At 41.7% G+C, this 56,164-nt stretch carries 64 protein-coding genes and 5 tRNA genes (1 of these 69 cut by a window edge); 65 read left to right on the forward strand and 4 right to left on the reverse strand.

Translation table 11 applies throughout. The features are described 5' to 3' along the window. Positions 1–182: 182 nt before the first annotated feature. Positions 183–653: a low molecular weight protein-tyrosine-phosphatase gene (locus LPH68_RS08200; protein WP_004313447.1), complete on the forward strand. Its 471-nt coding sequence runs from the start codon at positions 183–185 to the stop codon at positions 651–653. Here the strand turns inward: LPH68_RS08200 and LPH68_RS08205 are convergent. Continuing rightward, the gene (locus LPH68_RS08205) at positions 628–2,700 is read right to left on the reverse strand and encodes an HD family phosphohydrolase (protein ID WP_151927908.1); all 2,073 of its coding nucleotides are present in this window, start codon (positions 2,698–2,700) and stop codon (positions 628–630) included. The genes LPH68_RS08200 and LPH68_RS08205 overlap by 26 nt on opposite strands. Before the next feature lie 94 nt (positions 2,701–2,794). Here LPH68_RS08205 and gltX point away from each other — a divergent pair, with 94 nt between their 5' ends. After that, complete coding sequence (gltX, locus tag LPH68_RS08210; protein WP_015531724.1) at positions 2,795–4,312, forward strand: glutamate--tRNA ligase; 1,518 nt, start codon at positions 2,795–2,797, stop codon at positions 4,310–4,312. A gap of 13 nt (positions 4,313–4,325) precedes the next feature. Beyond that, positions 4,326–5,549, forward strand: a complete 1,224-nt coding sequence (locus tag LPH68_RS08215) for a 3-deoxy-D-manno-octulosonic acid transferase (protein WP_230296910.1) — start codon at positions 4,326–4,328, stop codon at positions 5,547–5,549. 142 nt (positions 5,550–5,691) lie between these two features. Here the strand turns inward: LPH68_RS08215 and LPH68_RS08220 are convergent, their stop codons facing one another. Both LPH68_RS08220 and LPH68_RS08225 read right to left on the reverse strand, forming a co-directional pair. Beyond that, positions 5,692–6,213, reverse strand: coding sequence for a gamma carbonic anhydrase family protein (locus LPH68_RS08220; RefSeq protein ID WP_004313451.1), 522 nt, complete (start codon positions 6,211–6,213; stop codon positions 5,692–5,694). A gap of 148 nt (positions 6,214–6,361) precedes the next feature. Continuing rightward, on the reverse strand, positions 6,362–8,143 hold the full coding sequence (locus LPH68_RS08225) for an aminopeptidase P family protein (RefSeq protein WP_225449998.1): 1,782 nt from the start codon (positions 8,141–8,143) through the stop codon (positions 6,362–6,364). Between the two features lie 187 nt (positions 8,144–8,330). Between LPH68_RS08225 and rpsU the strand changes: the two genes are divergently transcribed. From rpsU to LPH68_RS08490, 53 genes are all read left to right on the forward strand, one after another. Beyond that, a complete protein-coding gene (gene rpsU / locus LPH68_RS08230; RefSeq protein WP_002558090.1) occupies positions 8,331–8,522 on the forward strand; it encodes a 30S ribosomal protein S21 in 192 nt (63 codons plus the stop codon). A 73-nt stretch (positions 8,523–8,595) separates the two neighbouring features. Beyond that, positions 8,596–9,477, forward strand: a complete 882-nt coding sequence (xerC, locus tag LPH68_RS08235; RefSeq protein ID WP_151923331.1) for a tyrosine recombinase XerC — start codon at positions 8,596–8,598, stop codon at positions 9,475–9,477. 15 nt (positions 9,478–9,492) lie between these two features. Further along, complete coding sequence (gene hpf / locus LPH68_RS08240) at positions 9,493–9,792, forward strand: ribosome hibernation-promoting factor, HPF/YfiA family (RefSeq protein WP_004310895.1); 300 nt, start codon at positions 9,493–9,495, stop codon at positions 9,790–9,792. Positions 9,793–9,889: 97 nt separating this feature from the next. Beyond that, positions 9,890–9,963, forward strand: a tRNA-Thr gene (locus tag LPH68_RS08245). 85 nt (positions 9,964–10,048) lie between these two features. Beyond that, positions 10,049–10,131 (forward strand) — tRNA-Tyr (locus LPH68_RS08250). A 28-nt stretch (positions 10,132–10,159) separates the two neighbouring features. Further along, positions 10,160–10,232: transfer RNA gene (locus LPH68_RS08255), tRNA-Gly, on the forward strand. A 10-nt stretch (positions 10,233–10,242) separates the two neighbouring features. Further along, positions 10,243–10,314 (forward strand) — tRNA-Thr (locus LPH68_RS08260). Positions 10,315–10,365: 51 nt separating this feature from the next. After that, positions 10,366–11,550, forward strand: a complete 1,185-nt coding sequence (gene tuf / locus LPH68_RS08265) for an elongation factor Tu (protein ID WP_004307553.1) — start codon at positions 10,366–10,368, stop codon at positions 11,548–11,550. Between the two features lie 53 nt (positions 11,551–11,603). Next, positions 11,604–11,676 (forward strand) — tRNA-Trp (locus LPH68_RS08270). Between the two features lie 14 nt (positions 11,677–11,690). Continuing rightward, complete coding sequence (gene secE, locus LPH68_RS08275; protein WP_004296363.1) at positions 11,691–11,882, forward strand: preprotein translocase subunit SecE; 192 nt, start codon at positions 11,691–11,693, stop codon at positions 11,880–11,882. 17 nt (positions 11,883–11,899) lie between these two features. Next, positions 11,900–12,442, forward strand: a complete 543-nt coding sequence (gene nusG, locus LPH68_RS08280) for a transcription termination/antitermination protein NusG (protein WP_004296362.1) — start codon at positions 11,900–11,902, stop codon at positions 12,440–12,442. A 61-nt stretch (positions 12,443–12,503) separates the two neighbouring features. Then, a complete protein-coding gene (rplK, locus tag LPH68_RS08285) occupies positions 12,504–12,947 on the forward strand; it encodes a 50S ribosomal protein L11 (RefSeq protein ID WP_004296361.1) in 444 nt (147 codons plus the stop codon). 15 nt (positions 12,948–12,962) lie between these two features. Then, a complete protein-coding gene (gene rplA, locus LPH68_RS08290) occupies positions 12,963–13,661 on the forward strand; it encodes a 50S ribosomal protein L1 (protein WP_004296360.1) in 699 nt (232 codons plus the stop codon). Between the two features lie 15 nt (positions 13,662–13,676). Continuing rightward, entirely contained in the window at positions 13,677–14,195 is a 519-nt protein-coding gene (rplJ, locus tag LPH68_RS08295; protein WP_004310893.1) for a 50S ribosomal protein L10, read from the forward strand. Between the two features lie 47 nt (positions 14,196–14,242). Next, positions 14,243–14,617: a 50S ribosomal protein L7/L12 gene (rplL, locus tag LPH68_RS08300; RefSeq protein ID WP_004296358.1), complete on the forward strand. Its 375-nt coding sequence runs from the start codon at positions 14,243–14,245 to the stop codon at positions 14,615–14,617. Positions 14,618–14,721: 104 nt separating this feature from the next. Continuing rightward, complete coding sequence (rpoB, locus tag LPH68_RS08305; RefSeq protein ID WP_004310892.1) at positions 14,722–18,534, forward strand: DNA-directed RNA polymerase subunit beta; 3,813 nt, start codon at positions 14,722–14,724, stop codon at positions 18,532–18,534. Between the two features lie 106 nt (positions 18,535–18,640). Beyond that, complete coding sequence (gene rpoC, locus LPH68_RS08310) at positions 18,641–22,924, forward strand: DNA-directed RNA polymerase subunit beta' (RefSeq protein WP_004310891.1); 4,284 nt, start codon at positions 18,641–18,643, stop codon at positions 22,922–22,924. Between the two features lie 146 nt (positions 22,925–23,070). Further along, positions 23,071–23,379, forward strand: a complete 309-nt coding sequence (locus tag LPH68_RS08315) for a DUF3467 domain-containing protein (protein WP_118219114.1) — start codon at positions 23,071–23,073, stop codon at positions 23,377–23,379. 136 nt (positions 23,380–23,515) lie between these two features. Then, positions 23,516–23,926 (forward strand): 30S ribosomal protein S12, encoded by a 411-nt coding sequence (gene rpsL / locus LPH68_RS08320; protein WP_002558078.1) that lies wholly within the window; start codon positions 23,516–23,518, stop codon positions 23,924–23,926. 143 nt (positions 23,927–24,069) lie between these two features. Then, positions 24,070–24,546: a 30S ribosomal protein S7 gene (gene rpsG, locus LPH68_RS08325; RefSeq protein ID WP_004296352.1), complete on the forward strand. Its 477-nt coding sequence runs from the start codon at positions 24,070–24,072 to the stop codon at positions 24,544–24,546. A 45-nt stretch (positions 24,547–24,591) separates the two neighbouring features. Continuing rightward, on the forward strand, positions 24,592–26,709 hold the full coding sequence (fusA, locus tag LPH68_RS08330; RefSeq protein WP_149940310.1) for an elongation factor G: 2,118 nt from the start codon (positions 24,592–24,594) through the stop codon (positions 26,707–26,709). A gap of 80 nt (positions 26,710–26,789) precedes the next feature. Next, on the forward strand, positions 26,790–27,095 hold the full coding sequence (rpsJ, locus tag LPH68_RS08335; protein WP_002558075.1) for a 30S ribosomal protein S10: 306 nt from the start codon (positions 26,790–26,792) through the stop codon (positions 27,093–27,095). Between the two features lie 18 nt (positions 27,096–27,113). Further along, the gene (rplC, locus tag LPH68_RS08340; protein ID WP_004313455.1) at positions 27,114–27,731 is read left to right on the forward strand and encodes a 50S ribosomal protein L3; all 618 of its coding nucleotides are present in this window, start codon (positions 27,114–27,116) and stop codon (positions 27,729–27,731) included. Continuing rightward, positions 27,731–28,357 (forward strand): 50S ribosomal protein L4, encoded by a 627-nt coding sequence (gene rplD / locus LPH68_RS08345; RefSeq protein ID WP_118219116.1) that lies wholly within the window; start codon positions 27,731–27,733, stop codon positions 28,355–28,357. Before rplC ends, rplD begins: the two co-directional genes overlap by 1 nt. A gap of 16 nt (positions 28,358–28,373) precedes the next feature. Next, positions 28,374–28,664, forward strand: a complete 291-nt coding sequence (rplW, locus tag LPH68_RS08350) for a 50S ribosomal protein L23 (RefSeq protein ID WP_004296347.1) — start codon at positions 28,374–28,376, stop codon at positions 28,662–28,664. A gap of 5 nt (positions 28,665–28,669) precedes the next feature. Then, entirely contained in the window at positions 28,670–29,494 is an 825-nt protein-coding gene (gene rplB, locus LPH68_RS08355) for a 50S ribosomal protein L2 (protein ID WP_004296346.1), read from the forward strand. A gap of 20 nt (positions 29,495–29,514) precedes the next feature. Further along, positions 29,515–29,784, forward strand: coding sequence for a 30S ribosomal protein S19 (gene rpsS, locus LPH68_RS08360; protein ID WP_004296345.1), 270 nt, complete (start codon positions 29,515–29,517; stop codon positions 29,782–29,784). Positions 29,785–29,820: 36 nt separating this feature from the next. Further along, a complete protein-coding gene (gene rplV / locus LPH68_RS08365; protein ID WP_004296344.1) occupies positions 29,821–30,231 on the forward strand; it encodes a 50S ribosomal protein L22 in 411 nt (136 codons plus the stop codon). A gap of 5 nt (positions 30,232–30,236) precedes the next feature. After that, positions 30,237–30,968, forward strand: coding sequence for a 30S ribosomal protein S3 (gene rpsC, locus LPH68_RS08370; RefSeq protein ID WP_004296343.1), 732 nt, complete (start codon positions 30,237–30,239; stop codon positions 30,966–30,968). Positions 30,969–30,991: 23 nt separating this feature from the next. Beyond that, entirely contained in the window at positions 30,992–31,426 is a 435-nt protein-coding gene (rplP, locus tag LPH68_RS08375; RefSeq protein ID WP_004291234.1) for a 50S ribosomal protein L16, read from the forward strand. Between the two features lie 5 nt (positions 31,427–31,431). Then, entirely contained in the window at positions 31,432–31,629 is a 198-nt protein-coding gene (rpmC, locus tag LPH68_RS08380; protein ID WP_004296342.1) for a 50S ribosomal protein L29, read from the forward strand. Beyond that, positions 31,626–31,895 (forward strand): 30S ribosomal protein S17, encoded by a 270-nt coding sequence (gene rpsQ / locus LPH68_RS08385; protein WP_004296341.1) that lies wholly within the window; start codon positions 31,626–31,628, stop codon positions 31,893–31,895. Before rpmC ends, rpsQ begins: the two co-directional genes overlap by 4 nt. Before the next feature lie 2 nt (positions 31,896–31,897). Then, positions 31,898–32,263 (forward strand): 50S ribosomal protein L14, encoded by a 366-nt coding sequence (gene rplN, locus LPH68_RS08390; RefSeq protein WP_004296340.1) that lies wholly within the window; start codon positions 31,898–31,900, stop codon positions 32,261–32,263. Positions 32,264–32,282: 19 nt separating this feature from the next. Next, complete coding sequence (rplX, locus tag LPH68_RS08395) at positions 32,283–32,603, forward strand: 50S ribosomal protein L24 (RefSeq protein WP_004296339.1); 321 nt, start codon at positions 32,283–32,285, stop codon at positions 32,601–32,603. Continuing rightward, positions 32,603–33,160, forward strand: a complete 558-nt coding sequence (gene rplE / locus LPH68_RS08400) for a 50S ribosomal protein L5 (RefSeq protein ID WP_004310886.1) — start codon at positions 32,603–32,605, stop codon at positions 33,158–33,160. The genes rplX and rplE overlap by 1 nt, the downstream gene beginning before the upstream one ends. Positions 33,161–33,165: 5 nt before the next feature. Beyond that, the gene (gene rpsN, locus LPH68_RS08405) at positions 33,166–33,465 is read left to right on the forward strand and encodes a 30S ribosomal protein S14 (RefSeq protein ID WP_004310885.1); all 300 of its coding nucleotides are present in this window, start codon (positions 33,166–33,168) and stop codon (positions 33,463–33,465) included. A gap of 52 nt (positions 33,466–33,517) precedes the next feature. Continuing rightward, positions 33,518–33,913 (forward strand): 30S ribosomal protein S8, encoded by a 396-nt coding sequence (gene rpsH / locus LPH68_RS08410; protein WP_004296336.1) that lies wholly within the window; start codon positions 33,518–33,520, stop codon positions 33,911–33,913. A 15-nt stretch (positions 33,914–33,928) separates the two neighbouring features. Then, complete coding sequence (rplF, locus tag LPH68_RS08415; protein ID WP_004310884.1) at positions 33,929–34,498, forward strand: 50S ribosomal protein L6; 570 nt, start codon at positions 33,929–33,931, stop codon at positions 34,496–34,498. 21 nt (positions 34,499–34,519) lie between these two features. After that, entirely contained in the window at positions 34,520–34,864 is a 345-nt protein-coding gene (rplR, locus tag LPH68_RS08420) for a 50S ribosomal protein L18 (protein WP_004310883.1), read from the forward strand. A 5-nt stretch (positions 34,865–34,869) separates the two neighbouring features. After that, the gene (rpsE, locus tag LPH68_RS08425) at positions 34,870–35,388 is read left to right on the forward strand and encodes a 30S ribosomal protein S5 (protein WP_004296333.1); all 519 of its coding nucleotides are present in this window, start codon (positions 34,870–34,872) and stop codon (positions 35,386–35,388) included. 9 nt (positions 35,389–35,397) lie between these two features. Next, the gene (rpmD, locus tag LPH68_RS08430; protein ID WP_004296332.1) at positions 35,398–35,574 is read left to right on the forward strand and encodes a 50S ribosomal protein L30; all 177 of its coding nucleotides are present in this window, start codon (positions 35,398–35,400) and stop codon (positions 35,572–35,574) included. Positions 35,575–35,606: 32 nt separating this feature from the next. After that, positions 35,607–36,053 (forward strand): 50S ribosomal protein L15, encoded by a 447-nt coding sequence (gene rplO, locus LPH68_RS08435; protein WP_004310882.1) that lies wholly within the window; start codon positions 35,607–35,609, stop codon positions 36,051–36,053. A 4-nt stretch (positions 36,054–36,057) separates the two neighbouring features. Further along, positions 36,058–37,398, forward strand: a complete 1,341-nt coding sequence (gene secY / locus LPH68_RS08440; RefSeq protein WP_004310881.1) for a preprotein translocase subunit SecY — start codon at positions 36,058–36,060, stop codon at positions 37,396–37,398. Positions 37,399–37,413: 15 nt separating this feature from the next. After that, positions 37,414–38,211, forward strand: coding sequence for a type I methionyl aminopeptidase (gene map / locus LPH68_RS08445; protein ID WP_008023041.1), 798 nt, complete (start codon positions 37,414–37,416; stop codon positions 38,209–38,211). 1 nt (position 38,212) lies between these two features. Then, complete coding sequence (gene infA, locus LPH68_RS08450; protein ID WP_002558052.1) at positions 38,213–38,431, forward strand: translation initiation factor IF-1; 219 nt, start codon at positions 38,213–38,215, stop codon at positions 38,429–38,431. An 8-nt stretch (positions 38,432–38,439) separates the two neighbouring features. Further along, positions 38,440–38,556 carry a type B 50S ribosomal protein L36 gene (gene ykgO / locus LPH68_RS08455; RefSeq protein ID WP_002558051.1) on the forward strand — a complete coding sequence of 39 codons (117 nt, stop codon included), beginning with the start codon at positions 38,440–38,442 and terminating at the stop codon, positions 38,554–38,556. Positions 38,557–38,589: 33 nt separating this feature from the next. Continuing rightward, positions 38,590–38,970: a 30S ribosomal protein S13 gene (gene rpsM / locus LPH68_RS08460; RefSeq protein ID WP_004296328.1), complete on the forward strand. Its 381-nt coding sequence runs from the start codon at positions 38,590–38,592 to the stop codon at positions 38,968–38,970. An 11-nt stretch (positions 38,971–38,981) separates the two neighbouring features. Next, complete coding sequence (rpsK, locus tag LPH68_RS08465) at positions 38,982–39,371, forward strand: 30S ribosomal protein S11 (RefSeq protein WP_004296327.1); 390 nt, start codon at positions 38,982–38,984, stop codon at positions 39,369–39,371. Positions 39,372–39,488: 117 nt separating this feature from the next. Next, positions 39,489–40,094, forward strand: a complete 606-nt coding sequence (gene rpsD, locus LPH68_RS08470; RefSeq protein ID WP_004296326.1) for a 30S ribosomal protein S4 — start codon at positions 39,489–39,491, stop codon at positions 40,092–40,094. Between the two features lie 11 nt (positions 40,095–40,105). Continuing rightward, complete coding sequence (locus LPH68_RS08475; RefSeq protein WP_004296325.1) at positions 40,106–41,098, forward strand: DNA-directed RNA polymerase subunit alpha; 993 nt, start codon at positions 40,106–40,108, stop codon at positions 41,096–41,098. 3 nt (positions 41,099–41,101) lie between these two features. Further along, entirely contained in the window at positions 41,102–41,605 is a 504-nt protein-coding gene (gene rplQ, locus LPH68_RS08480; protein ID WP_004313458.1) for a 50S ribosomal protein L17, read from the forward strand. A 147-nt stretch (positions 41,606–41,752) separates the two neighbouring features. Then, positions 41,753–42,148, forward strand: a complete 396-nt coding sequence (locus tag LPH68_RS08485) for a hypothetical protein (protein WP_009040600.1) — start codon at positions 41,753–41,755, stop codon at positions 42,146–42,148. Between the two features lie 112 nt (positions 42,149–42,260). After that, positions 42,261–42,803 carry a hypothetical protein gene (locus tag LPH68_RS08490; RefSeq protein ID WP_055236005.1) on the forward strand — a complete coding sequence of 181 codons (543 nt, stop codon included), beginning with the start codon at positions 42,261–42,263 and terminating at the stop codon, positions 42,801–42,803. 152 nt (positions 42,804–42,955) lie between these two features. Here LPH68_RS08490 and LPH68_RS08495 read toward each other — a convergent pair whose 3' ends face one another. Beyond that, complete coding sequence (locus tag LPH68_RS08495) at positions 42,956–44,770, reverse strand: MutS family DNA mismatch repair protein (protein ID WP_134978772.1); 1,815 nt, start codon at positions 44,768–44,770, stop codon at positions 42,956–42,958. A gap of 254 nt (positions 44,771–45,024) precedes the next feature. On the opposite strand from LPH68_RS08495, the gene LPH68_RS08500 reads away from it, so the two are divergent. The 9 genes from LPH68_RS08500 to LPH68_RS08540 all read left to right on the forward strand — a co-directional run. Next, entirely contained in the window at positions 45,025–45,669 is a 645-nt protein-coding gene (locus LPH68_RS08500; protein ID WP_165450643.1) for a DUF6563 family protein, read from the forward strand. 540 nt (positions 45,670–46,209) lie between these two features. Next, positions 46,210–48,207, forward strand: a complete 1,998-nt coding sequence (locus tag LPH68_RS08505; protein WP_055236003.1) for a urocanate hydratase — start codon at positions 46,210–46,212, stop codon at positions 48,205–48,207. A 228-nt stretch (positions 48,208–48,435) separates the two neighbouring features. Then, positions 48,436–49,338: a glutamate formimidoyltransferase gene (ftcD, locus tag LPH68_RS08510; RefSeq protein ID WP_004313464.1), complete on the forward strand. Its 903-nt coding sequence runs from the start codon at positions 48,436–48,438 to the stop codon at positions 49,336–49,338. Positions 49,339–49,475: 137 nt separating this feature from the next. Next, complete coding sequence (gene hutI, locus LPH68_RS08515) at positions 49,476–50,729, forward strand: imidazolonepropionase (protein WP_004313465.1); 1,254 nt, start codon at positions 49,476–49,478, stop codon at positions 50,727–50,729. A 42-nt stretch (positions 50,730–50,771) separates the two neighbouring features. Further along, positions 50,772–51,401 carry a cyclodeaminase/cyclohydrolase family protein gene (locus LPH68_RS08520; RefSeq protein WP_004313466.1) on the forward strand — a complete coding sequence of 210 codons (630 nt, stop codon included), beginning with the start codon at positions 50,772–50,774 and terminating at the stop codon, positions 51,399–51,401. Beyond that, entirely contained in the window at positions 51,398–52,897 is a 1,500-nt protein-coding gene (gene hutH / locus LPH68_RS08525; RefSeq protein ID WP_151921670.1) for a histidine ammonia-lyase, read from the forward strand. The genes LPH68_RS08520 and hutH overlap by 4 nt, the downstream gene beginning before the upstream one ends. 348 nt (positions 52,898–53,245) lie before the next feature. Continuing rightward, positions 53,246–53,896: a TetR/AcrR family transcriptional regulator gene (locus LPH68_RS08530; RefSeq protein WP_008023025.1), complete on the forward strand. Its 651-nt coding sequence runs from the start codon at positions 53,246–53,248 to the stop codon at positions 53,894–53,896. A gap of 55 nt (positions 53,897–53,951) precedes the next feature. After that, entirely contained in the window at positions 53,952–55,298 is a 1,347-nt protein-coding gene (locus LPH68_RS08535) for a TolC family protein (protein ID WP_134978769.1), read from the forward strand. Between the two features lie 33 nt (positions 55,299–55,331). Beyond that, positions 55,332–56,164, forward strand: partial view of an efflux RND transporter periplasmic adaptor subunit gene (locus tag LPH68_RS08540; protein WP_008023021.1) — the 5' portion only. 205 nt of this gene lie beyond the right edge of the window; 833 of the gene's 1,038 nt are visible here — the first part of the coding sequence; it begins with the start codon at positions 55,332–55,334; its stop codon lies beyond the right edge, outside the window.

Here is a 56,164-nt window from a genome sequence, read left to right on the forward strand (position 1 = left end):
AAAAACACACCAGCCACAAGCCCTGAAAGGGCGGAACTGTATACAATTATGCCCTTTCAGGGCGCAAATTCAGATTGCCGTTTTTACGTAGGGCGTTGCCCTACGCTATATAATTAAGCCCTTTCAGGGCACTCCGCAAAATTATCATTTAGCTTATTCTTGAATCTGTTAAAACTGAAATTATGAAAAAGATATTGTTTGTCTGCCTTGGAAATATCTGCCGTAGCTCTACGGCTGAAGGCGTGATGCTTCATTTGATAAAAGAAGCGGGATTGGAAAAAGAGTTTGTGATAGATTCCGCCGGAATCTTGTCTTATCATCAGGGCGAACTGCCGGACAGCCGGATGCGTGCTCACGCGGCTCGTCGCGGTTATCAACTGGTGCATCGTTCGCGCCCCGTCCGTATAGAAGATTTCTATCATTTTGATTTGATAATCGGTATGGACGACCGGAATATAGATGATCTGAAAGACAAAGCACCTTCTCCCGAAGAATGGAAAAAGATTCATCGCATGACAGAGTACTGCACCCGTATTCCTGCAGATCATGTCCCCGACCCCTATTATGGAGGGGCTGAAGGATTTGAATATGTACTCGATGTGTTGGAAGACGCTTGTGCCGGCCTGCTTACTTCTTTAACTCCGGATAGCTGATCCGGGTATGATAAGCAATCTTTAGTTTTTCCTTGAATACAGCTTTCACAGTTGCTATATCCTTGAAAGTGATAGGACATTCCTTAAAGTAACCTTCAGTAACCTGTGAGTCGATAATCTTGTCGACCAGGTTGCTGATTGTTTCTTCCGTATATTCCGGAAGACTGCGCGAGGCAGCTTCCACAGCATCCGCCATCATCAGGATAGCCTGCTCTTTGGTAAACGGATTCGGTCCGGGATAAGTGAACAATTCTTCATTCGGCTCTTCGTCCGGATGCTCGTTCTTCCAGGAAATATAGAAATATTTTGTTTTTCCCCGTCCGTGATGGGTGCTGATAAAATCTTTGACCGCTTTAGGCAGATTGTGTTTATCCGCCAGTTTCAATCCATCCGTCACATGGCTGATAACGACCTGTGCACTTTGTTCGTAATTCAAATTCTTATGCGGATTAACCCCTCCCGACTGATTCTCCGTAAAGAAAGCCGGATTTTCCATCTTCCCGATATCGTGATACAAAGCCCCCGTACGTACTAACTGGCTTTTTGCTCCAATGCGGATAGCGGCTTCTGCTGCCAGATTAGCCACCTGCATGGAATGTTGGAAGGTTCCGGGAACCGTTTCAGACATCTGCCGCAAAAGATCGTTATTGATATTCGAAAGTTCCACCAAAGTAACATTGGAAGTAAATCCGAAAGTCTTTTCCAATAAGAATAATAAAGGATAAGTGAATAATAACAGGATTCCGTTAATGATGAAGTAAGTGTACATGCGTATGTTCAACTTCGAGAAGTCGGTGGAAAGACCATTCTCCGTCATCAGTTCGAAAGCAAAATAAATGGCTGCATAAGTCAGTATCACTAATAAGGCCGTTCGGAAAAGCTGGGATCTCTGCGATAGTTCCCTTAGGCTGAATATCGCCACTAATCCCGCTGCCAACTGCGTCAGAATAAACTCATGAGGGAAGCGTAAGGAGATGGAGCATATCAATATAGTGATGACATGCGTCAGAAAAGCGGTTCTCGAATCAAGAAAGACACGGATGATAATCGGCAGCATCGCGTATGGGATGATGTACACATTAAATATATTATGTGTCACCATGAAAGCCGTTATGACGCTGTAGAACACAATCAGGGTGAATAGTAACGACAGACTGCCTTTCCGTTGATAATAGTCTTTCCGGAATAAATCGAGATAAAGCATGAAACAAAGCATCAGCATACCCACAAACAGAACCTGACCTCCGAGAATCAAACGGTTTTGTCCCATAGACTCGTTGCGTTTGATGGATTCTTTGCGCAATGATTCGAGGATATTATAGGTATGCGGACTAACGATCTCTCCACGGTCGATAATCTTCTGCCCGCTGACTACCAATCCGTTTGCCCAGGAATAATTATTTAATATCTCCTCTTTGGCGGCCAGGGTGCGCTCCTCGTCAAAAGTGAGGTTGGGAGTAATGTATTCGTTCAGCGCGCATTGCCTTAATACTTCCCGGTTGAAATGGGTCGAGTCTGCTGTTAGCAGGTGTTCATACGCTTTCTTTACCGTGTAAATGTTTTCGGTAGCCTGCGGGTTGGCAAGTTTATCGTCAATCACCATGACGGATGAAGTGCTGTCTTTTTGAAGCTGTTGTATATTCTCTGTCGATACGATACCTGCCTGATAGATTTCTTTTAAGGTACGCTCGATATACCGCAAATAATCGATGGAAGGAAGAATTCCTTTCAGGTTGGTGTGATAATTCTCTTTCAGTTTGGCGATTGCATTTTTTTCGATGTCTTTATCCAATTGGTAATAAGGCTGGAAGAAAGCCATCAGACTGTCTTGCTCTCTTTTTACTACTGCATCCTCTTTATAAATAGGAAAGTCGAAAGTAGCGATCAACTGCCCGTACTTCCAAGGCTTATTGATATCAAACTGGTAATTGAATTTTCCGTCACGTGGCAGGAAATAAACAATCAGCGTCACAGTGCCCACAAATAGCAGTGATTTATATAGTAAATCTCTCCATGAAAAACTTTTTTTCTTCTTCAAATGTTCCATATCCACTGAAATTTTTGCGAAAAGTACAAAAAAAAACAATAGTGTGGAAAAAAAGGTTTAATTTTGCCACGATTTACCTATACTAACCCAAATTATGGCAGAAAGAAAAGTAAGAGTTCGTTTTGCTCCAAGTCCTACGGGAGCACTGCACATCGGTGGTGTGCGTACAGCTTTGTATAATTATCTATTTGCGCGTCAACACGGCGGAGACTTGATATTTCGTATTGAAGATACTGATTCTAACCGGTTCGTTCCGGGAGCGGAAGAGTATATACTCGAATCTTTTAAGTGGTTGGGTATCCACTTTGATGAAGGAGTGAGCTTCGGTGGCGAATGTGGTCCGTACCGCCAGTCGGAGCGCCGCGAAATCTACAAGAAATATGTGCAGGTTTTGCTGGAAAATGGAAAAGCATACATCGCTTTTGATACTCCGGAGGAACTGGACGCTAAGCGTGCTGAAATTGCTAACTTCCAATATGACGCATCTACTCGCGGAATGATGCGCAACTCATTAATCATGCCGAAGGAAGAAGTGGATGCACTGATTGCTGAAGGCAAACAATACGTCGTTCGTTTCAAAATCGAACCGAATGAAGATGTACATGTGAATGACCTGATTCGTGGCGAAGTTATTATCAACTCATCCATTCTGGATGATAAAGTGCTTTATAAATCGGCTGATGAACTGCCGACTTACCATCTGGCAAATATCGTGGACGACCATTTGATGGGAGTTTCCCACGTGATTCGTGGTGAAGAATGGCTGCCTTCCGCTCCTTTGCATGTGTTGTTGTACCGTGCTTTCGGCTGGGAAGATACAATGCCGGAATTTGCCCACCTGCCTTTATTGCTGAAACCGGAAGGCAATGGAAAATTAAGTAAACGTGACGGTGACCGTCTCGGATTCCCTGTATTCCCGTTGGAATGGCACGATCCGAAATCGGGAGAAATCTCTTCAGGTTATCGTGAATCGGGTTATCTGCCGGAAGCAGTGATTAATTTCCTTGCTTTATTGGGATGGAACCCGGGCAATGACCAGGAAGTGATGTCAATGGACGAATTGATTAAATTGTTTGATCTTCACCGTTGCAGCAAGTCGGGTGCCAAGTTCGACTATAAAAAGGGAATATGGTTCAACCATCAATATATACAGCAGAAACCTAACGAAGAAATTGCGGAACTGTTCTTGCCTTTCCTGAAAGAACATGGCGTAGAAGCTCCTTTCGAAAAGGTGGTGACTGTGGTTGGCATGATGAAAGATCGGGTAAGTTTCATTAAAGAACTGTGGGACGTATGTAGCTTCTTCTTCGTTGCTCCTACCGAATATGATGAAAAGACGGTGAAGAAACGTTGGAAAGAAGATTCTGCAAAATGTATGACCGAATTGGCAGAAGTGATTGCCGGCATTGAAGACTTTAGTATTGAAGGACAGGAAAAAGTCGTTATGGACTGGATTGCGGAGAAAGGTTATCATACTGGTAATATCATGAATGCTTTCCGTCTGACATTAGTGGGTGAAGGAAAAGGCCCGCACATGTTCGATATTTCCTGGGTATTGGGCAAAGAGGAGACGATAGCTCGCATGAAACGTGCGGTAGAGGTTTTGAAGTAATCGACACAGTACTATGCTTTACAACCTGGCAATAGTCATTTATGACTTTATCGTCCATTTGGCTGCTCCGTTTAGCCGTAAGCCCCGAAAGATGATGAAAGGGCATTGGGTAGTGTATGAACTCCTGCGGCAGCAAGTGGAGAAAGGGGAACAGTATATTTGGTTTCACGCTGCTTCACTGGGAGAGTTTGAACAAGGGCGTCCTCTGATAGAAATGATTCGTGCGAAGTATCCTAACTATAAGATATTGCTGACATTTTTCTCTCCTTCCGGTTACGAGGTGCGTAAGCATTACCGGGGGGCGGATATTGTCTGCTATCTGCCGTTTGATAAACCGCGGAATGTGAAAAAGTTCCTGGATATTGCAAATCCTTGCATGGCGTTCTTTATCAAATATGAGTTTTGGAAGAATTATCTGGATGAGCTTCACAAACGCCGTATTCCGGTATATAGTGTATCGTCTATCTTCCGTCGCGAACAAATATTCTTTAAATGGTACGGTGGAACTTATCGCAATGTATTGAAAGATTTCGATCATCTGTTTGTTCAGAATGAGGCATCCAAACGTTACTTGTCGAAAATCGGTATCAGCCGTGTGACAGTAGTGGGAGATACCCGTTTTGACCGCGTGTTGCAAATCCGTGAAGAGGCTAAAGAACTCCCGTTGGTAGAGAAATTTAAAGGAACCAATTCCTTTACTTTTGTTGCCGGAAGCTCATGGGGACCTGACGAAGATTTATTCCTCGAATATTTCAATAACCATCCGGAAATGAAACTGATTATTGCTCCGCATGTGATCGACGAGAATCACTTGGTTGAAATCATCAGTAAATTGAAACGTCCGTATGTGCGCTATACTCGTGCCGACGAAAGGAATGTATTGAAAGCGGATTGCCTCATAATAGACTGCTTTGGACTGCTGTCCTCTATTTACCGTTATGGCGAAATAGCTTATATCGGTGGTGGTTTCGGAGTCGGTATTCATAACACATTGGAAGCGGCTGTATATGGTATTCCGGTGATTTTCGGACCGAAGTATCAGAAATTTATGGAAGCCGTTCAATTGCTCGAAGCAAAAGGCGCTTATTCCATCAAAGATTATGATGAACTGAAAACTTTGCTGGATCGTTTCCTGGCAGATGAATTGTTCTTGCGTGAAACCGGAACAAATGCCGGTTATTATGTGACTAGTAATGCCGGGGCTACAGAAAAGATTATGCACATGATTAATTTTTGATTAGAGGAAATAGTGTCGAAAAGAGATGAATCCAATGAATTCGCTTTTTGTAAAAAAACGGCTTTATAAAAAATCTTATAAAAACAGCGGGATGTTCTTTCATTAGAATGTCCCGCTGTTTTTATTAACTTGTTAGAGTTTGCTATTTATCTTCCTTATACCATTGCGAATACATCAAATAATTGTGAGCAATCTTCTGATTCAGTTCTTTGGCTTGTTCAGGATCTACCTTTTTTATGAATTTCGCGGGTACTCCTCCCCAAATACTTCCCGGCTCAATGATGGTATTGCTTAATACCAGCGAACCGGCGGCAACGATTGCTCCTTCACCAACTACGACGTGATCCAGGACGGTTGACCCCATCCCTACCAATGCATAATCTTTGATGGTCGCCCCATGAATGGTGACATTATGCCCAACGGATACGTGATCGCCAATTTCAATAGTCGATTTCTGATATAACGTATGCAAGACACTTCCATCCTGAATGTTGACACCATTGCCGATTCGTATGGAGTTGACGTCACCTCTTAATACCGTATTAAACCAAATGCTACAATCATTTCCTATTTTTACATCTCCTATAATAGTTGCATTATCTGCGAGGAAGCAGTTTTCTCCGATTTCGGGAGTAAAACCCCGTACTGATTTAATTAAAGCCATATAATATTTGTTTCTAATAAAGTTTTTTATTTAATGCAGTTCTATGTTGTACGACACCCGGGTGTCGTGATGGATGAGACCCGGGTCTTGAGCAGTCTGACACCCGGGTCTCAGTATGCTTGACACCCGGGTGTCAGACAAGTTCTGTTTAAAGGGAAGCAGTCGCCTCTTGTAACCAAACTTTTTCTTCTTCGTTAAGATCCGGTGACAACTTCTCGTAGACAGTCTGATGGTAATTGTTTAACCATTCAATTTCTTCATTTGTCAGCATCTCCTTGATGATCCCTTTTTTGCAGATTGGGCATAAAGTGATAGTTTCAAACTTAAGATATTCTCCAAACATTCCCTCTCCATCTTTGCAAACCAACGTCAGGTTCTCCGTACGTATCCCGTGACTGCCTGCTTTATAAACACCAGGTTCATTGGAAGTAACCATGCCGGGCTGCAAAATGACAGGATTCTCATTCATACGAATGCTTTGCGGGCCTTCGTGTACACTTAGGAAATGTCCGACGCCATGTCCTGTGCCATGAAGAAAATTCATTCTGTGGTTCCAGATAGGCATACGGGCTAGTACATCGAGCTGGGCTCCACGGGTTCCGGCAGGGAATTTGGCCATAGCCAACGCGATGTGTCCTTTTAATATAAGGGTATAATCCGTTTTTTCTTCTTCTGTAAGTTCGCCTAAGGCAATGGTTCGGGTGATGTCAGTGGTTCCGTCCAGATATTGGGCTCCTGAATCTAAGAGTAAGAACCCTCTGGGCTGAAGAGTCACGTCACTTTCCGGGGTAGCCGAATAATGTACGATTGCCCCATGTTCTTTATATCCTGCAATCGTGTCGAAACTTTCCCCCATGTAGAGAGGCTGTGCAGCCCTAAACTCATGCAACTTTTTATCTATACTTAATTCTGTCTCTTTTCCGGTAGATACGGATTCTTCTAGCCATTTGAGGAATTTGACGAGTGCTACTCCATCCCGTTGCATGGCAGCGTGGATGCCGGCAATCTCCTGCTCATTGCGAATCGCCTTCAATAATGCGACGGGCGACTCGCCACGAAGAATAGAACATTGCGGATTAATAGATGAATAGATAGAATAATTCGTTTTTCGTGGATCAATCAGAATGTTTTTTCCCGGAAAAGAATTCAGGAATGTCTCTACCTCATCATACTTCTGTATTCCAATCTGCCGTTCCTTTAGATAAGTCTCTACCTCTGCCGTCACTTTCTCCGGTGAAATAAAATAAGTCACTTCATCCTGTGTGATTAACAGGTAACTTACTATGACCGGATTGCAATGTACATCGTTTCCTCGCAAATTGAGAGTCCATGCGATCTCGTCGAGTGCGGATATGAATAAAGCATAGATACCTTTCTTTTTCAACTCCGTACGGATGGCGGATATTTTCTCTTCGCAGCTTTTCCCTGCATATTTGATATCATAAATAAAAGCAGGAGAATCAGGCATGGCGGGTCGGTCCTTCCAAATGCTACTCAATGGATCTCCAAATATGTCGACCTGTAACTGATGTGCCGCCAGTTCTTCTTTCATCTGTTCGACCTGTTGCACAGAGAACATTTTCCCGTCGATACTTACAGATTCTCCAGGTTTTAAGTGTTGGCAGAGAAATTCTGTAATACTGGGAGTCTCCGGCAACATCTCTTTATATAAGGTAATGCCGCTGCCCTCCAATTCCTTCGTCGCTTGCAGAAAATAACGCGAGTCGGTCCATAATCCTGCTTTATCCATCAGGATAACCGCTGTTCCGGCAGAACCAGTAAAACCGGAAATCCACTCCCGTGACATCCAGTGGGGAGCCACATATTCACTAAGATGAGGGTCGGTGCTGGGAATAATGAACGCTTTGATAGAATTGGGATGAAAGGTCATGCGCAGTGCATGCACTCGCTCTTTTATGCTCTGTTTCATACTTTATTATATTATTATAGACATGTAAGTGTTTCAAAGGTACTAACTTTCTGCATTTAATAACTTGTTTATGAATAGTTTTTGAGAAATATTTGCCGAAAGTTTTGTGAATAAAGAAAGTATGTGTAATTTTGCGGCGCAATTTGACTGCGGAATTTTTTAATCATAACATATTAATAGTAACAAAATGATTGTAGTACCTGTAAAAGAAGGCGAAAACATTGAAAAAGCGCTGAAGAAGTTCAAAAGAAAATTTGAAAAGACTGGCATTGTAAAAGAGTTGAGAAGCAGACAACAGTTTGATAAACCGTCTGTAACTAAAAGACTTAAGAAAGAACGCGCAGTTTACGTACAACAACTTCAGCAAGTAGAAGATTAATAATTCGTAATTTCCTTTGAATTATTGAATTCTTTTCATACATTCGTTGCACGATTTTAGATGTAGCGATATTATGTTGATAGAATCTTTTCTTGATTATCTCCAGTATGAGCGGAACTATTCTGAAAAAACCGTTCTTGCGTACGGTGAAGATATAAAGCAACTGCAGGAGTTTGCTCAGGAAGAGTGTGGAAAATTTAATCCGTTAGAGGTCGAGGCGGAACTGATTCGTGAATGGATTGTTTCATTGATGGATAAAGGGTATACCTCAACTTCTGTAAATCGTAAGCTAAGTTCGCTCCGAACGTTTTACAAGTATCTCTTGAGGCAGGAAGAAACGACTATAGATCCTTTGCGTAAAATAAAAGGACCTAAAAACAAAAAGCCGTTGCCTGTGTTCTTAAAAGAAAACGAAATGAATCGGTTGTTGGATGAAACGGACTTTGGTGAAGGATTTAAAGGCTGTCGGGATCGGTTGATTATTGAAATGTTTTATGCTACCGGCATGAGGCTTTCGGAATTGATAGGTCTGGATAATAAGGATGTGGATTTTTCGGCTTCTCTTCTGAAAGTGACCGGGAAAAGAAACAAGCAACGGCTGATTCCGTTCGGTGACGAACTGCAGGAGTTGATGCTTGAATATATTAATGTAAGAAACGAAACGATTCCGGAAAGGTCGGAAGCTTTCTTTATTAGAGAGAATGGTGAACGGCTTTATAAGAATCTAGTCTATAATTTAGTGAAACGGAACCTGTCAAAGGTGGCGACGTTGAAGAAAAAGAGTCCTCACGTGTTGAGGCATACTTTTGCTACCACAATGCTGAATAATGAAGCAGAGCTGGGGGCGGTAAAAGAACTTTTGGGTCACGAGAGTATAACAACTACCGAGATCTACACGCATGTCACATTTGAAGAACTTAAAAAAGTGTATAAACAAGCTCATCCAAGAGCTTAAAAAAAGGAGGTAAGTATGGATGTTAGAATTCAATCAATTCACTTTGATGCGTCAGAGCAATTGCAGGCATTTATTCAGAAGAAAGTGTCCAAGTTGGAAAAATATTACGAAGATATAAAGAAAGTAGAGGTGTCATTAAAGGTAGTTAAACCAGAAGTTGCTGAAAACAAGGAAGCGGGCATTAAAATATTGATCCCAAATGGGGAGTTTTATGCAAGCAAAGTATGCGATACATTTGAAGAAGCAATTGATTTAGATGTGGAAGCACTCGGAAAACAGCTGGTTAAATACAAGGAAAAGCAACGTAGCAAATAAAAAAATCCCAAATATTTTGCGGGAAAGAAATAAATAACTAAATTTGCAGCCGTTTCGCTCGCGTTAGAACGTGACGGTTGCATTTTTTAGTAAGTTTGCCTCTTTAGCTCAGTTGGCCAGAGCACGTGATTTGTAATCTCGGGGTCGTTGGTTCGAATCCGACAAGAGGCTCAAAAAGAAACCGAAGAACAAAGATAGAACATCTGTCTTTATCATATTGTTTGAAAATAGTTCTTTTATTTCTTGATTTTGAAAAGGGCAAATACCAGAGTGGCCAAATGGGGCAGACTGTAAATCTGCTGGCTTACGCCTTCGGTGGTTCGAATCCATCTTTGCCCACAATCAGAGTGACAACTTTGGCAAGAATGCGGAAGTAGCTCAGTTGATAGAGCATTAGCCTTCCAAGCTGAGGGTCGCGGGTTTGAGCCCCGTCTTCCGCTCTCTTTTCTTGCTGTTATAGCTCAGTGGTAGAGCACTTCCTTGGTAAGGAAGAGGTCCCGGGTTCAAATCCCGGTAACAGCTCATAAAGGATGTAAATGCTGATTATTAATCAAATAAATAACAAGTAAAGCTATGGCTAAAGAGAAATTTGAACGTACCAAACCGCACGTAAACATTGGTACAATCGGTCACGTAGACCACGGTAAGACAACGTTGACAGCTGCTATCACTACTGTGTTGGCAAAGAAAGGTCTTTCAGAATTGCGTTCTTTCGATTCTATCGACAACGCTCCTGAAGAAAAAGAAAGAGGTATTACTATCAATACTTCTCACGTTGAATATCAAACAGCTAACCGTCACTATGCACACGTAGACTGTCCGGGTCACGCCGACTACGTAAAGAACATGGTAACTGGTGCTGCTCAGATGGACGGTGCTATCATCGTTTGTGCTGCAACTGATGGTCCGATGCCTCAAACTCGCGAACACATTCTGTTGGCTCGTCAGGTAAACGTACCTCGTCTGGTTGTATTCTTGAACAAGTGCGATATGGTAGACGACGAAGAAATGTTGGAACTCGTTGAAATGGAAATGAGAGAACTTCTTTCATTCTATGATTTCGATGGTGACAATACTCCTATCATCCGTGGTTCTGCTCTTGGCGCATTGAACGGTGTTGAAAAATGGGAAGACAAAGTTATGGAACTGATGGATGCAGTTGATAACTGGATTCCACTGCCTCCGCGCGATGTTGATAAACCATTCTTGATGCCGGTTGAAGACGTGTTCTCTATCACAGGTCGTGGTACTGTAGCAACAGGTCGTATCGAAACTGGTGTTATCCACGTTGGTGATGAAATCGAAATCCTTGGTTTAGGTGAAGATAAGAAATCAGTTGTAACTGGTGTTGAAATGTTCCGTAAACTGTTGGATCAAGGTGAAGCTGGTGACAACGTAGGTCTTTTGCTTCGTGGTATTGACAAGAACGAAATCAAACGTGGTATGGTTCTTTGTAAACCAGGTCAGATTAAACCGCACTCTAAATTCAAAGCTGAGGTTTATATCTTGAAGAAAGAAGAAGGTGGTCGTCACACTCCGTTCCACAACAAATACCGTCCTCAGTTCTACTTGCGTACTATGGACTGTACAGGTGAAATCACTTTGCCGGAAGGAACAGAAATGGTAATGCCGGGTGATAACGTAACTATTACAGTTGAGTTGATCTACCCAGTAGCATTGAACCCGGGTCTTCGTTTCGCTATCCGCGAAGGTGGACGTACGGTAGGTGCTGGTCAGATTACTGAAATTATCGACTAATACACAATAATTAATCAGTTCCCGGTTTTCCATCGGGAACTGATTATGTACACACGGGAGTAGCTCAGTTGGTAGAGCACCGGTCTCCAAAACCGGGTGTCGGGAGTTCGAGCCTCTCCTCCCGTGCTAATATTATTGAAATGAAAAAGGTAATAGCTTATATTAAAGAATCTTACGACGAACTTGTACATAAAGTATCGTGGCCTACGTATTCTGAACTTGCTAACAGTGCAGTAGTTGTTTTATATGCTTCCCTGCTTATTGCATTGGTAGTATGGGGTATGGATGTCTGTTTCCAGAACTTCATGGAAAAAATCGTTTATCCACATTAAAAAATTAGGAATTGAAAATGGCTGAGATTGAAAAGAAATGGTACGTTCTACGTGCTATTAGCGGTAAAGAAGCTAAGGTAAAGGAATATCTTGAAGCTGATCTTAAGAACAGCGACCTTGGTGAATATGTATCTCAGGTATTGATTCCTACTGAAAAAGTTTACCAGGTTCGCAATGGTAAAAAAATTGTGAAGGAAAGAAGTTATCTTCCTGGCTACGTTTTAGTGGAGGCTGCTTTGGTTGGTGAGGTCGCTCATCACCTGCGCAATACTCCGAATGTGATAGGCTTTTTAGGCGGCTCCGAAAAACCGGTGCCTCTCAGACAATCAGAAGTGAATCGTATACTTGGTACAGTGGACGAACTGCAGGAAACGGGTGAAGAACTCAATATTCCGTACGTAGTGGGAGAAACTGTAAAAGTTACTTTTGGACCTTTCAGCGGATTCAGTGGCATCATTGAAGAAGTGAATAGTGAAAAAAAGAAACTAAAGGTCATGGTGAAGATATTCGGGCGCAAAACACCGCTTGAATTGGGCTTTATGCAAGTGGAAAAGGAATAACACGGAATTGTTACGCTGTTGTTGTTCTTCGTTTAATGTTTATATATAAATCAATAAAAAAATGGCTAAAGAAGTTGCTGGACTAATCAAGTTACAGATTAAAGGAGGCGCTGCAAATCCATCACCTCCCGTTGGACCTGCTTTGGGTTCTAAGGGTATTAATATCATGGAATTTTGCAAGCAATTCAATGCCAGAACCCAAGACAAAGCAGGTAAGATTTTACCTGTTATCATTACTTACTACGCAGATAAGTCTTTCGATTTTGTAATCAAGACTCCTCCCGTTGCTATTCAATTACTTGAAGTAGCTAAGGTAAAGAGTGGTTCTGCTGAGCCTAACCGTAAGAAAGTTGCCGAGCTTACTTGGGAACAGGTTCGTACGATTGCTCAGGACAAAATGGTTGACTTAAACTGTTTTACTGTGGAAGCTGCCATGAGAATGGTTGCAGGTACAGCTAGAAGTATGGGTATCGCTGTAAAAGGGGAGTTCCCGGTTAATAACTAATAAACTTCAATTGTAATGGGTAAACTGACAAAAAATCAAAAGTTAGCTGCAGAAAAGATTGAAGCAGGGAAAGCATACTCACTGAAAGAAGCTGCATCTTTGGTAAAAGAAATCACTTTTTCCAAGTTTGATGCTTCACTGGATATTGATGTACGTTTAGGTGTTGACCCGCGTAAAGCTAACCAGATGGTGAGAGGTGTTGTTTCACTTCCTCATGGTACTGGTAAAGAAGTGCGTGTGTTGGTACTTTGTACACCGGATGCTGAAGCTGCTGCAAAAGAAGCTGGTGCTGACTACGTTGGTCTTGACGAATATATTGAAAAGATCAAAGGTGGATGGACTGATATTGATGTAATCATCACTATGCCATCTATCATGGGTAAAATTGGTGCGCTCGGTCGTGTTCTCGGTCCTCGTGGATTGATGCCGAACCCTAAGAGTGGTACTGTAACTATGGATGTTGCTAAGGCTGTAAAAGAAGTAAAACAAGGTAAGATTGACTTTAAAGTTGATAAGAGCGGTATCGTTCACACTTCTATCGGTAAGGTATCATTCAGTCCTGATCAGATTCGCGACAACGCGAAAGAGTTCATCTCTACTCTGAACAAACTGAAACCGACCGCAGCAAAGGGTACATATATTAAGAGTATTTATCTTTCTAGTACAATGAGTGCGGGTATTAAAATCGACCCGAAATCAGTGGATGAAATCTAATAAAACAGAGAAATAATGAGAAAGGAAGATAAAAGTACGATTATAGAGCAAATTGCTGCTACAGTAAAGGAATATGGTCACTTCTACTTGGTAGACGTTACAGCTATGAACGCTGCTGCTACCAGTGCATTGAGAAGAGATTGTTTTAAATCAGACATCAAATTGATGTTGGTTAAAAACACGCTGCTTCACAAAGCACTTGAAAGCTTGGAAGAAGACTTCTCACCTCTTTACGGTTCTTTGAAAGGTACTACTGCTGTTATGTTTAGCAATACTGCAAACGTTCCTGCTAAGTTAATCAAAGACAAAGCGAAAGACGGTATTCCCGGACTGAAAGCTGCATATGCAGAAGAAAGCTTCTACATTGGTGCTGATCAATTGGATGCTCTCGTTTCAATCAAGAGTAAGAATGAAGTTATCGCCGATATCGTTGCCCTGTTGCAATCTCCGGCCAAGAATGTTATTTCTGCTCTTCAATCAGGTGGTAACACCCTTCACGGAGTTCTCAAGACTCTTGGTGAACGTCCCGAATAATTTTCAAAAATCAACAAAGTATTTAAACAATTAAAATCATACAAAAAATGGCAGATTTGAAAGCTTTTGCAGAACAATTAGTTAACTTGACAGTAAAAGAAGTTAATGAACTTGCAACTATCCTTAAAGAAGAATACGGTATTGAACCTGCTGCTGCAGCTGTAGCTGTTGCTGCTGGTCCTGCAGCTGGTGCTGCTGCCGCAGAAGAAAAAACTTCTTTCGACGTAGTATTGAAGAGCGCTGGTGCAGCTAAACTTCAAGTAGTTAAGGCCGTTAAGGAAGCTTGTGGTCTTGGTTTGAAAGAAGCTAAAGACTTGGTAGACGGTGCTCCTAGCACAGTAAAAGAAGGTTTGGCTAAAGACGAAGCAGAATCATTGAAGAAAACATTGGAAGAAGCTGGAGCTGAAGTTGAACTTAAATAACATTGGCCTGGTAATCAGGTAATTCGGTTAAGAATCCTTCACAAGAGGATTCTTAACCTTTTTGTGTATATATTTCAAATTAAGTTCTCCAAATTCATTGACAGATGTCTTCAAATACTGTAAATCAAAGAGTTAATTTTGCTTCGACTAAGAATCCGCTAGAATACCCGGATTTCCTGGAAGTACAATTGAAGTCATTCCAAGACTTTCTACAATTAGATACCCCACCTGAAAAGCGTAAGAATGAGGGATTGTATAAAGTATTTGCTGAAAACTTCCCTATTGCCGATACAAGAAACAATTTTGTTCTTGAGTTTCTGGACTATTATATTGATCCGCCGCGTTATACCATTGATGATTGTATAGAGCGTGGGCTTACTTATAGTGTTCCCTTAAAAGCGAAACTTAAGCTTTACTGTACGGACCCCGATCATGAGGATTTTGATACAGTGATTCAGGACGTATTCCTCGGCCCGATTCCTTATATGACTGATAAGGCTACTTTCGTCATTAACGGTGCCGAACGCGTAGTTGTGTCACAGCTTCACCGTTCTCCGGGTGTGTTCTTCGGTCAGAGTGTACATGCCAATGGTACGAAACTTTATTCGGCTCGTATTATTCCGTTTAAGGGTTCGTGGATTGAGTTTGCTACTGACATCAATAATGTGATGTACGCATATATCGACCGTAAGAAGAAATTGCCGGTGACTACATTGTTGCGTGCAATTGGCTTCGAGAATGACAAAGATATTCTTGAGATTTTCGATCTTGCAGAAGATGTGAAGGTAAACAAGACAAATCTGAAGAAGGTGTTAGGCCGTAAACTGGCTGCACGTGTCTTGAAAACATGGATTGAAGATTTCGTTGATGAAGATACCGGTGAAGTGGTTTCTATTGAACGTAACGAAGTTATTATCGACCGTGAAACCGTACTGGAAGAGGAGCATATTGATGAAATTTTGGAGTCGGGAGTTCAGAACATCCTTTTGCATAAGGATGAACCGAATCAGTCCGATTTCTCTATCATATATAATACGTTGCAGAAGGACCCGAGTAACTCGGAAAAAGAAGCTGTGTTGTATATCTACCGTCAGTTGCGTAATGCCGATCCGGCTGATGATGCAAGTGCAAGGGAGGTTATCAACAACTTGTTCTTCTCAGAAAAACGATATGACCTTGGTGACGTAGGCCGTTACAGAATCAACAAAAAGTTGAATCTGACGACTGATATGGACGTGCGTGTCCTCACGAAGGAAGATATTATTGAAATCATCAAATATCTGATTGAGTTGATTAACTCAAAAGCAGATGTGGATGATATTGACCACTTGAGTAACCGTCGTGTACGTACTGTTGGTGAACAGCTTTCTAATCAGTTTGCTGTGGGGCTGGCTCGTATGTCTCGTACGATTCGTGAACGTATGAACGTTCGTGACAATGAAGTGTTTACTCCGATTGATTTGATTAATGCGAAGACTATTTCTTCAGTAATCAACTCATTCTTCGGAACGAACGCGTTGTCGCAGTTCATGGACCAGACAAACCCGCTGGCTGAAATTACGCACAAACGTCGTATGTCTGCCCTTGGTCCTGGTGGTCTTTCCCGTGAACGTGCCGGATTTGAGGTTCGTGACGTTCACTATACACACTATGGTCGTCTTTGTCCGATTGAGACTCCTGAAGGTCCGAACATCGGTTTGATTTCTTCATTGTGTGTATTTGCTAAGATTAATGAGCTAGGATTCATTGAAACTCCCTACCGCAAGGTGGAAAATGGGAAAGTGGATCTTTCTGATAACGGTCTGATTTATCTGACTGCTGAAGAAGAGGAAGAAAAGGTTATTGCGCAGGGAAATGCTCCGTTGAATGACGATGGTACATTCGTACTTAACAGAGTTAAGTCTCGTCAAGATGCAGATTTCCCGGTTGTTGAACCATCTGAAGTTGACTTGATGGACGTTGCTCCTCAGCAGATTGCATCTATTGCAGCTTCTTTGATTCCATTCTTGGAACATGATGATGCTAACCGTGCATTGATGGGATCGAACATGATGCGCCAGGCGGTTCCTTTGTTGAGAAGTGAAGCTCCAATCGTAGGTACAGGTATCGAACGTCAGTTGGTAAGAGACTCTCGTACCCAGATTACTGCAGAAGGCGATGGTGTGGTTGACTATGTGGATGCTACTACTATCCGTATTTTGTATGACCGTACGGAAGACGAAGAATTTGTAAGTTTCGAACCTGCTTTGAAGGAATATAGAATACCTAAGTTCCGTAAGACTAACCAGAACATGACGATTGACTTACGTCCGATTTGTGACAAAGGCCAGCGTGTGAAGAAAGGTGATATCTTGACTGAAGGTTATTCTACTGAAAAGGGTGAATTGGCATTGGGTAAGAACCTGTTGGTAGCTTATATGCCTTGGAAGGGTTACAACTATGAGGATGCTATCGTATTGAACGAACGTGTGGTACGCGAAGACTTGTTGACTTCAGTTCACGTAGAGGAATATTCTCTGGAAGTTCGTGAGACAAAACGTGGTATGGAAGAGTTGACTTCTGATATCCCGAATGTAAGTGAAGAAGCTACCAAAGACTTGGATGAAAACGGTATCGTAAGAATCGGTGCTCGTATTGAGCCGGGTGATATCATGATTGGTAAGATTACGCCGAAGGGTGAATCTGATCCTTCTCCGGAAGAAAAACTGCTTCGGGCTATCTTCGGTGATAAGGCAGGTGACGTGAAAGATGCTTCTTTGAAAGCTTCTCCTTCTTTGAAAGGTGTGGTGATTGATAAGAAACTTTTCTCACGTGTGATTAAGAATCGTAGCTCTAAACTGGCCGATAAAGCATTGTTGCCTAAGATTGATGATGAATTTGAATCTAAGGTAGCTGACTTGAAACGTATCCTGGTTAAGAAACTGATGACTTTGACTGAAGGTAAGGTTTCTCAAGGTGTGAAAGACTATTTGGGTGCGGAAGTTATAGCGAAAGGTTCTAAGTTCAGTGCTTCTGATTTTGATTCACTTGACTTTACTTCTATTCAATTGAGCAACTGGACAAGTGACGATCATATTAACGGTATGATTCGTGATCTGGTGATGAATTTCATTAAGAAATATAAAGAGCTGGATGCTGAATTGAAACGTAAGAAGTTTGCTATTACAATTGGTGATGAACTTCCTGCTGGTATTATCCAGATGGCAAAAGTATATATTGCTAAGAAACGTAAGATTGGTGTGGGTGATAAGATGGCTGGTCGCCACGGTAACAAAGGTATTGTATCCCGTGTTGTTCGTCAGGAAGATATGCCGTTCTTGGCTGATGGTACTCCGGTTGACATCGTGTTGAATCCGTTGGGTGTGCCTTCTCGTATGAACATTGGTCAGATTTTTGAAGCTGTACTCGGACGTGCCGGAAAAACGTTGGGCGTGAAATTCGCGACTCCTATTTTCGACGGTGCTACCATGGAAGATCTGGATCAGTGGACAGACAAGGCAGGATTGCCTCGCTACTGTAAGACTTATCTTTGTGATGGTGGTACAGGTGAGCAATTTGACCAGGCAGCTACTGTGGGCGTAACTTACATGTTGAAGTTGGGTCACATGGTTGAAGACAAGATGCATGCTCGTTCTATCGGTCCGTACTCATTGATTACTCAGCAACCTCTTGGTGGTAAAGCTCAATTCGGTGGTCAGCGTTTCGGAGAAATGGAGGTTTGGGCACTCGAAGGTTTCGGTGCTGCCCATATCTTGCAGGAAATCCTGACTATCAAATCTGATGACGTGGTAGGACGTTCGAAGGCTTATGAAGCAATTGTGAAAGGTGAACCGATGCCACAACCTGGTATTCCGGAATCCTTGAACGTATTGTTGCACGAGTTGAGAGGTTTAGGTTTGAGTATCAACCTAGAATAAAATAATGAAAGAATGTGAGATGTCAATGTACCGATGAAGGTTTGTTGGCATCCGCACTTTTTTCAATTTCCAATGATTCAATTATCAAATCTCAATTATATAGAGTATGGCTTTTAGAAAAGAAAATAAGACGAAAAGTAATTTCTCGAAGATCTCAATTGGTCTGGCTTCTCCGGAAGAAATCCTTGAGAATTCGAGTGGTGAAGTTTTGAAGCCTGAAACCATTAATTACCGTACGTACAAACCCGAACGTGACGGTTTGTTCTGCGAGCGCATTTTTGGTCCTATCAAGGATTATGAATGTCATTGCGGTAAATACAAGCGTATCCGTTATAAAGGTATCGTCTGCGACCGTTGTGGGGTGGAAGTTACTGAAAAGAAAGTGCGCCGTGAACGTATGGGACATATCCAGCTGGTTGTGCCGGTGGCTCACATCTGGTATTTCCGTTCGCTTCCTAATAAAATCGGTTATTTGCTCGGATTGCCGACAAAGAAACTGGATTCGATTATATACTACGAACGTTATGTTGTTATTCAGCCGGGTGTGAAAGCTGAAGATGGCGTAGCTGAATATGATTTGCTTTCTGAAGAAGAATATCTGGATATTCTGGATACGCTTCCGAAAGACAATCAGTATCTTGAAGATAATGATCCGAATAAATTTGTTGCAAAGATGGGAGCCGAAGCTATTTATGATTTGCTGGCTCGTTTGGATCTGGATGCTTTGTCTTACGAACTGCGTCACCGCGCCGGAAACGATGCGTCTCAGCAACGTAAGAATGAAGCTTTGAAACGTCTTCAGGTAGTAGAATCGTTCCGCGCATCACGTGGACGTAACAAACCGGAATGGATGATCGTACGTATCGTACCGGTTATTCCGCCCGAACTTCGTCCGTTGGTTCCGCTGGATGGTGGCCGTTTTGCTACATCTGACTTGAACGACCTTTATCGTCGTGTGATTATCCGTAACAACCGTTTGAAACGACTGATTGAAATCAAGGCTCCGGAAGTAATCTTGCGTAATGAAAAACGTATGCTTCAGGAATCTGTCGATTCTTTGTTTGATAACTCACGTAAGTCAAGTGCTGTGAAGACAGACGCCAACCGTCCGTTGAAGTCATTGTCTGACAGTTTGAAAGGTAAACAGGGACGCTTCCGTCAGAACTTGCTGGGTAAACGTGTTGACTACTCTGCTCGTTCCGTAATCGTTGTTGGTCCGGAATTAAAGATGGGTGAATGCGGTATTCCTAAATTGATGGCTGCCGAATTATACAAGCCGTTTATTATTCGCAAGCTCATCGAACGTGGTATCGTTAAGACTGTTAAGTCTGCAAAGAAAATCGTAGACCGCAAAGAGCCGGTGATTTGGGATATCTTGGAACATGTAATGAAGGGACACCCGGTACTGTTGAACCGTGCTCCGACCTTGCACCGTTTGGGTATTCAGGCTTTCCAGCCTAAAATGATCGAAGGTAAAGCTATTCAGTTGCACCCGTTGGCATGTACGGCATTCAACGCCGACTTTGACGGTGACCAGATGGCTGTTCACTTGCCTTTGAGTAATGAAGCAATTCTTGAAGCACAAATGTTGATGCTTCAATCACATAATATCTTGAATCCGGCAAACGGTGCGCCTATTACTGTACCTGCACAGGATATGGTTCTTGGTTTGTACTATATTACTAAGTTGCGTGCCGGTGCAAAAGGTGAAGGTTTGACATTCTACGGACCGGAAGAAGCGTTGATCGCTTACAATGAAGGTAAGGTAGATATTCATGCTCCGGTGAAGGTTATCGTGAAAGACGTTGATGAAAATGGTAACATTGTAGACGTAATGCGCGAAACTTCAGTAGGACGTGTGATTGTGAATGAAATCGTTCCACCTGAAGCTGGTTATATCAATACAATTATCTCTAAGAAATCTCTTCGTGATATTATTAGTGATGTAATTAAGGTATGTGGTGTGGCTAAGGCTGCCGACTTCCTGGATGGAATCAAGAATTTAGGTTATCAGATGGCGTTCAAGGGTGGTTTGTCATTCAACTTGGGTGATATTATCATTCCGAAGGAAAAAGAAACTTTGGTACAGAAAGGTTACGACGAAGTTGAACAAGTCGTAAACAACTATAACATGGGTTTCATTACCAATAACGAACGTTACAATCAGGTAATTGATATTTGGACACATGTGAACTCCGAGTTGTCTAATATCCTGATGAAGACTATTTCTTCGGACGATCAGGGTTTCAACTCTGTATATATGATGCTTGACTCTGGTGCCCGTGGTTCTAAAGAGCAGATTCGTCAGTTGTCAGGTATGCGTGGTTTGATGGCAAAACCGCAGAAAGCAGGTGCTGAAGGTGGTCAGATCATCGAGAACCCGATTTTGTCGAACTTTAAAGAAGGACTTTCGGTGTTGGAGTACTTTATCTCTACCCACGGTGCTCGTAAAGGTTTGGCGGATACCGCTTTGAAGACTGCCGATGCTGGTTATTTGACTCGTCGTCTGGTGGACGTATCACACGATGTGATTATTACAGAAGAAGACTGCGGTACACTCCGCGGATTGGTTTGTACGGACCTTAAGAATAACGATGAGGTTATTGCTACTCTGTACGAACGTATCTTAGGCCGTGTTTCCGTACATGATATTATTCATCCTACCACAGGTGAATTGCTTGTTGCCGGTGGTGAAGAAATCACAGAAGAAGTAGCCAAGAAGATTCAGGAGTCTCCGATCGAGAGTGTTGAAATCCGTTCGGTATTGACTTGTGAAGCTAAGAAGGGTGTTTGTGCTAAATGTTACGGACGTAACCTGGCAACGAGCCGCATGGTTCAGAAGGGTGAAGCTGTTGGTGTAATCGCTGCTCAGTCTATTGGTGAGCCGGGTACACAGTTGACATTGCGTACATTCCACGCCGGTGGTACTGCTGCAAATATTGCAGCTAACGCCAGTATCGTTGCTAAAAATAATGCACGTCTTGAATTTGAAGAGTTGCGTACAGTAGATATCGTTGACGAGATGGGTGAATCTGCAAAAGTGGTAGTAGGTCGTTTGGCCGAAGTGCGTTTTGTGGATGTGAATACCGGTATCGTTCTTTCTACTCATAACGTACCTTATGGTTCAACACTGTATGTAAGCGACGGCGACTTGGTAGAAAAAGGCAAACTGATTGCTAAGTGGGACCCGTTCAATGCTGTTATTATCACAGAAGCAACCGGTAAGATCGAATTTGAGGGCGTGATTGAAAACGTTACTTATAAGGTTGAATCGGATGAAGCAACAGGTCTTCGTGAAATTATTATTATTGAATCCAAGGATAAAACCAAAGTTCCTACCGCTCATATCTTAACAGAGGACGGTGATTTGATCCGTACTTATAACTTACCGGTAGGTGGTCACGTTATCATCGAGAATGGTCAGAAGGTAAAAGCCGGTGAAGTAATCGTGAAGATTCCGCGTGCCGTAGGTAAGGCGGGTGATATCACGGGTGGTCTTCCTCGTGTTACTGAATTGTTTGAAGCTCGTAACCCGTCAAATCCGGCTGTCGTTTCTGAAATCGACGGTGAGGTGACAATGGGTAAGATCAAACGTGGTAACCGTGAAATCATCGTAACTTCCAAGACGGGTGAGGTTAAGAAGTATCTGGTTGCACTGTCTAAGCAGATTCTGGTACAGGAAAATGACTATGTACGTGCTGGTACTCCGTTGTCTGACGGTGCTACTACTCCGGCAGATATCTTGGCAATCAAGGGTCCTACAGCTGTACAGGAATATATCGTGAATGAAGTTCAGGATGTATACCGCTTGCAGGGTGTGAAGATCAATGATAAGCACTTTGAGATTATCGTTCGTCAGATGATGCGTAAAGTACAAATTGATGAACCGGGAGATACTCGCTTCCTCGAACAGCAAGTCGTAGACAAACTGGAATTCATGGAAGAAAATGATCGTATCTGGGGTAAGAAAGTCGTAGTAGATGCTGGTGATTCTCAAAATATGCAAGCTGGACAGATTGTAACTGCCCGCAAGTTGCGTGATGAGAATAGTATGTTGAAACGTCGTGACTTGAAACCGGTTGAGGTTCGTGACGCTGTTGCTGCTACCTCTACTCAGATTCTTCAAGGTATCACGCGTGCTGCTTTGCAAACATCAAGCTTTATGTCGGCTGCTTCCTTCCAGGAAACAACGAAAGTCTTGAATGAAGCTGCTATCAACGGTAAGATCGATAAGCTTGAAGGTATGAAGGAAAATGTGATCTGTGGTCACTTGATTCCTGCCGGTACCGGACAGCGCGAGTTCGAAAAGCTCATCGTTGGATCAAAAGAAGAGTATGACCGTATCTTGGCTAACAAGAAAACAGTACTTGACTACAATGAAGTAGAATAAATACAATTCAATTGACTATATGAAAAGGAGCAGTTGCCTGATTGGGCAATTGCTCCTTTTTTTATTTCTTTTTTACTTGCGTGTATTACCATTAGTTTCAGGAAAAATGTGTTATTTTGCAGGATAACTTTTTAATCATATTAAATATGGAAGAACAAAATAACAACGGACAATTACAGATTGAATTGAGAGAAGAGGTTGCACAGGGAACTTATGCAAATCTTGCTATTATTACTCATTCGAGTTCTGAATTCATCCTTGACTTCGTGCGCGTAATGCCGGGCATACCGAAGGCTGGTGTGCAATCTCGTATTATTGTGGCTCCGGAGCACGCAAAACGTCTGCTGCGGGCATTAGAAGATAATATAGCAAAGTATGAGCGCGTATTCGGTCCGATTCGTACTTCGGATGACCCCCCTATTTCTCCTTTGACGGGTGTAAAAGGCGAAGCGTGAGGATGATATAAAAACATTAAAAAAGAAAAAAAAGTTGTAGCGCATTGAATATTCAAATATTATTCGTATTTTTGCAGCCCAAAATGTATAGTTACGAAATTAATATAACAATAATATAAATCAAAAAACAATTAAAATGCCTACAATTCAGCAATTAGTAAGAAAAGGACGCGAAGTGCTGGTGGAGAAAAGTAAATCTCCAGCCTTGGATTCATGTCCTCAAAGACGTGGCGTTTGCGTGAGAGTATACACTACTACTCCGAAGAAGCCGAACTCTGCAATGCGTAAAGTAGCTCGTGTACGTTTGACTAACCAAAAAGAGGTGAACTCATACATTCCGGGAGAAGGACACAACTTGCAGGAACACTCAATCGTTTTGGTACGTGGTGGTCGTGTAAAAGACCTTCCGGGTGTGCGTTATCACATTGTACGTGGTACACTTGATACAGCAGGTGTTGCTGGTCGTACTCAAAGACGTTCTAAATATGGTGCTAAGCGTCCGAAACCAGGACAAGCTGCTGCTCCTGCTAAGGGTAAGAAAAAATAAGGATTAAGACCTAATTAAAATTAAAGTAATAACTTACGTTTTAGTTTGTTGGAAATGCTAAAGGTTGAGTAAATTCTCCGGAGGGAGAGTTGAAGAAGTCAAGAAGTAGACAACCAAGAACAAAAACATTATTTTTCAAACAAATGAGAAAAGCAAAACCAAAAAAACGCCTGATTCTTCCGGATCCTGTGTTTAATGACCAAAAGGTTTCCAAGTTCGTGAACCACTTGATGTATGATGGAAAGAAAAATACATCTTATGAAATCTTTTATGCCGCTTTGGAAACAGTGAAAGCAAAACTTCCTAACGAAGAAAAATCAGCTCTCGAAATCTGGAAAAAGGCTTTGGATAATGTAACTCCGCAAGTGGAAGTAAAGTCTCGCCGTGTAGGTGGTGCTACTTTCCAAGTTCCTACTGAAATCCGTCCGGATCGTAAAGAATCAATCTCTATGAAGAATTTGATTCTGTTTGCTCGCAAAAGAGGTGGTAAATCAATGGCTGACAAGTTGGCTGCTGAAATTATGGATGCCTTCAATGAACAAGGCGGTGCATACAAACGTAAAGAAGATATGCACAGAATGGCAGAAGCTAACCGTGCATTTGCTCATTTTAGATTCTAATACTGTAAGAAACCTAATATAAACTTAAAGTAAAGGAATTAGAAGATGGCTAAACATGATTTACATTTAACTCGTAATATCGGTATCATGGCTCACATTGATGCCGGAAAAACAACTACTTCTGAACGTATCCTGTTCTACACTGGATTGACTCACAAAATTGGTGAAGTTCATGATGGTGCTGCTACTATGGACTGGATGGAACAGGAGCAAGAACGTGGTATCACTATTACATCCGCTGCTACAACAACAAGGTGGAAATATGCTGGTGATACTTATAAAATTAACTTGATTGACACTCCGGGACACGTTGACTTTACCGCAGAGGTAGAACGTTCATTGCGTATCCTTGATGGGGCTGTAGCTGCTTACTGTGCTGTTGGTGGTGTTGAGCCTCAATCTGAAACAGTATGGCGTCAGGCTGATAAATATAACGTTCCTCGTATTGCTTATGTTAATAAGATGGACCGTTCTGGTGCTGACTTCTTTGAAGTAGTTCGTCAGATGAAGGATGTTCTTGGAGCTAATCCGTGTCCGATTGTTGTTCCTATCGGTGCTGAAGAATCTTTCAAAGGTCTTGTTGACCTTATCAAAATGAAAGCTATCTATTGGCATGATGAAACAATGGGGGCTGACTACAGTATTGAGGAAATCCCTGCAAAACTTATCGATGAAGCTAACGAGTGGAGAGATAAGATGCTTGAAAAAGTAGCAGAATTTGATGATGCTTTGATGGAGAAATATTTCGATGATCCTTCTACTATTACTGAAGAAGAAGTATTGAGAGCTCTTCGTAATGCAACAGTTCAGATGGCTGTAGTTCCTATGCTTTGCGGATCTTCTTTTAAGAACAAAGGTGTTCAGACATTGCTTGATTATGTTTGTGCTTTCTTGCCTTCTCCACTTGATACAGAGAACGTAATAGGTACAAATCCTAATACGGGAGCTGAAGAGGATCGTAAACCAAGTGATGATGAAAAAACATCTGCTTTGGCGTTTAAGATCGCAACTGACCCATATGTAGGTCGTTTGACTTTCTTCCGTGTTTATTCTGGTAAAATTGAAGCAGGTTCTTATATCTACAACTCTCGTTCTGGTAAGAAAGAACGCGTTTCTCGTCTGTTCCAGATGCACTCCAACAAACAGAACCCGGTTGAAGTAATCGGTGCTGGTGATATTGGTGCAGGTGTAGGCTTTAAAGATATTCGTACTGGGGATACTTTGTGTGATGAAACAGCTCCGATAGTACTTGAGTCTATGGACTTTCCGGAACCGGTTATTGGTATCGCTGTAGAACCTAAGACTCAGAAAGATATGGATAAACTGTCTAACGGTTTGGCTAAATTGGCTGAAGAAGACCCGACATTTACTGTGAAAACAGACGAACAGACAGGTCAGACAGTTATTTCTGGTATGGGTGAGCTTCACTTGGATATTATCATTGACCGTTTGAAACGTGAATTCAAGGTAGAATGTAATCAAGGTAAGCCTCAGGTTAACTATAAGGAAGCTATCACGAAGACAGTTAACTTGCGTGAAGTGTACAAGAAGCAGTCTGGTGGACGTGGTAAGTTTGCTGATATCATTGTGAACATTGGTCCGGCTGATGCGGATTTCACTTTAGGTGGTTTGCAGTTTGTTGATGAAGTGAAGGGTGGTAATATTCCTAAGGAATTTATCCCAGCAGTTCAGAAAGGCTTTACAAATGCTATGAAGAGTGGTGTTTTGGCAGGCTACCCATTGGATTCATTGAAAGTGACTTTGGTTGATGGTTCATTCCACCCGGTTGACTCTGATCAGTTGTCATTTGAAATCTGTGCAATGCAGGCTTATAAAAATGCATGTGCTAAGGCAGGTCCTGTTTTGATGGAACCTATCATGAAACTGGAAGTTGTAACTCCGGAAGAAAACATGGGTGATGTTATCGGTGACTTGAACAAACGTCGTGGACAGGTTGAAGGTATGGAATCTAGCCGCTCTGGCGCTCGTATCGTGAAAGCGATGGTTCCACTGGCGGAAATGTTTGGTTACGTAACAGCTTTACGTACTATTACTTCTGGTCGTGCAACCTCGTCAATGACCTACTCTCATCACGCTCAGCTTTCTTCTTCTATTGCTAAGGCTGTATTGGAAGAAGTAAAAGGACGCGCTGATTTACTCTAAAATATCTAAAGCAGCAGGCTAGCGAATGACTCTTAGCCTGCCGCTTTATCTTATTATAAATGTATTAATTAAAAAAAATAATGAGTCAGAAAATTAGAATTAAATTGAAATCTTACGACCACAACTTGGTTGACAAGTCAGCTGAGAAAATTGTAAGAACTGTAAAAGCTACAGGTGCTATCGTTAGCGGTCCAATACCTCTGCCTACGCACAAACGTATCTTTACTGTGAACCGTTCGACTTTCGTAAACAAAAAGTCTCGTGAGCAATTTGAACTCTCTTCTTATAAGAGATTAATCGACATCTATAGCTCAACAGCTAAGACAGTAGATGCTTTGATGAAGTTGGAATTGCCAAGTGGTGTGGAAGTAGAAATTAAAGTTTGATAATTAAAAATTAGTGAAATGCCAGGATTATTAGGAAAAAAAATCGGAATGACATCCGTTTTCAGTGCCGATGGTAAAAATGTACCATGCACTGTTATCGAAGCAGGTCCTTGTGTTGTTACTCAAGTTAAAACTGTAGAAAAAGATGGCTATGCAGCTGTTCAGTTGGGTTTCCAGGACAAAAAGGAAAAACATACAACTAAACCGTTGATGGGACATTTTAAAAGAGCAGGAGTAACACCGAAGAGACACTTGGCTGAGTTCAAAGAATTTGAAACAGAGTTGAATTTGGGTGATACCATTACTGTAGAAATGTTTAACGACGCTAGCTTTGTTGACGTTGTTGGTACTTCTAAGGGTAAGGGTTTTCAGGGTGTAGTAAAAAGACATGGTTTTGGTGGTGTGGGTCAAGCTACTCACGGTCAGCATAATCGCGCTCGTAAACCGGGTTCTATCGGTGCTTGTTCTTACCCAGCAAAAGTATTCAAAGGAATGCGCATGGGTGGACAACTTGGTGGTGACAGAGTCACTGTACAAAACTTGCAGGTATTAAAAGTAATCGCGGATCATAACCTTCTTTTGGTTAAAGGTTCTATCCCGGGTTGCAAAGGTTCAATCGTATTAATTGAGAAATAATGGAAGTTAACGTATATAACATTAAAGGTGAAGACACTGGGAGAAAGGTTACGTTAAACGAATCTATCTTCGGAATTGAGCCCAACGACCACGCTATTTATTTGGACGTAAAACAATTTATGGCTAATCAGCGTCAGGGTACTCATAAGTCAAAAGAAAGAAGTGAAATCAGTGGTTCAACTCGTAAGATCGGTCGTCAGAAAGGTGGCGGTGGAGCACGTCGTGGTGATATGAACTCGCCTGTTCTTGTAGGTGGTGCTCGTGTTTTCGGTCCGAAACCAAGAGACTACTTCTTCAAATTGAATAAAAAAGTTAAGACATTGGCTCGTAAGTCAGCTTTGTCTTATAAAGCTCAAAACGATGCAATCATTGTCGTTGAGGATTTCACATTTGAAGCTCCTAAGACAAAAGATTTCGTTGCAATGACAAAAAATCTTAAAGTTTCCGATAAAAAGCTACTTGTAATTTTACCGGAAGCAAATAAAAACGTATATTTGTCAGCTCGTAACATCGAGGGTGCTAATGTACAGACTATCTCAGGATTAAATACTTACAGAGTATTGAATGCTGGGGTTATTGTGCTTACAGAAAACTCTCTGAAGGCTATTGACAATATCTTAATTTAAAAAGGAGGCTTAAATAATGGGAATTATTATTAAACCGTTGGTAACAGAGAAAATGACTGCAATCACAGATAAGCTGAATCGTTTCGGCTTTGTTGTACGTCCTGAAGCTAACAAACTGGAAATTAAGAAGGAAATTGAAGCTCTTTATAATGTTACTGTAGTTGATGTGAATACTGTGAAGTATGCTGGCAAGAATAAGAGCCGTTATACCAAAGCAGGTATCATCAATGGTCGTACGAATGCTTTCAAAAAAGCAATCGTGACATTGAAAGAAGGAGATACTATTGATTTTTATAGCAATATTTAATAAAAATGGCAGTACGTAAATTTAAGCCCACAACACCGGGGCAAAGACATAAAATTATTGGTACTTTCGAAGAAATTACTGCATCAGTACCAGAAAAGTCTCTTGTATATGGTAAGAAATCATCTGGTGGTCGTAACAGCGAAGGTAAGATGACTATGCGCTACATTGGTGGCGGTCATAGAAAGGTGATTAGAATTGTTGATTTCAAGAGAAATAAGGACGGTGTTCCAGCAGTAGTTAAAACAATCGAATACGACCCGAATCGTTCGGCTCGTATCGCTCTGTTATTTTATGCTGATGGAGAAAAAAGATATATTATTGCTCCCAATGGATTGCAAGTTGGTGCGACTCTGATGTCAGGTGAAACAGCAGCGCCAGAGATTGGTAATGCTCTTCCTCTTCAAAACATTCCGGTGGGTACTGTGATTCACAATATCGAATTACGTCCGGGACAGGGTGCTGCTCTGGTTCGTTCAGCTGGTAACTTTGCTCAGTTGACTTCTCGTGAGGGTAAGTATTGTGTAATTAAGTTGCCTTCAGGTGAGGTTAGACAGATTCTTAGCACTTGTAAAGCTACTATCGGTAGTGTAGGTAACTCTGATCATGGATTGGAAAGTTCAGGTAAAGCAGGACGTTCTCGTTGGCAAGGACGTCGTCCTCGTAACCGTGGTGTTGTAATGAACCCGGTTGATCACCCGATGGGTGGTGGTGAAGGACGTGCTTCCGGAGGTCACCCAAGATCACGTAAGGGATTGTATGCTAAGGGACTTAAGACTAGAGCTCCTAAGAAACAATCGTCTAAGTACATTATTGAGAGAAGAAAAAAGTAATCTGATTAATTGAGTAAACTATGAGTCGTTCATTAAAAAAAGGTCCATATATTAACGTTAAGCTTGAAAAGAGAATTCTTGCCATGAATGAATCAGGTAAGAAAGTCGTAGTAAAGACTTGGGCCAGAGCTTCAATGATTTCGCCTGATTTTGTAGGCCATACAGTTGCAGTTCACAATGGAAATAAATTTATTCCTGTTTATGTTACCGAGAATATGGTAGGACACAAGTTGGGCGAATTTGCTCCAACTCGTACATTCAGAGGACACGCTGGTAACAAGAAAAGATAACAGGATTTATTTGAAATAATAAAGTAATAAATAATAATGGGAGCAAGAAAAAAAATATCGGCTGAAAAAAGAAAAGAAGCCCTTAAGACCATGTATTTTGCAAAATTGCAAAATGTTCCTACTTCTCCACGTAAGATGCGTCTGGTTGCAGACATGATCCGTGGTATGGAAGTGAACAGAGCACTTGGTGTTTTGAAATTTTCTTCAAAAGAAGCTGCTGCAAGAGTGGAAAAATTGCTTCGCTCTGCAATTGCTAACTGGGAACAGAAAAACGAACGTAAAGCAGAAAGCGGTGAGTTGTTCGTAACACAGATTTTTGTTGATGGTGGAGCTACACTCAAAAGGATGAGACCGGCACCACAGGGTAGAGGTTATAGAATTCGCAAACGTTCAAATCACGTAACATTGTTCGTTGGTGCTAAAAGTAATAACGAAGATCAAAATTAAGGTAGATGGGACAAAAAGTTAATCCAATAAGCAACCGTTTAGGAATTATCAGAGGATGGGATTCTAACTGGTATGGTGGAAATGATTACGGTGATTCTTTGCTGGAAGATAGCAAAATCCGTAAATATCTTAATGCAAGACTTGCAAAAGCAAGTGTATCAAGAATCGTAATTGAACGTACGCTGAAGCTCGTTACTATTACTGTTTGCACTGCTCGCCCGGGTATTATTATCGGTAAAGGTGGCCAAGAAGTTGATAAGTTAAAAGAGGAGTTGAAGAAGGTTACCGACAAAGATATTCAAATCAATATCTTTGAAGTGAAGAGACCGGAACTGGATGCTGTGATTGTTGCTAACAACATCGCTCGCCAGGTTGAAGGTAAAATTGCCTATCGCCGTGCCATCAAGATGGCTATCGCAAACACAATGCGTATGGGTGCTGAAGGTATCAAAATTCAGATTTCAGGACGTTTGAATGGAGCTGAAATGGCTCGTTCTGAAATGTATAAAGAAGGAAGAACTCCGTTGCACACTTTCAGAGCTGATATCGACTACTGTCATGCAGAAGCATTGACTAAAGTAGGTCTTCTTGGTATCAAAGTTTGGATTTGTAGAGGTGAAGTGTTTGGTAAGAAAGAATTGGCTCCGAACTTTACACAAAGCAAAGAAAGTGGTCGTGGAAACAATAGTGGAAACAACGGCGGAAAGAACTTCAAAAGAAAGAAAAATAATCGCTAAACGAATTTGAATTTTAGGAAACTATGTTACAACCGAAAAAGACAAAATTCAGAAGACAACAAAAAGGCCGTCAGAAAGGTAATGCCCAGAGAGGCAACCAGCTGGCCTTTGGTTCTTTTGGCATAAAGGCTTTGGAGACTAAGTGGATTACAGGCCGTCAGATCGAAGCTGCTCGTATTGCAGTAACAAGATATATGCAACGTCAAGGACAGATCTGGATCCGTATATTCCCGGATAAACCGATCACTAGAAAACCTGCCGATGTACGTATGGGTAAAGGTAAAGGTGCTCCAGAGGGATTTGTGGCTCCTGTAACTCCAGGTAGAATCATTATTGAAGCTGAAGGAGTATCTTACGAAATCGCGAAAGAAGCATTGCGCTTAGCTGCTCAAAAGCTTCCTATTACAACGAAGTTTGTCGTAAGACGTGATTATGATATTCAAAATCAAAATGCGTAAGTGTTATGAAAATTGCAGAAATTAAAGAAATGACTACTAATGATTTAGTAGAAAGAGTAGAGGCGGAAACAGCTAATTATAACCAAATGGTTATTAATCATTCTATTTCTCCTTTGGAAAATCCTGCTCAAATCAAACAATTACGCAGGACTATTGCGCGTATGAAAACAGAATTGCGCGAAAGAGAACTTAACAATAAATGATCAGCTTGATGGAAGCAAGAAATTTAAGAAAAGAAAGAACAGGGGTTGTGTTGAGCAATAAGATGGACAAGACCATCACAGTTGCTGCCAAATTTAAGGAAAAACACCCTATATATGGTAAGTTCGTTAGCAAAACGAAGAAGTACCATGCTCACGATGAAAAGAATGAATGCAATATCGGTGATACTGTAAGCATCATGGAAACTCGTCCTTTGAGCAAGACTAAAAGATGGAGATTAGTAGAAATAATTGAAAGAGCTAAGTAATTATGATACAAGTAGAATCCAGACTTACAGTATGTGATAACAGTGGAGCGAAAGAGGCGTTGTGTATCCGCGTTTTGGGTGGTACAGGTCGTCGTTATGCTTCAGTGGGGGATGTCATTGTAGTTTCAGTGAAGAGCGTTATCCCTTCTAGTGATGTTAAAAAAGGTGCAGTATCAAAGGCTTTGATTGTACGTACAAAGAAAGAAATCCGTCGTCCTGATGGTTCTTATATACGTTTTGATGATAATGCTTGCGTGTTGTTGAATAATGCAGGTGAAATTAGAGGTAGTCGTATTTTCGGTCCTGTAGCAAGAGAACTTCGTGCTACAAACATGAAAGTTGTGTCACTTGCGCCTGAGGTACTTTAATTTGTAAAAGATTTAAGTAATGAGTAAATTACATATTAAAAAAGGCGACACAGTTTACGTAAATGCTGGTGAAGATAAGGGCAAAACTGGTCGTGTATTGAAGGTTCTTGTTAAAGAAGGACGTGCATTTGTTGAAGGTATCAATATGGTATCTAAAAGCACAAAGCCGAATGCAAAGAATCCACAAGGTGGTATTGTGAAGCAAGAAGCTTCTATCCACATTTCAAACTTGAACCCGGTTGATCCAAAAACTGGTAAAGCAACGCGTATTGGGAGAAAAAAGAGTTCGGAAGGAACTTTAGTGCGTTATTCTAAAAAATCAGGAGAGGAGATTAAGTAATGAGTAATACTGCTAGTCTTAAGAAAGAATATGCAGAGCGTATAGCACCTGCATTGAAATCACAGTTCCAGTATTCTTCTACAATGCAGATACCCGTACTTAAGAAGATTGTAATCAATCAGGGATTAGGTATGGCTGTTGCTGATAAGAAGATTATCGAAGTAGCAATCAATGAAATGACAGCTATTACAGGTCAAAAAGCTGTAGCTACCATTTCTCGTAAAGATATCGCAAACTTTAAGTTGCGTAAAAAAATGCCGATTGGTGTTATGGTAACTTTACGTCGTGAAAGAATGTACGAATTCCTTGAAAAATTGGTTCGTGTAGCTCTTCCTCGTATTCGTGACTTCAAAGGTATCGAAAGTAAGTTTGATGGTAAAGGTAACTATACCCTTGGTATTCAGGAACAAATCATTTTCCCTGAAATAAATATCGATAGTATTACAAGAATTCTCGGAATGAATATTACCTTTGTAACCTCTGCGGAAACAGATGAAGAAGGTTATGCTTTGCTGAAGGAATTCGGTTTACCTTTTAAAAACGCTAAAAAAGACTAATAGATATGGCAAAGGAATCAATGAAAGCACGTGAAGTAAAGCGTGCTAAATTAGTAGCCAAATACGCCGAGAAAAGAGCTGCTTTGAAGCAAATCGTAAGAACAGGTGATCCTGCTGATGCTTTCGAAGCTGCACAGAAGTTGCAAGAGTTGCCAAAGAATTCTAATCCAATTCGTATGCACAACCGTTGCAAACTGACTGGTCGTCCTAAAGGTTATATTCGTCAGTTCGGAATTTCGAGAATTCAATTCCGTGAGATGGCATCTAACGGACTGATCCCAGGCGTAAAAAAAGCAAGCTGGTAATTATTGTTTAAATATTGTCAGGGTAGTCCTGATTAATTTAATTTATTTTTATATGACTGATCCAATAGCAGATTATTTAACGAGGTTGCGGAACGCGATTGGTGCAAAGCACAGAGTTGTTGAAGTTCCCGCTTCGAATTTGAAAAAAGAAATCACTAAGATTCTTTTTGAAAAAGGCTACATCCTTAATTATAAGTTTGTAGAAGATGGTCCTCAAGGAACTATTAAGGTTGCCTTGAAGTATGATTCTGTTAACAAAGTTAACGCAATCAAAAAGTTAGAAAGAATATCTTCTCCGGGTATGCGTAAGTATACTGGTTACAAAGATATGCCGCGTGTTATTAATGGGCTGGGTATTGCTATAATATCTACTTCCAAAGGTGTAATGACTAACAAAGAGGCTGCAGAACTGAAAATCGGTGGTGAAGTCTTGTGTTATGTATATTAATTAGGAGGAATTAGAATGTCAAGAATAGGAAAATTACCCATTAGTATCCCTGCTGGAGTGACAATCACTCTGAAGGATAATGTGGTTACCGTAAAGGGACCCAAAGGCGAAATGAGCCAATATGTGAATCCTGCTATCAATGTTACTATTGAAGACGGACACGTAACTTTAACAGAAAACGATAAAGAAATGCTTGATAACCCGAAGCAGAAACATGCTTTCCACGGTTTGTATCGTTCATTGGTTCACAACATGGTTGTGGGCGTATCTGAAGGTTACAAGAAAGAACTGGAACTTGTAGGTGTAGGTTATCGTGCTTCAAACCAAGGTAACATCATTGAGCTGGCTTTAGGTTATACACACAATATTTTCATTCAATTACCTGCTGAGGTAAAAGTTGAAACGAAGTCTGAAAGAAATAAGAATCCTCTTATTATATTGGAATCGTGTGACAAACAATTGCTTGGTCAAGTTTGCTCTAAAATACGTTCTTTCCGTAAGCCTGAACCATACAAGGGTAAAGGTATTAAGTTTGTTGGCGAAGTAATTCGTAGAAAGTCTGGTAAATCAGCCGGCGCTAAGTAATTCATATAAAATTAGATTATTATGACAACAAAAATAGAAAGACGAGTTAAGATCAAATATAGAGTACGCAACAAAATTTCAGGTACTACTGAATGTCCGCGTATGAGTGTATTTAGAAGTAACAAGCAAATTTATGTCCAGATTATCGATGATCTTTCTGGTAAGACACTGGCTGCTGCTTCTTCTTTAGGTTTGACTGAGAAAGTCGCTAAAAAAGAACAAGCTGCTAAAGTTGGTGAAATGATTGCTAAAAAGGCTCAGGAAGCAGGTATAACTACTGTTGTTTTCGACCGTAATGGTTACTTGTATCATGGGAGAGTAAAAGAAGTAGCTGATGCTGCTCGTAACGGTGGACTTAAATTTTAATCATTATGGCAGGAGTTAATAATAGAGTTAAGATTACTAACGATATAGAACTGAAAGATAGATTAGTTGCTATTAATCGTGTTACTAAAGTTACCAAAGGTGGTAGAACTTTTAGTTTCTCTGCAATCGTTGTTGTAGGTAACGAAGAAGGTATCATTGGTTGGGGACTTGGTAAAGCAGGTGAAGTAACAGCTGCTATCGCTAAAGGTGTTGAGTCAGCTAAAAAGAACCTGGTGAAAGTACCTATTTTAAAAGGTACTGTTCCTCATGAACAATCAGCTAGATTTGGTGGTGCTGAAGTATTCATCAAACCTGCATCTCACGGAACCGGTGTTGTAGCTGGTGGTGCTATGCGTGCTGTATTGGAAAGTGTTGGTGTTACTGACGTTTTGGCTAAATCTAAAGGTTCTTCGAATCCGCATAACCTTGTTAAAGCTACAATTGAAGCTTTGAGTGAAATGCGTGATGCAAGAATGGTTGCTCAGAACAGAGGTATTAGTGTTGAAAAAGTATTTAGAGGATAAGGAGGAGATATGTCAACTATAAAGATTAAACAAGTTAAAAGTAGAATTGGTGCTCCAGCTGATCAGAAAAGAACTCTTGACGCACTGGGACTTCGTAAACTGAACCGTGTGGTTGAACACGAAAGCACTCCTTCAATTCTTGGAATGGTAGATAAAGTAAAACACTTGGTTGCCATTGTTAAGTAATTATTTGTTGAATAATAAAACGAAATTACAATATGAACTTAAGTAATTTAAAACCTGCTGAGGGATCTACTAAGACAAGAAAAAGAATTGGACGTGGTGCTGGTTCTGGCTTAGGTGGTACTTCTACAAGAGGTCATAAAGGAGCTAAATCAAGATCTGGATACTCTAAGAAAATCGGTTTTGAAGGTGGTCAGATGCCTCTTCAACGTCGAGTTCCTAAATTTGGTTTCAAGAATATCAATCGTGTTGAATATAAAGCTATCAATCTGGATACTATCCAGAAACTTGCTGAAGCTAAGAGCTTGACAAAAGTTGGTGTAAACGACTTTATCGAAGCAGGATTTATTTCTTCAAATCAGTTGGTAAAAGTATTGGGTAACGGAACTCTGACTAACAAGCTGGAAGTAGAAGCTCATGCATTCTCTAAGACTGCAACTGCTGCTATCGAAGCTGCTGGTGGAACTGTAGTAAAACTCTGATTCAATGAGAAAAGCTATTGAAACATTAAAGAATATATGGAAGATTGAGGATCTGAGACAGCGGATCCTCATCACCATATTGTTCGTGGCAATTTACCGTTTCGGATCGTATGTCGTATTACCGGGTATCAATCCGGCGATGCTGGCGAAATTGCACGAACAAACAAGTGAAGGCCTTTTAGCCTTGTTAAATATGTTCTCTGGAGGAGCATTTTCTAATGCCTCTATTTTTGCATTAGGAATCATGCCTTATATCTCTGCATCTATCGTAATCCAGTTATTGGGAATCGCTGTACCGTATTTCCAGAAGTTGCAACGCGAAGGTGAGAGCGGCAGAAGAAAAATGAATCAATATACTCGTTACTTGACGATTGCTATATTGTTAGTTCAGGCCCCTTCTTATTTGCTCAATCTTAAAATGCAGGCTGGCCCTTCCTTAAATGCTTCATTAGATTGGACTCTGTTTATGGTTACCTCTACCATTATTTTGGCAGCAGGTAGTATGTTTATTTTGTGGCTTGGTGAAAGAATTACTGATAAAGGTATTGGTAACGGTATTTCATTTATCATCTTGATTGGTATTATCGCTCGTTTCCCTGATGCTTTGTTGCAAGAAGTTGTGTCCAGAGTAGCAAATAAGAGCGGTGGTCTGATTATGTTTATAATTGAAATCGTATTCTTATTATTAGTGATTGGCGCTGCTATTCTTTTGGTGCAAGGTACAAGAAAGATTCCTGTACAGTATGCAAAAAGAATCGTTGGTAACAAGCAATATGGTGGTGCTAGACAGTATATCCCTTTAAAGGTGAATGCTGCCGGTGTTATGCCTATCATCTTTGCTCAGGCAATCATGTTTATTCCAATTACATTTATCGGTTTTTCAAATGTAAATGATGCAGGCGGTTTCTTGCATGCGTTTACAGATCATACAAGTTTCTGGTATAATTTTGTCTTTGCGGTAATGATTATATTATTTACGTATTTCTATACTGCAATTACAATTAATCCGACTCAGATGGCTGAGGATATGAAGAGAAATAATGGTTTCATCCCTGGTATTAAACCGGGAAAGAAAACAGCAGAGTATATTGATGATATAATGTCTCGTATCACTTTGCCGGGTTCTTTCTTCTTGGCTTTAGTTGCTATTATGCCTGCTTTTGCCGGTGTATTCGGAGTGCAAGCAGGATTCGCTCAATTCTTCGGCGGTACATCTTTGTTAATTCTTGTAGGTGTTGTTCTTGATACCCTGCAACAGGTTGAAAGTCATTTGTTGATGAGACACTATGATGGTCTGTTGAAATCTGGTCGTATTAAAGGACGCGCTGGTGTAGCGGCATATTAATTCTTTAGATTAGAAATGATATTTCTTAAAACAGAAGATGAAATAGAATTGCTCCGTCAGAGTAACCTGCTTGTTGGTAAAACTCTTGCAGAGGTTGCCAAACTGGTGAAGCCTGGTGTAACTACACGTGAGTTGGATAAAGTTGCTGAAGAGTTCATTAGAGATCATGGGGCAACTCCAACTTTCAAAGGATTTCCGAATCAATATGGAGAACCATTTCCCGCATCTCTTTGTACTTCTGTCAACGAACAGGTGGTACATGGAATCCCAGGGGATATCGTACTGAAAGATGGTGATATCGTATCAGTGGATTGCGGAACTTACATGAATGGTTTCTGTGGTGATTCTGCTTATACTTTTTGTGTAGGAGAGGTAGACGAAGAGATTCGTAACTTGTTGAAGGTAACTAAAGAAGCGTTATATATTGGCATCCAGAACGCAGTGCAAGGTAAAAGAATTGGTGATATCGGATATGCTATTCAGCAATATTGTGAGTCTCATTCTTATGGTGTAGTGCGTGAGTTTGTTGGCCATGGCATCGGTAAAGAGATGCACGAAGATCCTCAGGTTCCTAACTATGGTAAAAGAGGATATGGACCATTGATGAAAAGAGGCCTTTGCATAGCGATAGAGCCGATGATAACATTGGGAGACCGACAAGTGATAATGGAAAGTGACGGATGGACTGTGAGGACCAGAGATCGTAAATGTGCTGCACATTTTGAGCATACGATAGCTGTTGGAGCTGGTGAAGCTGATATTTTGTCTTCATTCAAATTCATAGAAGAAGTTTTAGGAGATAAAGCAATATAATATGGCAAAGCAATCTGCAATAGAACAAGATGGAGTTATAGTTGAAGCATTGTCAAATGCAATGTTTCGTGTTGAATTAGAAAACGGACATGAGATTACCGCACATATTTCAGGCAAGATGAGGATGCATTACATCAAGATCCTGCCGGGAGATAAAGTGAGAGTCGAAATGTCTCCTTACGACTTATCGAAAGGAAGAATTGTGTTTAGATATAAATAAAATAAGATATGAAAGTAAGAGCATCATTAAAGAAACGCACGCCAGAATGTAAGATCGTTAGACGTAATGGCCGTTTGTATGTTATTAACAAGAAAAATCCTAAGTATAAACAACGTCAAGGATAATTTGTTATTTTTGCAAAAAAAATAATTTAGTATATGGCTATAAGAATAGTTGGTGTAGATTTACCTCAGAACAAAAGAGGTGAAATTGCGTTGACCTATGTATATGGAATAGGTCGCAGTAGTTCAGCAAAAATTTTAGATAAAGCTGGTGTAGATAAAGATCTGAAGGTTAAAGACTGGACAGATGATCAAGCTGCTAAGATTCGTGAGATTATCGGTGCAGAGTATAAAGTAGAAGGTGATCTTCGTTCTGAAATCCAATTGAACATTAAGCGATTAATGGATATTGGTTGCTATCGTGGTGTACGTCACCGTATTGGTCTGCCTGTTAGAGGTCAGAGCACTAAGAACAATGCACGTACTCGTAAGGGTAGAAAGAAAACCGTTGCTAATAAGAAAAAAGCTACTAAATAATAATTGTTGATATGGCAAAAAAAACAGTTGCAGCTAAAAAGAGAAATGTGAAAGTAGACGCTAATGGACAGTTGCATGTTCATTCATCTTTCAACAATATTATTGTTTCTCTTGCAAATAGTGAAGGGCAGATTATCTCTTGGTCATCTGCTGGTAAAATGGGATTTAGAGGTTCTAAAAAGAATACTCCTTATGCAGCTCAGATGGCTGCCCAGGATTGCGCAAAGATTGCATTCGATCTTGGCCTGAGAAAGGTAAAAGCATATGTGAAGGGTCCAGGTAACGGACGTGAGTCTGCTATTAGAACTATCCACGGTGCTGGTATCGAAGTTACTGAAATCATTGACGTGACTCCGCTTCCACATAATGGTTGTCGTCCTCCGAAAAGACGTAGAGTTTAATTTACCTTTAACTTACACAATGATCTTGATTTTGTTTTTGGATTACATTAATTTCTCTCTGTAATCGCGGCTGCAACAAATTGAGTTCATGAATAAACAATTAAATATTTAAAAGAAATGGCTAGATATACTGGACCAAAATCGAGAATCGCCCGTAAATTCGGTGAAGGAATCTTTGGAGCTGACAAAGTTTTGTCAAAGAAGAACTATCCTCCCGGACAACATGGTAATTCAAGAAAAAGAAAAACTTCTGAATACGGTGTGCAACTTCGTGAAAAACAGAAAGCTAAATACACCTATGGAGTTTTGGAAAAACAATTCCGCAATTTGTTTGAAAAAGCAGCTACTGCTAAAGGTATTACCGGTGAGGTACTTCTTCAATTGCTGGAAGGCCGTCTTGACAACGTAGTATTCCGTTTGGGTATTGCTCCTACACGTGCTGCTGCTCGTCAGTTGGTTAGTCACAAGCACATCACTGTAGATGGTGAAGTAGTAAACATTCCTTCATTTGCAGTAAAACCAGGACAATTGATTGGTGTTCGTGAAAGATCTAAGTCTTTGGAAGTAATTGCTAATTCTCTTGCAGGTTTCAATCACAGCAAGTATGCTTGGTTGGAATGGGACGAGGCTTCAAAGGTTGGTAAAATGTTGCACATACCTGAAAGAGCAGACATTCCTGAGAACATTAAAGAACATTTGATCGTTGAATTGTATTCTAAATAATAATTAATTTCATGGCGATATTAGCATTTCAAAAACCTGATAAAGTATTAATGTTGGAGGCGGACTCCAGATTCGGTAAATTCGAATTCCGTCCGTTGGAACCGGGTTTTGGTATTACTGTAGGTAATGCATTACGCCGTATCCTTCTTTCTTCATTAGAGGGTTTTGCTATCACTACTATCAGAATCGATGGTGTGGAGCATGAATTTTCTAGTGTACCTGGAGTAAAAGAGGATGTTACCAACATTATCTTGAATCTGAAACAAGTGAGATTCAAGCAAGTAGTTGAAGAGTTCGAGAGCGAAAAAGTGAGCATCACTGTCGAGAATTCCAGTGAATTTAAAGCAGGTGACATAGGTAAGTATTTGACTGGATTTGAAGTGTTAAATCCGGAATTAGTTATTTGTCATTTAGATTCTAAGTCAACTATGCAGATTGATATTACTATTAACAAGGGCCGTGGTTATGTACCAGCTGATGAAAATCGCGAGTATTGTACGGATGTTAATGTAATTCCAATCGACTCTATTTATACACCGATACGTAATGTCAAGTATGCTGTAGAAAACTTCCGTGTAGAACAGAAGACTGACTACGAAAAGCTAGTGCTTGAAATTAGTACCGACGGTTCTATACATCCGAAAGAAGCGCTGAAAGAAGCTGCAAAAATTCTGATTTATCACTTCATGTTGTTCTCTGACGAGAAGATCACGCTTGAAAGTAATGATACTGATGGCAATGAAGAGTTTGATGAAGAAGTATTGCACATGCGTCAGCTGTTGAAAACTAAACTCGTTGATATGGACTTGTCAGTTCGTGCCCTCAATTGCTTGAAGGCTGCTGACGTAGAAACTCTCGGCGACTTGGTACAATTCAACAAAACTGACCTGCTGAAATTCAGAAACTTCGGAAAGAAATCGCTTACCGAGCTTGATGATTTGCTGGAAAGTCTGAATCTGTCGTTTGGAACCGACATTTCTAAATATAAATTAGATAAAGAATAAAAAATGAGACATAATAAAAAATTCAATCATTTAGGTCGTACTGCTTCTCATAGAAGCGCTATGTTATCTAACATGGCTTGCTCTTTGATCAAGCACAAAAGAATCACTACGACTGTTGCAAAGGCGAAAGCTTTGAAAAAGTTTGTTGAGCCTTTGATTACTAAGTCTAAAGAAGATACTACGAACTCTCGTCGTGTTGTATTTAGCAACTTGCAAGATAAGATTGCAGTAACAGAGTTGTTCAAAGAAATCTCTGTTAAGATTGCTGATCGTCCGGGTGGTTATACTCGTATTATCAAGACTGGTAACCGTTTGGGTGACAACGCAGAAATGTGCTTTATTGAGTTGGTTGACTACAATGAAAACATGGCTAAGGAAAAAGTTGCTAAGAAAGCTACTCGTACTCGTCGTTCGAAGAAAGCTGCTGAAGCTGCTCCTGCTGCTGTTGAAGCTCCTGCAACTGAAGCTCCTAAGGCTGAAGAACCAAAAGCTGAATCGGCTGAATAATTTTACAGTTATTCTTATAGATATAAAAAAGGCTACCTTCAAAGGTAGCCTTTTTTGTTTGTCTGCCGTTTATTAATACTAAGATACATTAAAATATATCCTAATTAAACTTTTCATAGAGAGAATCTGTTATATTTGCAGGTGAATATGGCAAAATTTGTAAAGGTAATATTGTTTCTGTTGCTGACAGTTGCTTTTCATAGCATAGCAGGCAATGTCTCTACCGAAAAAATGGTGGATAAGCAGGGGTGTGATATTACATATGCTATGGGGCAGCGTGGGGAAATCTGTGCACCCGATCTTCCGGGTAAGCCTGTGGCTGAATTGACCAATTTGCAGAGCCATCAAATATCTGTGACACGTATTCAACGTGTACAGCTTGGAGAATATTTCTTTTCTTTAAAGAATGCGCTACAAGGTTGTGCTGATCGTGAGAGCTCACTATCACAACACTGGGGGCGGATTTATGATACAACAACTTCCTATTATTGCCAGCCATCGAGTGAATACTATGTATACACCTTGAGGCGTATAATTATTTAGCAGTATATTTATTGGTATTGTTTATTTTGTGGTTACTGGTATCTTCTGTATACTGGTGATACTACTTCTTTTTATCTTTATATTTTTACTAATAAATTAAACTTTAAATATTATGGCAACTACTCAAACGATTGATGCTACTATATTCGCATCTACACACCCCGATATCGCTAAACGCATAAGTGTTTCAGGAGTTTTAATCTCTTCTGTTATGTTATTGATTGGTATTTTAGCTTTTGCTTCAACATTCGAATTGGATGACAAGTCTTCTACAACCAGTATGGCTTTGATGGTTTTGGGGACAGGTTTATTTCTTATGGGAATTTTCCGTCTTTTCTGGAAATCAAAGGAGGTTGTTTATTTACCAACAAAAAGTGTGGCTAAAGAGCATAGTGTATTCTTTGATTTGAAGCATATGGATGCTTTGAAAAATCTTGTAAATTCGGGTTCATTCTCCGCTGATTCGAAAATAAAAAGCGAGGCTAGTGGTAATATACGTATGGATGTGATACTTTCTGCTGATAAAAAGTTTGCAGCTGTACAGTTATTCCAATTTGTACCTTACACGTATCAGCCAATAACATCGGTGCAGTATTTCACTAATGAAAAAGCTTCTGCGATAGTCGCTTTTTTGTCGAAAAGTAAAATACAATAAGTATATATCTATAACACCTGTTTGACTTTGTTTTTTCCGACACATTAAAACTATGCAGTTTGAAACTTTATATTGAGTTTGCTGCTACTAAATAAAACAGGTTTTAGATGTTACTGTAAAAGATAACTTTGATTTTCATACGAAGATGGGGATTAGTCGTTAATGACGGCGATCCCCATTTTTTTCATTAAGAAGCAGGCGTTCATGTTTTGAGCAACTCCGTTTCTCATTTGATATGAGAAGGTGAGTTCATTGTTGGTAATGTCGGCTTCGAAACAGTAATTTCGGATATTTTGTGGGAAGGACTCTATTAAAGTCCCTAATAACAAGTCATGGGTGGCGATGATACCGTTGGCGTTCATGTGCATGAATTGTTTGATAAGGGCGAAAGAGCCTTTCTGTTTGTCCATGGAGTTGGTGCCTTTCAGTATTTCATCAAGGATGATGAAAAGCTCTTCCCCGGCTTCAAGTTTGTCTATGATTAATTTAAGTCGCTTGAGTTCTGCAAAGAAATAAGATTCGTTGTCAGCTAGGGAATCACTGGTTCGAAGGCTGGTAACGAGACGGGCCGGATATATTTTCATTTGCTTTGCCCAAACGGGAGCTCCTATACATGCCAGTAGATAGTTTACTCCTACAGTACGTAAATAAGTACTCTTGCCTGCCATATTGGCGCCTGTGATTATAATAAAGAAAGGACGTTTTTCAATGTCTATTCCGTTACGCACACATTGGTTGCGATCCATTAGGGGATGCCCCAAGGCTTCAGCTTGTAGGTGGAAAGATTGAGCAGCGATAGTGGGGTAAATATAATCCGGATGATTATATGCGAATGTTGCCAGGGAACAATAGGCATCTATTTCTCCGATTGTTTCTATCCATCGGGGGAGGTCGGAGGCATGAATCTCTTTCCACTTCTCGATTCGCATCACCTGTCGTAGCTCCCAAAATATCAGTCCGTTGAGTATAGTACTCATGAGCAGATTGCTTCGTTGGTCGAGTGCGTTCATCAGTTTAGAAAGCTGGCGGACTGCTTGAGAAGCGGTTTGATTTTGACTTGTAAGGTCCGTTTTTAACTCTTGCAGTATATGACTGTGCATTTCTTTTTGTTCAGTGAGCAGAATTTGGTCAGCGTATGTTGAAAGAATCTGCAGCTTTTCTCCGTAGGTTGTTTGCAGTTTAGTGATTCCTTTAGAGAAAATAGTACTGAATAATACAAAGCTGACAAATACTCCTCCTGCAATGTTAGCCGAGATAATGCCTAAAATGGCTAGACTTATACATAAGAAATTAATGACGGTAACCGCTATTGGGAGGATACGCAGGAGCGTACGTTTTCGATAATAACTCGGACTGGCTGCCCATTCTTTGATTTCGGTGGTATCGGCAGGTTTTCCTTTATAGAGTAATCCGAGTAAGCGGATTTGTTGGCGATATTCCAAATCGGTGGAGAGTTCCCGGATGGCTTCCTGGCGGTGGTCAATAGCTGCTTTATTCTCCAGATGTGCATTGAACCAGTTTGCGAGATGTTGCTTGCCGATAGGGGTTGCGGTGCGGTTGATGTATTGGAAGAGAGAGTGTTCTCCAAATACGTCCAGATCAAGAGTGTAGAGGTGAGACGGGTTAATGAATTCTTTTCCATCGTCAAAATCGGAAAAATCATATTGCATGGCACGTAGTTCCTGCTCGTTGATTTCTATTTTCTTTTTCAGAAAGTCTTTCCGGTAGAACCAGAAATTATGGCGTTTTACTAACCAAATGAATAAGATAAAGGGTAGGACAGCGAATGCAGAGAGGCATAGCCAACCGTCAGACCAAAAAATAATGGCATTTGCTACGGCTCCTACGAATAAGATAAGTCGAAGAAGACTTATATAATAGATACGTTTCCGTGCATTCTGTAACTCCAGTTCTGTTTTCTGAATGATTTGCTGATATGTGGTAATGATCTGTTCTAGTTTTTCCATGACAAATTTAAATCTTTTGCGCAAAGGTAATATAATTCATAACGGTCGGGATAGGAGCTTGTTTTTGTCAAGAGTAGATTTACTGTTTATTAACGGAAGTAGGAAGATGTGTGGGCTTGGATTATAACTCGTCTTGATAATGTTGTTGTTAGCTGGAAGAAATTTTCAATATTTCTTTTCTCATTCTTGCATTTATCCGCTAAAATTTATAACTTTCCACTCGAAAAGGCGTTAGACAGGAAAGGAGGATGCTTATGAAGAAAGGATGTATCTTATGTTTGCTGATAAGCGTGATTAGCCTTCCGTTAATTGCGCAGAATATTATTTATTCCAACCTGAAAGAGTTGCTGACTCAACATGGCGATACCACTGCTGTGTTGCGTGTAGAAAAACGTTCCAGAAATCAGATTGTATTAACAGGAGGGGCTGATTACCGGATAACGGCCGGTGATGACGAGTCGATGTGCCGGCGTTTGAAGAAGCGTTGTTTTGCTGTGCGTGACGAAAAAGGAAATTTATATTTGAACTGTCGTAAGTTGCGCTATAAGAAATTGCGTTTTGGAGCATGGTATGCTCCTGCCGTTCAGTTAGGCAAAAACATCTATTTTTGTGCGATGCCTTTAGGATCAGTCATCGGAGGCAACTTTGTGGAAGAAGATGATGTAAAACTAGGAGGAAATATAGGCGATGCTCTTGCCGCTTCAAGTCTGGTTACAAAACGTGTTTGCTATGAATTGAATGGTGAAACGGGAAAAGTCGACTTTCTGGGGAAAGATAGAATGCTGCAATTATTGAAGAATTATCCGGAACTGAAACAAGCATATTTGAAAGATGATAGTCAGGAGGCAAAGCATACTTTTAAATATCTGTTAGAGTTGCAGAATAACCAAAAGAAATAATTCCATTAATTGCGGTTGGTATCGTATGAAAAAGCCCTATCAATAATACAATCATCTATATAATGATATTATTGAGATGCGGGTTACGCTAGTTATACAAATTCCACCGATTTCATAGCGTTGATTTTAGAAAGGGCTGCTATTTGCTTTACTAAAGATTCTCTTTTATTTTAATGAAAGGGTTCTTACCAACGATCCTTCCATTCATTTTAATGAAAAATCTATTTTTAGCTTTAGTGAAGCTCCACCATTTGTTTTAATGATAGTTTTGCTATTTACCGTAATGCCCCCCTGCTATCTACTTTAATGAAAGATCTATCTATCTGTTTTGACGAAACGGCCTGTATTCGTGCCTGTATAAAAGCATAAGAGAGTTTTGACATCGCTTGTGTCTTGTTCTTCTATCAAACTGTAAATGTAATAATACCTTTCTGATAATAAATCTGTCAAATCTCTTGTCTTTTATCTTCTTTTTTTCTATCTTGCGAAGAGTTATAAGACTGTATTGCTTACAGTTTGTAATCCTTAATTCTGTTTATTATGAGAATAACTCTTGGCAACACACTACCTCCTTATCCGGATTTTGTAGAAGGTATCCGGAGAGCTCCCGACCGTGGTTATACACTTACCCCGGCGCAGACAATCACTGCATTAAAAAACGCTTTGCGTTATATTCCTACCGAGTGGCACGAACAATTGGCTCCTGAATTGATGGAAGAGCTACGCACTCGCGGGCGGATTTACGGATACCGTTTCCGTCCTGCCGGCGACCTGAAAGCCAAACCGATTGACGAGTACCGGGGACAATGCATTGAAGGCAAAGCTTTTCAGGTAATGATTGACAATAACCTTTGCTTCGATATAGCATTATATCCCTACGAACTAGTCACTTACGGTGAAACCGGACAAGTCTGCCAAAACTGGATGCAATATCGACTGATAAAACAATACCTCGAAGAACTTACCCAAGAACAGACGCTGGTTATTGAGTCCGGACATCCATTAGGGCTTTTCCGCTCCCGTCCCGATGCTCCCCGCGTTATAATAACCAATTCGATGATGATCGGGCAATTCGACAATCAACATGATTGGCATATTGCTGCCCAGATGGGAGTTGCCAATTACGGGCAAATGACTGCCGGCGGCTGGATGTATATCGGTCCTCAAGGAATTGTGCATGGCACTTTCAATACCCTCCTCAATGCCGGGCGATTGAAACTGGGTATTCCACAAGACCAAAATCTGCGGGGACATTTATTTGTATCTTCCGGCTTGGGAGGAATGAGCGGCGCACAACCCAAAGCGGCGGAGATAGCAGGAGCAGTCTCCATCATAGCCGAAGTAGATAGTTCGCGTATTGAAACCCGTTACCGCCAGGGATGGGTGGGACACGTGACTGCGGATATAGCCGAAGCATACCGGATGGCATCTCAAGCAATGCAACGTCGTGAACCCTGCTCGATAGCCTATCACGGCAATGTCGTAGATCTGCTCGAATATGCCGAACGCGAAAGAATTCCTATTGAATTATTATCCGATCAAACCTCCTGTCATGCCGTTTACGAAGGCGGTTACTGCCCTGCCGGACTAACTTTTGAAGAACGCACCCGCCTTCTTCACGAATCTCCGGAACAATTCCGTCACTTGGTAGATATATCCTTGCATCGTCATTTCGAAGTTATCAAGAAACTCGTAGCCCGCGGAACTTATTTCTTTGATTATGGAAACTCCTTCATGAAAGCCATATACGATGCCGGAGTAAAAGAAATCTCCCGTAATGGTGTTGATGAAAAGGACGGATTTATCTGGCCAAGCTATGTTGAAGATATTATGGGACCCCAACTCTTTGATTATGGCTACGGTCCGTTCAGATGGGTTTGCTTGAGTGGCAAACACGAAGATCTGATAAAAACAGACCACGCAGCTATGGAATGTATCGACGTCAATCGGCGCGGTCAGGATCTTGACAATTACAACTGGATACGGGATGCAGAAAAGAATCAGCTCGTGGTGGGTACACAGGCACGTATTCTGTATCAGGATGCAGTCGGGAGAATGAACATAGCCCTCCGTTTCAATGAGATGGTCCGCCGGGGAGAAGTAGGTCCTATCATGCTGGGACGAGACCATCACGATGTAAGCGGAACGGATTCTCCTTTCCGGGAGACATCGAATATCAAAGACGGAAGCAATGTGATGGCAGATATGGCTGTGCAATGTTTTGCCGGAAATTGTGCCCGCGGAATGAGCCTGGTAGCTTTGCACAATGGTGGTGGAGTCGGTATTGGTAAAGCAGTCAATGGCGGTTTCGGTATGGTATGCGACGGTAGCGAACGGGTAGATGAAATACTTCGTTCGGCAATGCTCTGGGATGTGATGGGCGGAGTAGCCCGTCGCTCATGGGCGCGTAATCCGCATGCGATGGAGACAAGCGAAGCATTTAATGACTCCCATGCAAGAGACTATCAGATAACAATGCCGTATGTAGCGGACGAAGAACTTATAAAGAAGATAGTCCCATATATTGTGGGAAAATAGTATCACATATTATGGTAATTTATTCTCTTAATATGAGAGAATAAATTCCCATAATATATGGAACTGTTTAAACATATAGCTGTTTAGTATAAACCATGCGGTGATTCGGTATGCAACTCGTGTGAACCGTGCCTGATTATATAAGGACTATTGGTAAAGAGCACTTGTTTAATGTAAAACATATAGTTATCCAGTTGAATATAACCTCTATAATAATAGATATTTGATATGAGTTGGAATAAAATTATTGAATGCGTCCCCAATTTTAGCGAGGGACGTGATTTAGAGAAAATAGATCAGATAGTAGCCCCTTTCCGTATTAAGGCCGGGGTAAAACTGCTTGATTACAGTAATGATGAAGACCATAACCGTCTGGTTGTAACTCTTGTCGGCGAGCCGGAAGCTCTGTACGAAGCAATCGTTGAAGCCGTCGGTGTGGCTGTCCGTTTGATAGACCTGAATCAGCATACCGGGCAACATCCCCGTATGGGAGCGGTAGATGTCATCCCTTTCATCCCGATTAAGAATACTAGCATGGAAGAAGCCATCGAACTATCCAAGAAAGTAGCCGCAAAAGTAGCCGAGATCTATCATCTTCCTGTCTTCCTGTATGAGAAGTCCGCAACTGCGTCGCATCGGGAAAATCTCGCTTCCGTTCGTAAAGGAGAATTTGAAGGCATGGCCGAAAAAATCAAACTACCCGAATGGCAACCAGATTTCGGACCTGCCGAACGTCATCCAACCGCAGGTACAGTCGCCATCGGAGCCCGTATGCCGCTCGTAGCCTACAATATCAATCTTAGTACGGACAATCTGGAAATAGCTACCAAGATAGCAAAGAATATCCGCCATATCAATGGAGGGCTCCGTTATGTGAAAGCAATGGGAGTGGAGCTAAAGGAGAGAAACATCACCCAGGTATCCATAAACATGACCGACTATACCCGTACTGCCCTTTACCGCGCCTTCGAACTGGTACGTATCGAAGCCCGCCGCTATGGTGTTACGATTGTCGGTAGTGAAATCATTGGCCTCGTACCGATGGAAGCCCTGATTGATACAGCTTCCTACTATCTCGGACTCGAAAACTTTTCCATGCAGCAAGTCTTGGAAGCCCGTATCATGGAATAGCCGGTAAAGAAATATGTTAGCGAATATTCAATCCAAATCAGAACGGATGTTTACAGGGGAACCTGCCTGATAAAAAACAACGGATCAAGAAGCAGGATGAATGAAACAAGAATAAACCAAGATAATTCGGATAATTTATGAGTGAAAACCTAATCATATTCAATGCCCGTATCGTAACTCCCATCGGCTTTTCCGCCCGTAAAGGCGAAGAAATGTCCCAACTGCAAGTCATAGAGAACGGAACCGTGGAAGTCACCAAAGGAATCATCACCTACGTTGGTGAGAACCGTGGCGAAGACCGCGACGGTTACTATCAACATTACTGGCATTATAACGCTCGCGGACACTGCCTCTTGCCCGGCTTCGTTGATTCCCATACCCATTTTGTATTTGGCGGAGAACGTTCCGAAGAATTCTCTTGGCGTCTGAACGGCGAAAGCTATATGTCGATTATGGAGCGGGGAGGCGGAATCGCAAGCACCGTAAAAGCCACCCGGCAAATGAATTTCCTGAAACTGCGTTCAGCAGCCGAAGGCTTTCTGAAAAGAATGAGCACAATGGGCGTAACCACCGTAGAAGGTAAAAGCGGCTACGGACTGGATCGGGAAACCGAACTATTACAGCTAAAGGTAATGCGCAGCCTGAACAACACCGAGCATAAACGTGTCGATATAGTCTCCACCTTTCTCGGTGCCCATGCCCTTCCCGAAGAATATGCAGGAAGAAGCGACGAATACATCGACTTCCTGATTCGTGAAATGCTTCCCCTTGTCCGTGACGGCGAACTGGCAGAATGTTGTGATGTCTTTTGCGAACAAGGCGTTTTCTCTATCGAACAGTCCCGCCGCCTGCTTCAGGCAGCCAAGGAACACGGCTTTCTGTTGAAACTCCACGCTGACGAAATCGTCTCCCTCGGTGGAGCTGAACTGGCAGCCGAACTGGGAGCACTGTCTGCCGATCACCTCCTGCACGCTTCCGATGCCGGCATCCGTGCAATGGCCGATGCCGGAGTAGTAGCCACCCTGTTACCTTTGACAGCTTTTGCTCTGAAAGAACCCTACGCACGCGGTCGTGAAATGATTGACTCCGGCTGTGCGGTAGCACTTGCTACTGACCTGAACCCTGGCAGTTGTTTCTCCGGTTCTATCCCGCTGACCATTGCTCTGGCCTGCATCTATATGAAAATGAGTATTGAAGAAACCATCACCGCCCTGACCCTGAACGGAGCTGCCGCCCTTCAGCGAGCCGACCGGATTGGAAGCATCGAAGTAGGCAAACAAGGCGATTTTATCGTTCTCAATTCCAACAACTATCATATTCTACCTTATTATATAGGCATGAACTGTGTAATCATGACTATTAAAGGTGGCATGTTATATCCCGTCGCTTAATAGTTGACCAACTCATTCATTAATCACTTAAAACAAAATACCATGTTAGCAGATTTAACCGTAAAAGATTTCTTAGATAAAGTAGCTTGCAGCGATCCTGTACCCGGTGGAGGTAGTATTGCCGCTTTGGATGGAGCACTGGCTTCCGCCCTTTCCACAATGGTAGCACGGCTCACCGTAGGAAAAAAGGGATACGAAGCCAGTGAAGAAGTAATGCAGCACGCACAAACTATCACCCTCCGTCTGCTGGACGAATTTATTGCACTTATCGATAAAGATTCCGCTGCCTACAACGAAGTCTTTGCCTGCTTCAAACTTCCTAAAACAACCGACGAAGAGAACGCCGCGCGAAGTGCCGCCATTCAGGAAGCAACCAAACAAGCCGCCCTCGTTCCGTTGGAAGTAGCCCGCAAGGCCCTGGATATGATGTCCGTCATAGCAGATGTTGCCCGCTTGGGCAACCGCAATGCCGTCACAGATGCCTGCGTAGCCATGATGTCCGCCCGTTCCGCCGTATTGGGAGCCTTGCTGAACGTCCGTATCAACCTTGGTTCGCTCAAAGACAGAGATTTTGTCCTCCAACTGCAAACCGAAGCCGATACAATCGAGCAAACCGCCTGCCGGAGAGAAAAAGAATTGTTGGATGCCGTAAATCAAGACCTGCGCGTATGAGTAAGAATGTATATCATATCGGTTCCGGAGCATTGACCTTCGAAATCATCGAACGAATTATCAACGAAAACCTGAAACTGGAACTAGCTCCCGAAGCCAAGTTGCGCATCCAGAAATGTCGCGACTACCTCGACCACAAAATAGCTTCTTCCGAAGAACCGCTGTACGGTATAACAACCGGTTTCGGCTCTTTATGTACCAAAAATATTTCTCCCGACGAACTCGGTACGCTTCAGGAGAACCTGATAAAAAGCCATGCTTGCAGCGTAGGCGAAGAAATCCGCCCCGTCATCATCAAACTGATGATGCTCCTCAAAGCCCACGCCCTCTCATTAGGACATAGCGGAGTACAAGTAATCACCGTACAACGCATCCTGGACTTCTTCAACAATGACGTCATGCCCATCGTCTATGACCGTGGCTCCCTTGGAGCCTCCGGCGACCTTGCACCGCTTGCCAATCTTTTCCTCCCCCTGATCGGTGTCGGCGATGTCTACTATAAAGGGAAAAAGTGCGAAGCCATCAGCGTACTCGACGAATTCGGCTGGGAACCCGTCAAACTAATGAGTAAAGAAGGACTGGCCCTGCTCAACGGCACCCAATTTATGAGCGCCAACGGTGTATTCGCTATGCTCAAAGCCTTCCGTCTCTCGAAAAAAGCCGACCTCATAGCCGCCCTTTCCCTCGAAGCCTTTGATGGTCGTATCGACCCGTTTATGGACTGCATCCAGCAAATCCGCCCCCATCAGGGACAAATCGAGACAGGCGAAGCCTTCCGCAAACTACTGGCCGGTAGCGAACTGATCGAACGTCACAAAGATCACGTTCAAGATCCCTATTCCTTCCGCTGCATCCCGCAAGTACACGGTGCCACGAAAGACGCCATCCGCTACGTTGCCTCCGTATTGCTGACTGAAATCAATTCCGTTACGGACAACCCCACCATCTTCCCCGATGAAGACCGGATCATCTCCGGCGGAAACTTCCACGGGCAACCGCTTGCCATCTCTTATGACTTCCTTGCCATCGCTTTAGCCGAATTGGGAAATATCTCCGAACGCCGTGTCTCCCAACTGATTATGGGACTCCGCGGACTACCTGAATTCCTGGTTGCCAACCCCGGTCTGAACTCCGGTTTCATGATTCCGCAATATGCTGCCGCTTCGATGGTCAGCCAGAATAAAATGTACTGCTATGCGGCTTCGAGCGACTCCATCGTCTCCTCCAACGGACAGGAAGACCACGTAAGCATGGGCGCCAACGCCGCTACCAAACTCTATAAAGTGATGGACAACCTGGAACATATCCTTGCCATCGAACTGATGAATGCTGCACAAGGCATCGACTTCCGCCGCCCGCAGAAAACTTCCCCAGTCCTTGAGCGTTTCCTCCATGCCTATCGGAAAGAAGTGCCTTTTGTGAAAGATGATATCGTGATGTACAAGGAGATACATAAAACAGTCGCCTTCCTGAAGAGGACACAGATTGAATACTGACAATAAATTGACCCTTTTTCGCTTTTCGTTGATAATGGTGGCTGTTATTGCCGGATAAGTGTCGATTCTTATCGATATTTATCCGGCATTTGTCGATTATAATCCCTCTGCCGGCGATAAAACTTTACTTCGTATTCTCCTCATTCCTACCTTTGCCCTATGTTTGTTCCGTATTTCCTATTAACACTTGTTTTCATTTTACTCTATTGAATGATAATAATTCCCAAATGCATTATAAATAGATGGAAACTTGATTTGTTAATTGAGTTTTCTATATATCTTTGTTCCGTTTTTCCTTTGGAAATGAAAAGAAAACGAAAACTGCATTTTAATAAAATAGAAAAACGGATGATGGCAGAGCATGGAAAAGACGCTTCCCAACGGGTAGAGTTAAGAGAACGGATCATAACGGCAGCAACAGAAGCTTTTACTTCAAAAGGCATCAAGAGTATTACGATGGACGATATTGCAGCAGCATTAGGAATATCCAAACGTACCCTCTATGAAGTCTTTTCGGATAAAGAATCGTTGTTGAAAGAATGTATACTGAAGGCACAGGCCGACAGAGATAAGTACTTGCAGAAAATCTTTGAACAGTCGCATAATGTGTTAGAGGTAATACTTGCAGTTTTTCAGAAAAGTATTGAGGTGTTCCATCAGACGAATAAACGCTTTTTTGAAGACATCAAGAAATATCCGAAAGTATATGAGATGATGAAGAACCGGCAGGACAGCGATTCGCAGAAAACGATGTCCTTCTTCAAGACGGGAGTAGAGCAGGGCATTTTTCGTCCGGATGTGAACTTCGCTATCGTTAATTTGCTGGTACGAGAGCAGTTTGACGTACTTCTGAATACGGATATCTGCAATGAATATCCTTTCATTGAAGTGTACGAATCCATCATGTTTACTTATATACGCGGCATCTCCACCGAAAAAGGAGCAAAGGTACTGGAAGACTTTATACAAGAATATCGTAAGAACCGCATCGCAGATTAGAGCAAGAGTGAGGTTTTATTGACAAACAAGTAAGATTAAATTAGAAATTCAGTTTATGAACAAGATGAAAAGATTGGCAGGTAAGAAGATTCTTCTGGTAGCTGTGGCACTCTGTGCATTTGGTTTTGCAAAGGCGCAGGACACACAGGCGGAGAAGAATATACTAACCTTAACCTTAGACAAAGCCCTGGAAATTGCATTGGATGAGAATCCGACAATAAAAGTGGCAGAAGAAGAAGTTGCATTAAAGAAAGTTGCCAGCAAAGAAGCCTGGCAAAGTCTGTTGCCGGAGGCTAGTATTGCCGGTTCAGTAGACCATACCATTAAAGCGGCTGAAATGAAATTGAACGATAACGTGTTCAAGATGGGGCAAGACGGTTCGAACACCGCTAATGCGGGGTTGAGTATTAATCTGCCACTCTTTGTGCCGGGCGTTTATCGTGCCATGTCGATGACAAAGACGGATATTGAACTGGCAGTAGAGAAGTCACGCGCTTCCAAACTGGATCTCGTGAATCAGGTGAGCAAGGCTTATTATCAGTTGATGCTTGCGCAGGACAGCTATGAAGTGCTTCAAGGCAGTTATAAACTGGCAGAAGATAACTACAATGTAGTGAATGCCAAATATCAGCAGGGAACTGTGAGCGAATATGACAAGATCAGTGCGGAGGTGCAGATGCGCAGTATTAAACCGAACTTGATTTCGGCAGCTAATGCGGTGACTTTGGCTAAGTTGCAGTTGAAAGTCCTGATGGGGATCACAGCCGATGTGGAGATAAAGATTAACGATAGTCTGACCAACTATGAGACGGCCATGTTTGCCAACCAGTTGAGAGAAGAAAATGTAAATCTGGACAACAATACCACCATGAAGCAGTTGGACTTGAACATGAAGTTGCTTGAAAAGAACGTAAAGTCTTTAAAGACAAACTTTATGCCGACTCTTTCAATGAGTTTCTCCTACCAATATCAATCACTGTATAATCCGAATATCAATTTTTTCAATTACAACTGGAGCAACAGTTCCAGCCTGATGTTCAATCTTAGTATACCTTTATATAAGGCAAGTAACTTTACGAAAGTGAAATCCGCCCGTATACAGATGCGCCAGCTCGATTGGAACCGTATTGATACGGAAAGACAATTGAATATGCAGATTGTCAGTTGTCGCAATAACATGAGTGCCAGCACAGAGCAGGTAGTCAGCAACAAGGAAAATGTGATGCAGGCAAAGAAAGCGGTAGTGATTGCCGAAAAACGTTATGATGTAGGTAAGGGCACGGTGCTCGAACTGAACAGTTCCCAAGTATCGCTGACACAGGCGCAACTCACCTATAATCAGTCCATATACGATTACCTGGTTGCTAAGGCAGACCTCGATCAGGTTCTGGGAAAAGAATAAAGATAGACAAATAAAAAATTACAATTAAGGAATATGAAAAGAAGTATCCAATTGGTAGCCCTGCTGTTAACTGTGTTTATGGGCTCATGTACAGGTGGAAAAGACAAAGCGGCTGCGGAACATGTGGACGCGAAGCCCATTGTGAAGCTGGCAGACGTAAAAGCCCGTCCCGTAGATCAAATACAAGATTACACAGCAACGGTGGAAGCCGAAGTAAAGAATAATATAGCTCCTTCGTCTCCCGTACGTATCGACCAGATTTTTGTGGAAGTGGGCGACCGCGTATCCAAAGGCCAGAAACTTGTGCAGATGGATGCAGCCAACCTGAAACAGACGAAGCTGCAACTAGATAATCAGGAAATAGAATTCAACCGTATCGACGAATTATATAAAGTGGGCGGTGCGTCCAAATCAGAGTGGGATGCTTCGAAGATGCAACTCGATGTGAAGCAAACCGCTTATAAGAATCTGCTGGAGAATACCTCTTTGCAAAGCCCTATCAATGGTGTGGTCACTGCACGTAACTATGATAATGGCGATATGTACAGCGGTGGAGAACCCGTACTTGTAGTAGAACAGATCACTCCGGTGAAACTCCTGATTAACGTGTCCGAAACCTACTTCACGAAAGTGAAAAAAGGTACTCCTGTCGATGTGAAACTCGATGTATATGGCGATGAAGTATTTACAGGAACCATCAATCTGATTTACCCTACCATAGATGCCACTACCCGTACATTCCAGGTAGAGATCAGACTGGATAATAAAGACCAGCGTGTGCGTCCGGGAATGTTTGCCCGTGCGACATTGAACTTCGGTACAGCAGAAAACGTCGTTGTTCCCGATTTGGCAATCGTTAAGCAGGC

It is taken from the genome of Bacteroides sp. 1_1_30, from assembly GCF_020982715.1.
Classification (GTDB): Bacteria; Bacteroidota; Bacteroidia; order Bacteroidales; family Bacteroidaceae; genus Bacteroides; species Bacteroides xylanisolvens.

Bases quoted from the DNA above. Each gene is read 5' to 3' on its own strand.
- LPH68_RS08200 (WP_004313447.1), top strand. From the start codon at position 183: ATGAAAAAGATATTGTTTGTCTGCCTTGGAAATATCTGCCGTAGCTCT.
- LPH68_RS08205 (WP_151927908.1), bottom strand. From the start codon at position 2,700: ATGGAACATTTGAAGAAGAAAAAAAGTTTTTCATGGAGAGATTTACTA.
- gltX (WP_015531724.1), top strand. From the start codon at position 2,795: ATGGCAGAAAGAAAAGTAAGAGTTCGTTTTGCTCCAAGTCCTACGGGA.
- LPH68_RS08215 (WP_230296910.1), top strand. From the start codon at position 4,326: ATGCTTTACAACCTGGCAATAGTCATTTATGACTTTATCGTCCATTTG.
- LPH68_RS08220 (WP_004313451.1), bottom strand. From the start codon at position 6,213: ATGGCTTTAATTAAATCAGTACGGGGTTTTACTCCCGAAATCGGAGAA.
- LPH68_RS08225 (WP_225449998.1), bottom strand. From the start codon at position 8,143: ATGAAACAGAGCATAAAAGAGCGAGTGCATGCACTGCGCATGACCTTT.
- rpsU (WP_002558090.1), top strand. From the start codon at position 8,331: ATGATTGTAGTACCTGTAAAAGAAGGCGAAAACATTGAAAAAGCGCTG.
- xerC (WP_151923331.1), top strand. From the start codon at position 8,596: ATGTTGATAGAATCTTTTCTTGATTATCTCCAGTATGAGCGGAACTAT.
- hpf (WP_004310895.1), top strand. From the start codon at position 9,493: ATGGATGTTAGAATTCAATCAATTCACTTTGATGCGTCAGAGCAATTG.
- tuf (WP_004307553.1), top strand. From the start codon at position 10,366: ATGGCTAAAGAGAAATTTGAACGTACCAAACCGCACGTAAACATTGGT.
- secE (WP_004296363.1), top strand. From the start codon at position 11,691: ATGAAAAAGGTAATAGCTTATATTAAAGAATCTTACGACGAACTTGTA.
- nusG (WP_004296362.1), top strand. From the start codon at position 11,900: ATGGCTGAGATTGAAAAGAAATGGTACGTTCTACGTGCTATTAGCGGT.
- rplK (WP_004296361.1), top strand. From the start codon at position 12,504: ATGGCTAAAGAAGTTGCTGGACTAATCAAGTTACAGATTAAAGGAGGC.
- rplA (WP_004296360.1), top strand. From the start codon at position 12,963: ATGGGTAAACTGACAAAAAATCAAAAGTTAGCTGCAGAAAAGATTGAA.
- rplJ (WP_004310893.1), top strand. From the start codon at position 13,677: ATGAGAAAGGAAGATAAAAGTACGATTATAGAGCAAATTGCTGCTACA.
- rplL (WP_004296358.1), top strand. From the start codon at position 14,243: ATGGCAGATTTGAAAGCTTTTGCAGAACAATTAGTTAACTTGACAGTA.
- rpoB (WP_004310892.1), top strand. From the start codon at position 14,722: ATGTCTTCAAATACTGTAAATCAAAGAGTTAATTTTGCTTCGACTAAG.
- rpoC (WP_004310891.1), top strand. From the start codon at position 18,641: ATGGCTTTTAGAAAAGAAAATAAGACGAAAAGTAATTTCTCGAAGATC.
- LPH68_RS08315 (WP_118219114.1), top strand. From the start codon at position 23,071: ATGGAAGAACAAAATAACAACGGACAATTACAGATTGAATTGAGAGAA.
- rpsL (WP_002558078.1), top strand. From the start codon at position 23,516: ATGCCTACAATTCAGCAATTAGTAAGAAAAGGACGCGAAGTGCTGGTG.
- rpsG (WP_004296352.1), top strand. From the start codon at position 24,070: ATGAGAAAAGCAAAACCAAAAAAACGCCTGATTCTTCCGGATCCTGTG.
- fusA (WP_149940310.1), top strand. From the start codon at position 24,592: ATGGCTAAACATGATTTACATTTAACTCGTAATATCGGTATCATGGCT.
- rpsJ (WP_002558075.1), top strand. From the start codon at position 26,790: ATGAGTCAGAAAATTAGAATTAAATTGAAATCTTACGACCACAACTTG.
- rplC (WP_004313455.1), top strand. From the start codon at position 27,114: ATGCCAGGATTATTAGGAAAAAAAATCGGAATGACATCCGTTTTCAGT.
- rplD (WP_118219116.1), top strand. From the start codon at position 27,731: ATGGAAGTTAACGTATATAACATTAAAGGTGAAGACACTGGGAGAAAG.
- rplW (WP_004296347.1), top strand. From the start codon at position 28,374: ATGGGAATTATTATTAAACCGTTGGTAACAGAGAAAATGACTGCAATC.
- rplB (WP_004296346.1), top strand. From the start codon at position 28,670: ATGGCAGTACGTAAATTTAAGCCCACAACACCGGGGCAAAGACATAAA.
- rpsS (WP_004296345.1), top strand. From the start codon at position 29,515: ATGAGTCGTTCATTAAAAAAAGGTCCATATATTAACGTTAAGCTTGAA.
- rplV (WP_004296344.1), top strand. From the start codon at position 29,821: ATGGGAGCAAGAAAAAAAATATCGGCTGAAAAAAGAAAAGAAGCCCTT.
- rpsC (WP_004296343.1), top strand. From the start codon at position 30,237: ATGGGACAAAAAGTTAATCCAATAAGCAACCGTTTAGGAATTATCAGA.
- rplP (WP_004291234.1), top strand. From the start codon at position 30,992: ATGTTACAACCGAAAAAGACAAAATTCAGAAGACAACAAAAAGGCCGT.
- rpmC (WP_004296342.1), top strand. From the start codon at position 31,432: ATGAAAATTGCAGAAATTAAAGAAATGACTACTAATGATTTAGTAGAA.
- rpsQ (WP_004296341.1), top strand. From the start codon at position 31,626: ATGATCAGCTTGATGGAAGCAAGAAATTTAAGAAAAGAAAGAACAGGG.
- rplN (WP_004296340.1), top strand. From the start codon at position 31,898: ATGATACAAGTAGAATCCAGACTTACAGTATGTGATAACAGTGGAGCG.
- rplX (WP_004296339.1), top strand. From the start codon at position 32,283: ATGAGTAAATTACATATTAAAAAAGGCGACACAGTTTACGTAAATGCT.
- rplE (WP_004310886.1), top strand. From the start codon at position 32,603: ATGAGTAATACTGCTAGTCTTAAGAAAGAATATGCAGAGCGTATAGCA.
- rpsN (WP_004310885.1), top strand. From the start codon at position 33,166: ATGGCAAAGGAATCAATGAAAGCACGTGAAGTAAAGCGTGCTAAATTA.
- rpsH (WP_004296336.1), top strand. From the start codon at position 33,518: ATGACTGATCCAATAGCAGATTATTTAACGAGGTTGCGGAACGCGATT.
- rplF (WP_004310884.1), top strand. From the start codon at position 33,929: ATGTCAAGAATAGGAAAATTACCCATTAGTATCCCTGCTGGAGTGACA.
- rplR (WP_004310883.1), top strand. From the start codon at position 34,520: ATGACAACAAAAATAGAAAGACGAGTTAAGATCAAATATAGAGTACGC.
- rpsE (WP_004296333.1), top strand. From the start codon at position 34,870: ATGGCAGGAGTTAATAATAGAGTTAAGATTACTAACGATATAGAACTG.
- rpmD (WP_004296332.1), top strand. From the start codon at position 35,398: ATGTCAACTATAAAGATTAAACAAGTTAAAAGTAGAATTGGTGCTCCA.
- rplO (WP_004310882.1), top strand. From the start codon at position 35,607: ATGAACTTAAGTAATTTAAAACCTGCTGAGGGATCTACTAAGACAAGA.
- secY (WP_004310881.1), top strand. From the start codon at position 36,058: ATGAGAAAAGCTATTGAAACATTAAAGAATATATGGAAGATTGAGGAT.
- map (WP_008023041.1), top strand. From the start codon at position 37,414: ATGATATTTCTTAAAACAGAAGATGAAATAGAATTGCTCCGTCAGAGT.
- infA (WP_002558052.1), top strand. From the start codon at position 38,213: ATGGCAAAGCAATCTGCAATAGAACAAGATGGAGTTATAGTTGAAGCA.
- ykgO (WP_002558051.1), top strand. From the start codon at position 38,440: ATGAAAGTAAGAGCATCATTAAAGAAACGCACGCCAGAATGTAAGATC.
- rpsM (WP_004296328.1), top strand. From the start codon at position 38,590: ATGGCTATAAGAATAGTTGGTGTAGATTTACCTCAGAACAAAAGAGGT.
- rpsK (WP_004296327.1), top strand. From the start codon at position 38,982: ATGGCAAAAAAAACAGTTGCAGCTAAAAAGAGAAATGTGAAAGTAGAC.
- rpsD (WP_004296326.1), top strand. From the start codon at position 39,489: ATGGCTAGATATACTGGACCAAAATCGAGAATCGCCCGTAAATTCGGT.
- LPH68_RS08475 (WP_004296325.1), top strand. From the start codon at position 40,106: ATGGCGATATTAGCATTTCAAAAACCTGATAAAGTATTAATGTTGGAG.
- rplQ (WP_004313458.1), top strand. From the start codon at position 41,102: ATGAGACATAATAAAAAATTCAATCATTTAGGTCGTACTGCTTCTCAT.
- LPH68_RS08485 (WP_009040600.1), top strand. From the start codon at position 41,753: ATGGCAAAATTTGTAAAGGTAATATTGTTTCTGTTGCTGACAGTTGCT.
- LPH68_RS08490 (WP_055236005.1), top strand. From the start codon at position 42,261: ATGGCAACTACTCAAACGATTGATGCTACTATATTCGCATCTACACAC.
- LPH68_RS08495 (WP_134978772.1), bottom strand. From the start codon at position 44,770: ATGGAAAAACTAGAACAGATCATTACCACATATCAGCAAATCATTCAG.
- LPH68_RS08500 (WP_165450643.1), top strand. From the start codon at position 45,025: ATGAAGAAAGGATGTATCTTATGTTTGCTGATAAGCGTGATTAGCCTT.
- LPH68_RS08505 (WP_055236003.1), top strand. From the start codon at position 46,210: ATGAGAATAACTCTTGGCAACACACTACCTCCTTATCCGGATTTTGTA.
- ftcD (WP_004313464.1), top strand. From the start codon at position 48,436: ATGAGTTGGAATAAAATTATTGAATGCGTCCCCAATTTTAGCGAGGGA.
- hutI (WP_004313465.1), top strand. From the start codon at position 49,476: ATGAGTGAAAACCTAATCATATTCAATGCCCGTATCGTAACTCCCATC.
- LPH68_RS08520 (WP_004313466.1), top strand. From the start codon at position 50,772: ATGTTAGCAGATTTAACCGTAAAAGATTTCTTAGATAAAGTAGCTTGC.
- hutH (WP_151921670.1), top strand. From the start codon at position 51,398: ATGAGTAAGAATGTATATCATATCGGTTCCGGAGCATTGACCTTCGAA.
- LPH68_RS08530 (WP_008023025.1), top strand. From the start codon at position 53,246: ATGATGGCAGAGCATGGAAAAGACGCTTCCCAACGGGTAGAGTTAAGA.
- LPH68_RS08535 (WP_134978769.1), top strand. From the start codon at position 53,952: ATGAACAAGATGAAAAGATTGGCAGGTAAGAAGATTCTTCTGGTAGCT.